The 57,671-nt window shown below is 56.4% G+C and carries 42 protein-coding genes and 1 riboswitch (1 of these 43 running past the window's edge); of the genes, 31 read left to right on the forward strand and 11 right to left on the reverse strand.

Annotated elements, in window-relative coordinates:
• Positions 1-290: 290 nt before the first annotated feature.
• Positions 291-695: a hypothetical protein gene (locus tag KQI65_16090; GenBank protein MCB2206264.1), complete on the reverse strand. Its 405-nt coding sequence runs from the start codon at positions 693-695 to the stop codon at positions 291-293.
• 269 nt (positions 696-964) lie between these two features.
• Positions 965-2,617 (reverse strand): insulinase family protein, encoded by a 1,653-nt coding sequence (locus KQI65_16095; GenBank protein MCB2206265.1) that lies wholly within the window; start codon positions 2,615-2,617, stop codon positions 965-967.
• 28 nt (positions 2,618-2,645) lie between these two features.
• Positions 2,646-2,749: riboswitch (TPP riboswitch) on the forward strand.
• 99 nt (positions 2,750-2,848) lie between these two features.
• Between KQI65_16095 and KQI65_16100 the strand changes: the two genes are divergently transcribed.
• The 4 genes from KQI65_16100 to groL all read left to right on the forward strand — a co-directional run bounded on the left by KQI65_16100 (position 2,849) and on the right by groL (position 8,609).
• The gene (locus KQI65_16100; GenBank protein ID MCB2206266.1) at positions 2,849-5,359 is read left to right on the forward strand and encodes a TonB-dependent receptor; all 2,511 of its coding nucleotides are present in this window, start codon (positions 2,849-2,851) and stop codon (positions 5,357-5,359) included.
• A gap of 39 nt (positions 5,360-5,398) precedes the next feature.
• Positions 5,399-6,112, forward strand: a complete 714-nt coding sequence (locus KQI65_16105) for a thiamine diphosphokinase (protein ID MCB2206267.1) — start codon at positions 5,399-5,401, stop codon at positions 6,110-6,112.
• Positions 6,113-6,630: 518 nt separating this feature from the next.
• A complete protein-coding gene (groES, locus tag KQI65_16110; GenBank protein ID MCB2206268.1) occupies positions 6,631-6,918 on the forward strand; it encodes a co-chaperone GroES in 288 nt (95 codons plus the stop codon).
• Between the two features lie 53 nt (positions 6,919-6,971).
• Positions 6,972-8,609 carry a chaperonin GroEL gene (groL, locus tag KQI65_16115; protein MCB2206269.1) on the forward strand — a complete coding sequence of 546 codons (1,638 nt, stop codon included), beginning with the start codon at positions 6,972-6,974 and terminating at the stop codon, positions 8,607-8,609.
• Positions 8,610-8,690: 81 nt separating this feature from the next.
• On the opposite strand, the gene KQI65_16120 is transcribed toward groL, so the two are convergent.
• Both KQI65_16120 and KQI65_16125 read right to left on the reverse strand, forming a co-directional pair.
• Positions 8,691-9,608: a TPM domain-containing protein gene (locus KQI65_16120; GenBank protein ID MCB2206270.1), complete on the reverse strand. Its 918-nt coding sequence runs from the start codon at positions 9,606-9,608 to the stop codon at positions 8,691-8,693.
• A gap of 9 nt (positions 9,609-9,617) precedes the next feature.
• The gene (locus KQI65_16125; protein ID MCB2206271.1) at positions 9,618-10,277 is read right to left on the reverse strand and encodes a TPM domain-containing protein; all 660 of its coding nucleotides are present in this window, start codon (positions 10,275-10,277) and stop codon (positions 9,618-9,620) included.
• 232 nt (positions 10,278-10,509) lie between these two features.
• Between KQI65_16125 and KQI65_16130 the strand changes: the two genes are divergently transcribed.
• From KQI65_16130 to KQI65_16160, 7 genes are all read left to right on the forward strand, one after another.
• On the forward strand, positions 10,510-13,449 hold the full coding sequence (locus KQI65_16130; protein MCB2206272.1) for a VWA domain-containing protein: 2,940 nt from the start codon (positions 10,510-10,512) through the stop codon (positions 13,447-13,449).
• Between the two features lie 175 nt (positions 13,450-13,624).
• On the forward strand, positions 13,625-16,066 hold the full coding sequence (locus KQI65_16135) for a HEAT repeat domain-containing protein (GenBank protein MCB2206273.1): 2,442 nt from the start codon (positions 13,625-13,627) through the stop codon (positions 16,064-16,066).
• Between the two features lie 231 nt (positions 16,067-16,297).
• Positions 16,298-18,208, forward strand: a complete 1,911-nt coding sequence (secD, locus tag KQI65_16140) for a protein translocase subunit SecD (protein ID MCB2206274.1) — start codon at positions 16,298-16,300, stop codon at positions 18,206-18,208.
• Between the two features lie 49 nt (positions 18,209-18,257).
• Positions 18,258-19,178 carry a protein translocase subunit SecF gene (gene secF, locus KQI65_16145; protein MCB2206275.1) on the forward strand — a complete coding sequence of 307 codons (921 nt, stop codon included), beginning with the start codon at positions 18,258-18,260 and terminating at the stop codon, positions 19,176-19,178.
• A 9-nt stretch (positions 19,179-19,187) separates the two neighbouring features.
• Complete coding sequence (locus tag KQI65_16150; GenBank protein ID MCB2206276.1) at positions 19,188-19,529, forward strand: STAS domain-containing protein; 342 nt, start codon at positions 19,188-19,190, stop codon at positions 19,527-19,529.
• Between the two features lie 87 nt (positions 19,530-19,616).
• Positions 19,617-20,903, forward strand: coding sequence for an adenylosuccinate synthase (locus KQI65_16155; protein ID MCB2206277.1), 1,287 nt, complete (start codon positions 19,617-19,619; stop codon positions 20,901-20,903).
• Positions 20,903-22,006, forward strand: coding sequence for a DUF1611 domain-containing protein (locus tag KQI65_16160; protein ID MCB2206278.1), 1,104 nt, complete (start codon positions 20,903-20,905; stop codon positions 22,004-22,006). Before KQI65_16155 ends, KQI65_16160 begins: the two co-directional genes overlap by 1 nt.
• A 105-nt stretch (positions 22,007-22,111) precedes the next feature.
• Here KQI65_16160 and KQI65_16165 read toward each other — a convergent pair whose 3' ends face one another.
• A complete protein-coding gene (locus KQI65_16165) occupies positions 22,112-23,035 on the reverse strand; it encodes a calcium/sodium antiporter (GenBank protein MCB2206279.1) in 924 nt (307 codons plus the stop codon).
• A 435-nt stretch (positions 23,036-23,470) separates the two neighbouring features.
• On the opposite strand from KQI65_16165, the gene mraZ reads away from it, so the two are divergent.
• From mraZ to KQI65_16255, 18 genes are all read left to right on the forward strand, one after another.
• The gene (gene mraZ / locus KQI65_16170; protein ID MCB2206280.1) at positions 23,471-23,923 is read left to right on the forward strand and encodes a division/cell wall cluster transcriptional repressor MraZ; all 453 of its coding nucleotides are present in this window, start codon (positions 23,471-23,473) and stop codon (positions 23,921-23,923) included.
• Positions 23,923-24,909 carry a 16S rRNA (cytosine(1402)-N(4))-methyltransferase RsmH gene (rsmH, locus tag KQI65_16175; protein MCB2206281.1) on the forward strand — a complete coding sequence of 329 codons (987 nt, stop codon included), beginning with the start codon at positions 23,923-23,925 and terminating at the stop codon, positions 24,907-24,909. The genes mraZ and rsmH overlap by 1 nt, the downstream gene beginning before the upstream one ends.
• A gap of 37 nt (positions 24,910-24,946) precedes the next feature.
• The gene (gene ftsL / locus KQI65_16180; GenBank protein MCB2206282.1) at positions 24,947-25,288 is read left to right on the forward strand and encodes a cell division protein FtsL; all 342 of its coding nucleotides are present in this window, start codon (positions 24,947-24,949) and stop codon (positions 25,286-25,288) included.
• A 13-nt stretch (positions 25,289-25,301) separates the two neighbouring features.
• A complete protein-coding gene (locus KQI65_16185; protein MCB2206283.1) occupies positions 25,302-27,467 on the forward strand; it encodes a PASTA domain-containing protein in 2,166 nt (721 codons plus the stop codon).
• 6 nt (positions 27,468-27,473) lie between these two features.
• Positions 27,474-29,027 carry a UDP-N-acetylmuramoyl-L-alanyl-D-glutamate--2,6-diaminopimelate ligase gene (locus KQI65_16190; protein MCB2206284.1) on the forward strand — a complete coding sequence of 518 codons (1,554 nt, stop codon included), beginning with the start codon at positions 27,474-27,476 and terminating at the stop codon, positions 29,025-29,027.
• Positions 29,024-30,439 carry a UDP-N-acetylmuramoyl-tripeptide--D-alanyl-D-alanine ligase gene (gene murF, locus KQI65_16195; GenBank protein MCB2206285.1) on the forward strand — a complete coding sequence of 472 codons (1,416 nt, stop codon included), beginning with the start codon at positions 29,024-29,026 and terminating at the stop codon, positions 30,437-30,439. Before KQI65_16190 ends, murF begins: the two co-directional genes overlap by 4 nt.
• 2 nt (positions 30,440-30,441) lie before the next feature.
• Complete coding sequence (mraY, locus tag KQI65_16200; GenBank protein ID MCB2206286.1) at positions 30,442-31,551, forward strand: phospho-N-acetylmuramoyl-pentapeptide-transferase; 1,110 nt, start codon at positions 30,442-30,444, stop codon at positions 31,549-31,551.
• Positions 31,552-31,553: 2 nt separating this feature from the next.
• Positions 31,554-32,936 (forward strand): UDP-N-acetylmuramoyl-L-alanine--D-glutamate ligase, encoded by a 1,383-nt coding sequence (murD, locus tag KQI65_16205; protein ID MCB2206287.1) that lies wholly within the window; start codon positions 31,554-31,556, stop codon positions 32,934-32,936.
• Entirely contained in the window at positions 32,933-34,093 is a 1,161-nt protein-coding gene (locus KQI65_16210) for a putative lipid II flippase FtsW (protein MCB2206288.1), read from the forward strand. Before murD ends, KQI65_16210 begins: the two co-directional genes overlap by 4 nt.
• On the forward strand, positions 34,090-35,202 hold the full coding sequence (gene murG / locus KQI65_16215; GenBank protein ID MCB2206289.1) for an undecaprenyldiphospho-muramoylpentapeptide beta-N-acetylglucosaminyltransferase: 1,113 nt from the start codon (positions 34,090-34,092) through the stop codon (positions 35,200-35,202). Before KQI65_16210 ends, murG begins: the two co-directional genes overlap by 4 nt.
• Positions 35,199-35,663: a DUF4383 domain-containing protein gene (locus KQI65_16220; GenBank protein MCB2206290.1), complete on the forward strand. Its 465-nt coding sequence runs from the start codon at positions 35,199-35,201 to the stop codon at positions 35,661-35,663. Before murG ends, KQI65_16220 begins: the two co-directional genes overlap by 4 nt.
• A gap of 117 nt (positions 35,664-35,780) precedes the next feature.
• Complete coding sequence (gene murC, locus KQI65_16225) at positions 35,781-37,109, forward strand: UDP-N-acetylmuramate--L-alanine ligase (GenBank protein ID MCB2206291.1); 1,329 nt, start codon at positions 35,781-35,783, stop codon at positions 37,107-37,109.
• Between the two features lie 3 nt (positions 37,110-37,112).
• On the forward strand, positions 37,113-38,045 hold the full coding sequence (gene murB, locus KQI65_16230) for a UDP-N-acetylmuramate dehydrogenase (GenBank protein MCB2206292.1): 933 nt from the start codon (positions 37,113-37,115) through the stop codon (positions 38,043-38,045).
• On the forward strand, positions 38,042-38,881 hold the full coding sequence (locus tag KQI65_16235; GenBank protein MCB2206293.1) for a cell division protein FtsQ/DivIB: 840 nt from the start codon (positions 38,042-38,044) through the stop codon (positions 38,879-38,881). The genes murB and KQI65_16235 overlap by 4 nt, the downstream gene beginning before the upstream one ends.
• Positions 38,882-38,935: 54 nt before the next feature.
• Positions 38,936-40,168, forward strand: a complete 1,233-nt coding sequence (ftsA, locus tag KQI65_16240) for a cell division protein FtsA (protein MCB2206294.1) — start codon at positions 38,936-38,938, stop codon at positions 40,166-40,168.
• A gap of 80 nt (positions 40,169-40,248) precedes the next feature.
• Positions 40,249-41,436, forward strand: coding sequence for a cell division protein FtsZ (gene ftsZ, locus KQI65_16245; protein ID MCB2206295.1), 1,188 nt, complete (start codon positions 40,249-40,251; stop codon positions 41,434-41,436).
• Positions 41,437-41,655: 219 nt separating this feature from the next.
• Positions 41,656-41,898 (forward strand): type II toxin-antitoxin system Phd/YefM family antitoxin, encoded by a 243-nt coding sequence (locus KQI65_16250; protein MCB2206296.1) that lies wholly within the window; start codon positions 41,656-41,658, stop codon positions 41,896-41,898.
• Complete coding sequence (locus KQI65_16255; GenBank protein MCB2206297.1) at positions 41,895-42,158, forward strand: Txe/YoeB family addiction module toxin; 264 nt, start codon at positions 41,895-41,897, stop codon at positions 42,156-42,158. Before KQI65_16250 ends, KQI65_16255 begins: the two co-directional genes overlap by 4 nt.
• Before the next feature lie 304 nt (positions 42,159-42,462).
• Here the strand turns inward: KQI65_16255 and KQI65_16260 are convergent, their stop codons facing one another.
• The gene (locus KQI65_16260) at positions 42,463-44,103 is read right to left on the reverse strand and encodes a T9SS type A sorting domain-containing protein (GenBank protein ID MCB2206298.1); all 1,641 of its coding nucleotides are present in this window, start codon (positions 44,101-44,103) and stop codon (positions 42,463-42,465) included.
• A 286-nt stretch (positions 44,104-44,389) separates the two neighbouring features.
• The gene (locus KQI65_16265; GenBank protein ID MCB2206299.1) at positions 44,390-44,977 is read right to left on the reverse strand and encodes a hypothetical protein; all 588 of its coding nucleotides are present in this window, start codon (positions 44,975-44,977) and stop codon (positions 44,390-44,392) included.
• Between the two features lie 277 nt (positions 44,978-45,254).
• On the opposite strand from KQI65_16265, the gene KQI65_16270 reads away from it, so the two are divergent.
• Positions 45,255-47,549 carry a tetratricopeptide repeat protein gene (locus tag KQI65_16270; GenBank protein ID MCB2206300.1) on the forward strand — a complete coding sequence of 765 codons (2,295 nt, stop codon included), beginning with the start codon at positions 45,255-45,257 and terminating at the stop codon, positions 47,547-47,549.
• A 38-nt stretch (positions 47,550-47,587) separates the two neighbouring features.
• On the opposite strand, the gene yedA is transcribed toward KQI65_16270, so the two are convergent.
• Complete coding sequence (gene yedA / locus KQI65_16275; protein MCB2206301.1) at positions 47,588-48,595, reverse strand: drug/metabolite exporter YedA; 1,008 nt, start codon at positions 48,593-48,595, stop codon at positions 47,588-47,590.
• A gap of 158 nt (positions 48,596-48,753) precedes the next feature.
• Here yedA and KQI65_16280 point away from each other — a divergent pair, with 158 nt between their 5' ends.
• The gene (locus tag KQI65_16280; protein MCB2206302.1) at positions 48,754-50,307 is read left to right on the forward strand and encodes a T9SS type A sorting domain-containing protein; all 1,554 of its coding nucleotides are present in this window, start codon (positions 48,754-48,756) and stop codon (positions 50,305-50,307) included.
• Positions 50,308-50,337: 30 nt separating this feature from the next.
• Here the strand turns inward: KQI65_16280 and KQI65_16285 are convergent, their stop codons facing one another.
• The 3 genes from KQI65_16285 to KQI65_16295 all read right to left on the reverse strand — a co-directional run.
• Positions 50,338-51,945: a T9SS type A sorting domain-containing protein gene (locus KQI65_16285; GenBank protein MCB2206303.1), complete on the reverse strand. Its 1,608-nt coding sequence runs from the start codon at positions 51,943-51,945 to the stop codon at positions 50,338-50,340.
• A 134-nt stretch (positions 51,946-52,079) separates the two neighbouring features.
• Entirely contained in the window at positions 52,080-54,737 is a 2,658-nt protein-coding gene (locus KQI65_16290) for an HYR domain-containing protein (GenBank protein ID MCB2206304.1), read from the reverse strand.
• 297 nt (positions 54,738-55,034) lie between these two features.
• On the reverse strand, positions 55,035-57,671 hold the 3' portion of the coding sequence (locus tag KQI65_16295; GenBank protein MCB2206305.1) for an HYR domain-containing protein. The gene runs 21 nt beyond the window's last position; the window shows 2,637 of its 2,658 coding nt (coding positions 22-2,658); its start codon lies off the right edge, out of view; it ends in the stop codon at positions 55,035-55,037.

The following is a 57,671-nucleotide window of genomic DNA, read 5'->3' on the forward strand; positions in this document are numbered from 1 at the left end:
GAAATCGATCGTCGAAATCGAAATCGAAATCGAAATCGATCGTCGAAATCGAAATCGAAATCGAAATCGATCGTCGAAATCGAAATCGAAATCGAAATCGATCTCGCACTCGCACTCGCCCTCGTATCCCCATAAAAAAACCCGCCCCCCTTATTGTATGGCACGCAGTAGAGGGGGGCGGGTTTGTTGCACGGAGGTATTATGCAATGAGAACGTTGTTAGGTCAAAGGTGCTACGCTTTTTGGTTACGGGTCATAGTGTTCAGGGTGTGCTTCCTGAGACTACATTGGTCAATTCTTCTTTGCGGGCTTGATGTACTGATTCAGAGCGGACCATGAGGGGGCAGAGGGCTCGCTGCCGCGATGGTCAAAGCGATACGAGATGTTGCTGCGGGCCGCAACGACCTGCATGGTGATGCCGTTGTCTTCGATACTGAGATAGAGCCCCTCGTCTTCACGGGCGTCGAGTACGGCGGAAACGTTATTCACATGATCGGTGTAACGGACAACGCCGTCGGCAAGCATGTTGTCGAACTGCAGGTGGTAATCGGCAAGCGTCACTGCCTGTTCATTGATAGTCACTGTGCCGTCGGTCGTCGGACACACCATGGTCATGGTGGCGCCGGGGTCCTGTGCATATGCTCCTGCGGTCAGCAGAGGCAGGGCGATCATTATCGAAAAAAGCATCTTACGCATCTTGTATTCTCCTTCGTGTTGCCGCGTATTCTCAAATTGTCACGGCCGTTTTCAATGTCACCCGATATATATGAAAATACCATGCCAAAGTTCCGTTTTGCGGCATATGGCCGTTAAACCGTGGGGCAGATTTCGTCCCTGTGAAAATTGTGAACTTTTTGTGAAATCGATTCACAGCTCTTACAAGGAAAAGCCCGCCGCGCGAAGGAATTGCGGGCGGGCCTGTTATGTGTTATAGCCGGGGCGTGTGAGGTGTCAGGGCCAGCGGATCAGGGTTCCACGGCGTATTCGCGTTTGCCCATCGGAACGGCGCTGAAAAGCAGCTGATTGCCGTCGGTGAGGTATTTCCCGGCAACACGCTGGATGTCGGCGGAGATGACGGATTGCTGCTTGTCGTAGAGGAGATACGGGAGCAACGGGTTTCCGGAGTACATCATACCCAGGTTGAGAAGATCACCGCGTCCGCCAAAGCCGTAAAAAGCTTCCTGGGGACTGAAGAAATCCATGCCGATCTGATTCCTGGCGCCGATGATTTCCTCCTCCGTCGCGCCGTCAGCGGCAAGTGACTCGAGCAGCTGCATGATTTGCCGATACAGGGGTGTGAGCTTGGCTTCGGGTTTGACCGTGATGCTTATCCAGAAATTCCCACCGAGTTCCTGTGAACTCTGGTACGCTTCTGTCCGCACAATGGATGGATTGACCGAGACCATCCCCTGTTGTATGAGGGAATGCGCGGAGCCATTCAGAATTTTCGCCAGTACCTGCAGTGCCGCCTCATCCTCGTGGCCGTATCGGACAGAAGGAAATACCATGTGCAGGACATTGTATTCAAGCCGGTCTTCGCGGATAAAGGCGCTCTGTCCAATCGGTGTGAACGCGTCCGGAATGTCTTTCCACCGGGAAGCGATGCCAGCGGGAATGTCCCCGAATGCTTCCTTGATCATGCGCTTCACATCTGCAGCATCAAACTGTCCGCTGACCGTCAGACTGGCGTTCGAAGGCGAATAGAAACGTTTCATGAAGGATTGCACATCTTCGATGCGGATGGAATCCAGATCGTCGGCCTCACCGATGGTGCTGTGACGGTAAGGATGCCCCTCGGCGTAGAGTTCATGGTAAATCTGCTGCCTGAATGAGCCGAGAGACTGTTTTTTGCGTCGCTCATGCTCACGGGCAAGCGCAGCGATGATAGCGTCAAAATACTCGATGTTGACGGTTTCAGTCGCATTGCGCATGCGATCCGCCTCTATCGTCAACGCCTTCTTCATCATGGACGCGGGGAATACCGAGGCGATATTCAGCCAGTCGACTGAAGTACGCGCCTGGATGGATACCCCAGCCATGTCGCGCAAGCGCAGCAACTCTTCCCGAGGAACGGCCTGCGTCCCTGTCAGAAGCAGTTCGCCCGCAATATTCGCAATGCCGGTTTTCCCCTTTGTATCACGCGAAGAACCGGCGCGATAGGCCAGGTTGACCGAAATCAACGGCAGCGTGCTGTCCGGATGCAGCACCACCTGCAGTCCGTTTGTCAGTGAAAAAACTTCATGAACCGGACGGTAGCTCTGTCCCTGCACCATGGCCGGCACACAGAGCAACACAATCAATAGTATTGTCTTGTTCGTTTTCATCCCATCAAAATACTTCGTCCCATCCATACCGCGCAATGCAGGAGAGAATACGAGTGCGAGAGCGAGAGCGAAATCGAGAGCGAGGGCGAAATCGAGAGCGAGGGCGAAATCGAGAGCGAGGGCGAAATCGAGAGCGAGGGCGAAATCGAGAGCGAGAGCGAAACGAAGCCGGAAAATCGAAATCGATGGCGGTAGATCGATTCCCCTGCTGCTTACACGCCCGAAATTGTCCCATTCTCCGCGTAAATCCGTAAGATCCGTGAAAAATCCGTGTTCCCATTGAACACGGTCCATTTGACTTCGAGGCGTGTTTCGGTTATGTTGTGGGCTCTCGGGGTGCTGTCCGCGAAAAAATGGACAGCTGAGATCATACCCGTCGAACCTGACCCGGATAATGCCGGCGTAGGGAAGGAAGCTCCCCCCGCCGTTGTTCTGCTTCATGCAGGGTCAACGGTTTTTTCTTTCCTCCCCCATCTGAGCCGTGCCAGGGTCGAGTTCCAGTGTCACTCAAGATAGGAGTTTGTTATGAGGACAGTCTGGATTCTCGCCCTTGCAGTTTTTGTTTCGCTGCAGGGTGTATCCGCACAAGACCTGAGCGGAACGGTACGTGACGCGCGTACCGGTTCACCGCTCCCAGCCGCCAATGTCGTACTCTCGCCAGCGGGCAATGCGCCCACGGGCAAGGCGCCCACGGGCAAGGCGCCCATGGGCAGGGGCATGCCGACCGACCGGTCGGGGCAGTTTCTTTTCGAAGATCTCGATGCCGGTACGTACACCGTGCGCGTCAGTTATGTTGGCTACAGTACCTTCGAGCAGGAAATCTCCATCTCGGGGGATCGCCTGCTGAACATTCGCCTGCAGGCGAAACCGATGCCGGGACCGGAGATCGAGATTTCCGCCATGAAAGCGCGTGAGCGTTTTTCCCCGGTCACATTTTCCGAACTGAAGCGGGAGGACCTTGAAAGTGAGTACTTCGTGCAGGATATCCCCGTCATGCTGTCGGATCTGCCTTCGGTAACGTATTATTCCGAAGGTGGCAGCGGACTGGGATACAATTATCTCCGCATTCGCGGTTTCGATCAACGCCGCCTCGCAGTGATGGTCAACGGTGTTCCGCAGAACGATCCGGAAGATCACAATGTGTACTGGATCGATTTTGTGGATCTGCTCGGCAATACCGAGGAAATCCAGGTGCAACGCGGTGCGGGAAGCGCATTCTACGGTCCCCCCGCCATCGGCGGCTCCATCAACATCGTCACCGGCGACTTCGCCAATCGAAAGGGCATCACCGTCAGCAGCGGCGCGGGAAGCTACAACACGCAGCGCTTTGCGCTTGCAGTGGGATCCGGTCTGGTGGACGACACCTACACCTTCTTCGGTCGGCTGTCGAGCATGAGCACTGACGGCTACCGGGACCATTCCTACATGAAAGCGAGCTCCTATTACTTCGCGGCCACCCGCTACGACGAGAATTTCACAACGCGTATCAATGCGTACGGGGGACCGCTGGAAGACGGACTCGTGTACTACGGTCTGCCGAAATTCGCGATCGAAAATCGCGACCTGCGCCGGGCCAATTACAATTACTGGGAAGCGGAAGACGGGGAATACACCTGGACGTCGCCCCGACGCAAACAGGAACACGAGAAATTCAGTCAGCCGCATTTCGAACTGCTCAATGAATGGAAAGCTTCCGATGCGCTGACGTTCAACAGTGCGCTCTTTTATGTCATCGGACAGGGGTATTTCGACTACGACGGTACGGGATGGACCGACGCCGCGTACTACCGCCTCACGACGGAATATGGCTTTGAAAACGCGGGCGATCCTCTCAATCCCATCATCCGTGCATACGTGGACAACCGCCAGGTGGGGTGGCTGCCGCGAATGACGCTGCAGCACGACGGCGGTACGATGACGGCCGGACTCGAACTGCGCTACCACCGCTCGGAACACTGGGGTCGCATTGAATCGGCAGGCGGACTTCCCGCCGAGCTCGATCCGAGCCGGCATTACTATGAATATCGCGGGGGAAAGAACATTGCCGCGGCATACGTACAGGAGCAGCTGCAGCTGACCGACCGCATCAATCTGATGGGGAACATCCAGTACGTATTCAATCGCTATAAACTGTTTGATGAGAAGTATGTCGGTACCTCCTTCGATGTCGATTATCATTTCATCAATCCGCGGCTCGGCATCAATGTCAATCTCGATCCGTCATGGAACGTCTATGGCAATGTTTCGTACACGCATCGCGAGCCCCGACTGAAAAACCTGTATGACGCCGCAGAATCCAGTGGCGGCACCACGCCGCAGTTCGCACAGCTGGCCGATGGCAGGTATGATTTCAACAATCCGCAGGTGAAGCCCGAAAAGCTGCTCAACTTCGAACTCGGCACAGGCTTCATCGGGGAGCGTCACCAGATTCTGCTCAATGGCTACTTCATGGATTTCGAGGATGAAATCATCAAGAGCGGGGGGCTCGATCGCTTCGGCCAGCCGATTACCGGCAATGCAGATCAGACCCTGCACATGGGAATCGAAGTGGTTGCACGCTATCAGTTGCTGCGCAGTCTGATGATCGAGGCGAACGGAATGTTCAGCCGCAGCCGTCTTGAGAAATACACGGTGTTCGACACTGATGGTAACGGCGCGGCATTGCCCATTGAACTCGATGGCAACCGCATCGCCGGTTTCCCCGAACAGCTCGCCAATCTGAAGCTCACCTGGCGTCGCTACGGATTCACCACGGTGCTGACGCTCAAGTACGTCGGCGATCAGTACACCGACAATTTCGAGGGCAAATACTATTCTGACGCATACGACGGTCGCGGACACGTGGTGGATCCCTACACTGTGCTGAATGCATCCCTCGGCTACCGCACTCCGCCGGTCCTGGGCTTTCGTGCCGTGGATCTTCGTCTCGCAGTCAACAACCTCCTTGACCGTCTCTACGCCCAGAGCGGGGAAGGCAACCAGTTCTTCGTCGCGGCGGAACGGAATTTCTTTTTTGATATCCAGGTGCATCTCTGAGATGTGTACGCAACCCATATCCGGCAGGCAGGAGCAGGGATGGAACTCACACATGCTTCACCATCATCCACGAACATGATGCCGCATACCGATGACCAATACTCCCTTCTCGTCTGCAATGGCGAGCTCGCCGCACCAGATGTGGTGCGGCAGCTTGCCAGCCGGGCGGATTCCATTGTCTGTGCAGATGGTGGCGCCAATGCCATGCATGAACTCGGCATTTTGCCGGATACCGTCATAGGTGATTTCGATTCGATCAGGGATGATGTGCAGCAGTCCCTGAGCGAGAGGGGGGTAGAACTCCTTCATCTGACCCGTCAGGATGATACCGATCTCGAAAAAGCGCTCATGCTGCTGCGCGACCGAAGCGTGCCCCGCGTCATCGTCCTCGGAGCCACCGGGAAACAGCTGGATCACAGTTTCGGGAATTTCTCCATCCTCAAACGCTATATAGATCGCATGCACATCGTGCTCTTCGACAGTGCGTTTCGCGTGGATTTCGTCCGCAGCGGAGCAAGCTATCGTGGCCGTGCCGGTGATCGCGTCAGTCTCGTACCGTTTCCCCGTGCTGAAGAGGTCACGTACACCGGCCTCCGCTACCCGCTCGACGCCGCCACTCTTGAACTCGGAGAACGTGAAGGTACCTGTAACGAAGCCCTCGGTGAAGCCTTCGACGTCTCCCTCCGTGCCGGGACATTGCTGCTTTTCCGTTCTCTGCATGCAGAACTGTATCTCCACCCCTTTCTCGACTAATGCCTGCCTTCCGCTACAGTTATGTATCACCGCTGTAGTGGCTTTCCTCCCATCACAGGGGCTTTCCTCCCATCACAGGGGCTTTCTCCCGTCACAGGGGCTTTCCTCCCGTCACAGGGGCTTTCCACCCGTCACAGGGGGCTTTCCTCAGGTCCTGCGAGAGGATTTTAACCTATCCTAAAATTTCAGCGACGCTAATTAGGCCAGCCTAAATGGCGATTTAAAGGCTCCGAACTGCCATTTTGACTGTATGGACTGCCAAACGCTGCCTCTTGACAATTTCCGTACGACGACGCGGCAATTCTCCAGCACGTAATGGAGCCTGAGTAAGCGCGATTGCGATATGTACGGGAATCTGGATTCCGGTAACTGGAATCGTAACAATAGTTTAGCAATCGATCTCTTGACTTTTGTAATTCAGCATATTATGTTAGCACTCTGTAATTAAGAGTGCTAACAAATCGTCACCCACTATACAATCATACTCAAGTTCTAATTGGAGGAACATCGTTATGGCAATGAATCTGAAGCCCCTGTCTGACAGGGTCATTGTTCGTCCTCTCGAGGCGGAAGAGAAAACCGCCGGTGGTCTTTTCATCCCCGATTCCGCAAAGGAGAAGCCTCAGCAGGGCGAAATCGTCGCAGCTGGACCGGGCAAGGTCAGCGATGACGGCAAGCAGATTCCGATGGAAGTCAAGGTCGGAGACAAAGTGCTGTACGGGAAATATTCCGGGACGGAAATCAGCAGCGAAGGTGAAGACTTCCTCATCATGCGCGAAAACGACATTTTCGCCATCGTCGGGTAAGCAACGCAGACTGTATTTCATATTTATAGAAAAATCACAAGGAGAAACTGCACATGGCAGCGAAAATCATTGATTACAATGTTGACGCACGCAACGCGCTCAAGCGTGGCGTCGATCAGCTTGCCAACGCCGTCAAGGTGACGCTCGGACCGAAAGGCCGCAACGTGGTCATCGACAAGAAGTTCGGTGCGCCGACCGTGACCAAGGATGGTGTGACGGTAGCGAAGGAAATCGAACTCGAGGATCCCGTTGAGAACATGGGTGCACAGATGGTGCGTGAAGTCGCTTCCAAGACAAGCGACGTCGCCGGTGATGGTACGACCACCGCAACAGTGCTCGCGCAGGCCATTGTGCGTGAAGGACTGAAGAATGTGGTTGCAGGTGCCAATCCGATGGACATCAAGCGCGGTATCGATCTTGCCGTGAAGCAGATCGTTGAAAGCCTGCGTGAAATGAGCCAGGAAATCGGTGACAACAAGGCGAGCATCGCAAACGTCGGCGCCATTTCCGCCAACAACGACATGACCATCGGCAAGCTTATCAGCGATGCGATGGAAAAGGTCGGCAAAGATGGCGTGATCACCGTCGAAGATGCCAAGGGCATGGAAACGCTGCTTGACGTCGTCGAAGGTATGCAGTTTGATCGCGGCTACCTCAGTCCGTACTTCGTCACGAATACCGATTCGATGAAGACCGAACTCGAGAATCCCTTCATCCTGATTCACGACAAGAAGATCAGCAATATGAAGGACCTGCTCCCGATCCTCGAAAAGACCGCACAGCAGGGTCGCCCGATCCTCATCATTGCCGAAGACATCGAAGGTGAAGCGCTTGCGACGCTGGTCGTCAATAAGCTGCGCGGCACCCTGAAAGTCGCTGCCGTCAAGGCGCCCGGCTTCGGTGACCGCCGCAAAGCCATGCTCGAAGACATCGCCGTGCTGACCAACGGTACCGTCATCAGCGAAGAGAAGGGCTACAAGCTCGAGAACGCAACGCTCAACTATTTGGGTACTGCAAAGCGCGTCGAAATCGACAAGGACAACACGACCATCGTCGAGGGCGCCGGCGAAGCCGATGCCATCAAGCAGCGCATCAACGAGATCAAGGTGCAGATCGAGAACACGACCAGCGACTATGATCGTGAGAAGCTGCAGGAGCGTCTGGCCAAACTGTCGGGCGGTGTCGCTGTGCTGAAAATCGGAGCAGCCACGGAAGTGGAAATGAAGGAAAAGAAAGCGCGCGTCGAAGACGCCCTGCACGCAACCCGCGCGGCCGTCGAAGAAGGAATCGTGCCTGGTGGTGGCGTTGCATTCATTCGCAGCGTGTCCAAGCTCGAAGGCCTCACCGGTGAGAACGAAGATCAGAACGTCGGTATCGACATCGTGCGCCGCGCACTTGAAGAGCCCATGCGTCAGATCGTCGCCAATGCCGGACTCGAAGGCTCGGTGATCGTGCAGAAGATCAAGGAAGGAAAAAATGACTACGGCTTCAATGCGAGCACTGAAGTGTACGAGAACCTGGTCGAGGCTGGTGTGATCGATCCGACCAAGGTGTCGCGCATCGCTCTCGAGAATGCCGCTTCCGTCGCCTCCCTGCTCATCACGACCGAATGCACGATCGTGGAGAAGGAAGAGGACACGCCTCCCATGCCGGCAATGCCGGGTGGCGGTGGCATGGACGGCATGTACTAAGCCGCACCATTCCAGTTGTATGAAAAAAGCCTCGTCCAATCGACGAGGCTTTTTTCATATTGTCCTTCTAACATAACAGGATTACCATCCACCGGAAGAGCCGCCCCCACCGAAGCTCCCACCACCACCGCTGAACCCTCCGGACGAAAATCCACCCGAACTGAATCCGCCGGATGAGAATCCTCCGCTGCTCCAGCTGCCGCTGCGCGAGCGGTTCATTTTTTTCATCTTCTCCGAGAGCTTCTTTCCAAAGGAGGTTTTCGGGAGGAATATCTTGAGCAGTGGATACCCCGCCAGATAAAGCACGAACAGGATGGCGCCGAAGGGGATATCCCAGACGTTGAAGAACGCCGCCGGCACCGCGTAAAAGGGGATGAGGAAGGCATAGAGGAACCATCCCATGCAGCCCTCCGTCGCGAGTCCGATCACCGTGAACAACCCGACAATGCTGAGCCAGAAAATCAGGAAGAAAGCCATTCCCTCCATTTCATTGTCGGATGAACGCGCGATCTCTTCCTGTGAAAGCGTGCCGTCGGCGGCTTCCATGATGGCCTGCAACCCCTGCCGAATCCCTTCCTGGAATTCCCCACGCCGGAACAGCGGCGTGATGACCTGGTGGATGATGTATGATGACGCAGCGTCCGTGACCGATGCTTCGAGTCCGTACCCGACCTCGATGCGCATCTTTCTGTCGTCCTTCGCGATAAGCAGGAGCACCCCGTTGTCGACACCTTTCTGTCCCAGTTTCCAGGTTTCGACGACGCGGATGGAAAACGCCTCGAGCGGTTCACCCTCAAGGGATGGAATCGTGAGGAGTACCAGCTGGTTACCGGTTTTTTCCTCATACGCGGTCAGTGTCTGTTCGAGTTCGGCAACCGCATCGGTGCCGAGCAGGTGCGCGGTGTCATTGATATGACCGCTGAGATAGGGGATATCGAGCGCGCGCGCGACAAACACGAGTGCGATGAACAGAGGCAGAATATAGAGTGTACGTTTCATGGCGCGGCCTCAGGTGTCGCTGGTGCGGAGGGAATCGTCGAGTTCGTTGCTGTCGTCAGGACGAATTTCCACGCCTCTGCGTTCGAGGAGCTGCCCGCATTTCCAGATTGCCTCAAGCATGCCGTCGGCGGGAGAACCGTTTTTCATCGCGTGCACGATGACCTGGACGATCTCATCCCACTCATCTTTTTTGACAAGCTCGTTGATTCCTTTGTCCCCGAGGATGCAAACCCTGCGCTCGAAAAGGGAGAGGAAGATCAGGATGCCGGTGCGTTCCCGCGTTTCAAAGACCTCTTCTTCGAGGAACGCGAGGGAAGCGCGCTCGTCGACGCGCTGCTGTTCCATCGCGTCCGGTATTACCGCACGCTTGAGCACAGGGACGTAAGCGACCAGCAGGCCTCCGAGTCCGAAGGCGAGTACCGTGATGGCGCCGACCTCTGCGAGGGTAAGCGGCAGCCACCAGTCCGTCCCGAGTGAAATCACCGAGAAAACAAACAGCACGAGGAAGGCGGCAAGCGATCCACCGCGCAGCCAGGCCTCGGGATAGTTGTCTGCTCTGCCTACCACGTAGGGCACGATTTCGCCCGAGGTGCGGGATTCGGCTTCCTTCACCGCCTCGGCAATGCGTTTTTTGTCTTCCTCTGAGAACAGCTGTTCAGGTTTGATCATGATGCTTCCGATACTGAATGATGAACAGGGAAAAATACCGATCATACCGCCAGCAGACAAGGCAGCAGCAACAGTCCGGGCGGCAGTGGCAGACAGGGCAGCTGATCTGCCAGTCGCCATCAGGTATGGGCGAAGCGACACGGGCGCACCTGCTTTCGCCTTGAATTTATGGCCCTGTTGCGTATTTTGAGAACTTATAACCGCATCCGTGAATTACTTGAGGGGTCCCCGTATGAAGTTTTGCAAGGGTTTTGCCGCACTGCTGCTCGTGACCGTGTTGATGGCACCGTCACTGCAGGCGCAGATTGATCTCGAAGTGGACAGCGTTATGACATCGTCATTCCCGACGGTGCAGGTCAACGTCATCACCCGCTTCAGTAACGTGATCACCCGCGAATACGACAGCACGAACTTCCAGCTGTGGGAAGAAGGTTTTGCGCAGGGACCGCTGCACTACACATGTCCTTCACCGACGAAAAGTTTTTCCCTTACCATCGTCATCGCCGTCGGATCGACGATGTCGGCAGGGGACATCGGTTATGCCAAGGGGGTGGCCACACGTCTCGTCAACCGGATGAACGGACTGACGGATGAAGGGTCTGTGATGGTCTATGACGGGAATCAGCTCCTTCAGCAGGAATTCACACATATCAAACCACTGCTCACATCGCGCATCGATGCCATCGCAGGCAACGGTGGTGCAAACCACATGTGGGACGGCGTCTATGCCGGCGTCTCATACTGCGCCAATGACGGTGTGCATCCTTCACGTGGCGTCCTCATCCTTTCAAATGGAAAAGGTGATGGCGGTACCAAGAATCTGAACGATGTGATCCAGCTGGCGAAAACTGCGAAAATCCCGGTGTACTGCCTCGGTGTCAATGCGGTCAACAGCGACCAGGACATGAAAGAACTTTCGGCGCAGACGGGCGGGACGTATTTCTCGAATGCGGACCAGACTGTGCAGCAGCTCATCGATGATCTCAACGGCACACCGCCGTACTGTACGCTCGAGTACACAAGCACCAATCTCTGCCGTGACGGAGAAGCGCGCAATCTGATGCTGCGTCTGCGCAAGGACAATGACAGTACCGATGTAAATGACAGCTTCCCGCTGAGTGCGGATGCATCAACCAACGTCAGCGTTACGCTGAAGACGGATACCGGTACGGTGACGACCGGGCTGCCCAGTGACATCGCATTGCTGCTTCAGCCGGCAGTTCAGGGACAGCGTCTGTATGACGGCAGTATCTCCCTGCAGTTCGATACCTCGGCCCTGAAGCTGCAGGCCGTGCGTACCGCTGGTTACATGGCCGAAGGTGTGACCGCATCCCCCGCAATGACGGCAACCGGCGCGGATATCACACTCACGGGTACGGCCCAGCTTGACGGTGGAGGAACGCTGATGATGCTGGAGTTCGTGGGTGGTAACGTGACAGCTGCGACCGTCGTCAGCGTTGGTGTCGGCGACTTCCAGCAGAGTCGAGGCTGCCTCGATGCGACGCTCGCCTCTGCAAATATCAACGTGCAGCCCAAGCGGGCATCCATCGCCACTGCCGCACAGCCAGTCATTTTCAACTGGGATGCTGCGGGGAACCATTACCTGCCGGATCCTGCCGCCGTGACCGTCGAGGTGACAAATGACGGTGATCTTCCGGTGAGCAATCTCAGCGCCACCTTCGGAGGAGCGCCCGAAGTGCGCCTGGCCTACAATGCCGGTTCGACCGTCGCAGTCGTCCCCTCCACACTCGAGCCCGGCAAGAAAGGAAGCGCCACATTTTATGTGCAGGCTCTCCCACAGCAGTCAGAGGTGACGGCACAGGTGGATGCCACGGTGCAGTCTGCCGAAGGTGCCCAGGCGCTGCAGAAACTGTATCTCAACATCAAGCCTGCCGAATCCGGATACCGCCTCAGCTGTGAAGCCGATCAGATCGTGATCAACGGCGGTAATTATGAACCGGATCCCGCAGAAGTGCGCGCGACGATTACCTCGGCTGGAACGATGGACAGTCCGGCCGGCGACGTCACCATCGTCCTGCCGCCTGAGCTGACCCTCAACGGTGGCAACGCGACACAGTCCTTTGCCTCCATGGCACCCGGCAATGACCAGACGCTCGTCTGGCCTATCGACTATCCGCACCCGATGACGGCAACCGATTACCCCATCATGCTTATCGCCTCCGCGAACGGTTATCCCGCAGACACCTGTCATACCACGCTGACCGTCCCGGTGCTCACTGCCGTGAACCTGGAAATGCAGTGTGGTATTACTCCGGCCATCGCCGATACCGCCACGGGCTATGACGACCTCCGTGTTTCGTCTGTCGTCAGGAATACCGGCGGAGCGACGGCATACGGCGTCGAGGCAAGCCTGACATTGCCCGCGGGCTTCGTTCTCGGCAGCGGTGAGATGAATACCAAGACTGTGGCCGACTCCCTGCAGCCCGGCGACTCCGCGACGGTAATGTGGACATTCGATTCCTTCCTCACTCTGGGTTGCGGTCCGCATCCCTACACGGTGGATATCGATGTCACGACGAACCTGGGTGAAGATGCACAGTGTTCGGCGAACGGCGAACTCCAATTCCCCGACAACCTGCTCCCCGAAATCATCCAGGCCGCACCGGCGGATATCGATACCGTGCTGAAGGGCGACGACGTGCAGTTCAGTGTGGATATGTTCGACTGGGAAGGTACGGTGCTGAGCTATTTCTGGTATGTCGACGGTATGGTTGAATCCACCACCGGAAACAGTTTTGACTGGAATTTCGATACGGTCGGCGATTTCGAAATCATGGTCGAAATCTACGACTCGTGCAGTATTGCGACCGATGAAGCCGTGACCTACACCTGGAACGTCACCGTGGTGAACTCCACCGGCGTTGCTGACGGTCCGGCTGCAGCGGGTGGCTTCGCCATCACTGGCAACTATCCCAACCCCTTCAATCCCGCCACGGTGATTGAATACCGTGTGGCTGAAGGACAGCATCGCGTACAGCTCGACGTGCTCGATATGTACGGCCGCGTGGTACGCACCCTGGTCGATGCGCAGTGTGCGGGCGGCACCTACCGCCAGAGCTTCAGTGCCGTCGATCTGCCGAGTGGAACATATATCGCTCGCCTGAGCAGCGGAGGCAGCGTGCAGTTTCACCGCATGATGCTTGTGAAATAGTTCTAGGCCATTTGGAAGGCGTTCAAGCTGAGCCGGAAGCCCCTCGGGTTTGCGAACCATTCAGCTGATGCAAAGATTGAATAAATGGAAAGATGGAAATATGTGTTCAGGCGCATGTTTCCATCTTTTCATTTTTCTATTTTTCCATCATCCGACCAACAAGCAGCAGCCTGTCATGCAGTCCTTCCTCCGAAGCTTACCCATACTTATCCTGCTCTTTTCTGCCATCCCTCTTTCTGCACAGCAGTATGAAGAGCGGGTACGCACGTATGATGTGGAGCACTATGATATTCGTGTGCGGCTTGATGAGGCGCAGCGCAGCGTTGACGGTGACGTACGCATTCATCTGACGCCTTTCCAGGGGACGGATTCACTGCGTTTTGACGCCGTGAACATGGACATCCAGGACGTCGCTATTACCGGCAGTGCAGATGCGGGGATGGATCTGAACTGGAACAGCGTCGCGTTCGGCTATGATTCCAGCACCTTGGCCGTGAAGGCCCCGTCCACCGTCGAAGGCTGCATTGTGCGCGTTCGCTACCGCTGCATACCTGAAAAGGGGCTCTACTTCATTCAGCCCGATGCGAGCTTCCCGGATGACCCGAGGCAGATATGGACGCAGGGACAGGGCGAGGACAACCGGTACTGGTTCCCATCTTTTGATTATCCGAGCGACAAGGCCACGAGCGAACTGCACATCACCGTTGACACGGCACTGGAGACACTGAGCAATGGCCGACTGATTTCGCGTGTGGAGAACAGCGACGGGACCGCAACCTGGCACTGGTCGCTCGCGCATCCCCACAGCAGCTATCTCGTCATGCTGGCGGCAGGGAAGTACGAGCGTTTCCGCCAGATCGCGCGCTGCGAAGACGGGGAGGGGGCGATCCGCTACGTGCCCGTGGAATCGTGGTATTATCCGTCCGATGAGATGCACGATGTACGCAGAACCTTCATGGATACCGACGACATGGTCACGTTTTTCAGCCGCCGGCTCGGTGTGGTATACCCGTGGAACAAGTATGCACAGATCCCGGTCGCACATTTCCTCTACGGTGGCATGGAGAATACAACCGCTACGGTGATGGCCGACGAGCGCCTTGTGGTGGACGCCCGGGCGGCGCTCGATTACGATCCCCAGCCATTGATCGCGCATGAACTGGCACATCAGTGGTTCGGCGATTATGTGACGTATGTGGACTGGCGGAACGAGTGGCTCAATGAAGGCTTCGCCACCTTCATGCAGCAGGTGTGGACACAGCACCGCTTCGGGGATGAAGACTTTCTGCTGCAGCGCTTCGACGGGATACGTTCGTTTCTGGACTGGACGGACAAGACAGGCAGGCTTCCGTTGCTCAATGACAGCCGCACTTCTGCGGCCAACACGTATTCGAAGGGTGCCGCGGTTCTGCACATGCTGCGCGACGATATGGGTGAAGATGCGTTCTGGCAACTGCTGCACCAGTGGCTCACGGATAATGCGTACGGCAGCGTCAACACCGAGAGCTTCCGTGCACTCGCTGAGGAGGTTTCCGGAAAGGATTATCACTGGTTTTTCCAGCAATGGGTGTACGGTGCGGGATATCCCGAAGTCGAAATCACACGCACTGTGCTGCCCGGTGACGCCGGCATTGCCATCACCGTGCGACAGACCCAGGACACCGATGCGAACGGCAGCTACTTCCGTTTCCCCCTGCGCTACAAGGTGGCGGGGGCGGAAGGTGTGATACAGGTATCGGGTGCGCAGACGCTCGATACCATACCCGGAGGGAAGAATGTCCTGCCCGTGTTCGATCCCACACGGCTGCTCTGCGGACGCCTCCATGTGGATTATTCGACCGAGGAGCAGCTTCGTCTGCTGCAGGCAGACATTCCCGCACCATGGCGAGTACTGATCGCAGAGAAATTGCTGCGTGCACCGGATGCGCTCGATGCTTCCGGGAGGAGCGTGATCTTCGGGACAGTGAAGAATGATCCCATTCCCGCCGTGCGGAAATCCATCGCAACCCCACTGGCGGATCTCGTCCGCAGACGGCTTCCCTGGTCAGGTGATCTCCGTGACCTGCTGCTCTCTCTGCTGCAGGATGCGTACGCAGGGGTGCGTGCGACGGCGTTGAACGGATTACATAATTTCCACGATCCCATGTTATTGCCGGTGTTCTGGGAGATGCTTTCCGACTCGAGTTATTACGCCGAAGCGGCGGCCATGAATGGCGTGCTCAGTCTCGACAGCACCGGGAGCATCGACATCATCCGCGCGCGCCTCGCCACGGAATCGCGCGGCGACGTGCTCGCGGAAGCGGCGCTGGACTGGGTGCAGCGATACCGTTACACCGAATTGATTGAGGACGTACGACAGCTCGCGGGGCCGGGACACAGTGCCGCACTGCGCGCAAAGGCCTTCGAGACACTGGTGCTGCTGCGCGTTCCCGGTGAAGAACTGCTGGAAATGCTGCGCAGCCAGCTTGCCGAGCCTCGGGCCGTCCTTCGTCTCTTCGCCGCCGCAGCGCTTCGCCTGTTCCCGGCAGACATGGCGATGCCGCTGCTTCGGGCGCACATCGCCAACGAAGATAATCCCCGTGTCCGCGCGTTCATTCACGAACATTTTGGACTCTGATATTAACTTTGACGGGGTGCAGGGAATCCGTATTTTTCATGGACGTGCCGTCCGGCATGTGAATGACGGACGGAATGACAGACTGCAGTCCATCCCGGAGCTGACGTTCTGGAGGCGCGCGTTTGTCGCATTGACTTTGTAAGCATGCAATTCCTATATTTGTCTCTCTGAGCCATTTTTGAAGTTTTGCGAAGTTCCAAATACATATTGATGTTGGAGGTCTGATCGGCCGTGAAGAAGTATTCATTCCGGATTATCATGATCGTCGCGTTCATTCTGTTCGCCGGCTACCTGTTGTGGCCGACCTATAGTGATAGCGTATACCAGTCGAAGCTCGAGTCGTTGTCCGGTCAGGACAGCACCGAATATTTTGACGAAAACGAAGCATCCATTCGCAACGCGCGCGACAATCGCCTGAAGCTGGGTCTTGACCTGCAGGGCGGTATGTACGTTACGCTTGAAGTGGACATCGTCGAACTGCTGGGCAAGCTGGCGAAAAACGAAGACGAAAATCTCCGCGACATTCTCGCGGCGACTAAAGAAGAGGCGCTTACCAGTGACGAACCGGTGCTGGATATTTTCCGCCGCCGTTTCGATGAAAAGAACATGCGCCTGAGCCGGTATTACGGAGACATCCGGGATTCCAACGGCGAGGTGATGGACAAGCTTTCGGATGAAACCGAAAAGGCTGTCGAACGCGCACTGGAAATTATCCGCAACCGTATTGACCAGTACGGGGTGTCGGAAGTCGCCATCACGCGCAGTGGCAGCCGCCGCATCATTCTCGAGCTTCCCGGCGTCAGTGACGAACAGGAAGTGCGTGGGCTGATCCAGGAAACGGCACAGCTCGAGTTCAAGCTGTTCGCCGACGACAACACGCAGCTCGCCACTGTCAAGCGTATTGACCGCGTGCTGCTCGGCAAGCCGCCTGAGGAAGAGGTCGACACGACCGCTGCCGCGGACAGCACCGATGCCGCCCTGGCAGACAATGAAGCTGCGGAAGATACCACGGCTGCAGCTGCCGACGCGGATCAGCTCGATTCCATCGCCAAGGCGAATATGACTGATGAGGAAAGACTCGACGAGTACAAGAAGGAAAATCCCTTCCTCGGACTCTTCATCCCGACGCAGTACGGATTGTTCGCGACTGCGGATCAGAAGGAACGCATCAACAACATCCTCGACCGTGACGACGTGAAAAACGCGATTGCGGACGATCTGACCTTTGCGTGGTCGGCCAAACCCGAGCAGCTGCAGGACGGATCGGAGGTATATGAATTTTACATGCTCAAGCGCAAGCCGGAGCTTACCGGTGAAGTGATCACCAATGCGCAGGCGCAGATCGAACAGACCGGTCTCGGTGGCGCGGTGGTGACCATGCAGATGGATGCTGAAGGAGCCCGCGAATGGGCCCGCGTCACCGGCGCCAACGTCAACAAGCGCATCGCCATCGTGCTTGATAACGCCGTCTTCAGCGCCCCGAACGTGCGTCAGAAGATTATCGGCGGAAACTCGCAGATCGAAGGCATGGAGAATATGGAGGAAGCCCGCCTCCTCGAGATCGTCCTGAAGGCCGGTGCGCTTCCCGCACCCGTGTCGATCATCGAAGAACGTACCGTGGGTCCGTCCCTCGGTGAGGATTCCATCAGCGCCGGTATCAATTCGTTTGCCATCGGTTTCGTCCTTGTGCTGCTCTTCATGGTGGTCTACTACCAGTTCGGCGGCGTGCCTGCCGATATCGCGGTGCTGTTCAACGTGGTGTTCATCCTCGGCATCCTGGCCGGTTTCCACGGTACTCTGACACTGCCCGGTATCGCGGGTATTCTGTTGACCGTCGGTATGGCTGTCGACGCCAACGTGCTTATCAACGAGCGTATCCGTGAGGAATTCGGTGCAGGCAAAACGCTGCGCGCCGCCATTGATGCCGGTTACTCCCGTGCATTCCCCGCGATTATCGACTCCAACCTGACAACACTGCTCACCAGTATCATCCTGTACCAGTTCGGGTCCGGCCCCATCCAGGGCTTCGCACTCACGCTTGGTATCGGTATTGTCTGTTCCCTGTTCACCGCCATTGTCATGACACGCGTGATTTTCGAAATCACGGCCGACAATGCGCCGGGTCTGGTGAAGTTCGGTTGATCACGTTTCCTATTCGTACGCAAGTGAGCCAGGAGTAAATAGAAGTACAATGAGAATCTTCACACATCTCAATTTCGATTTCATGGGCAAGCGCAAGACCTTCTATGTGCTGTCCGCCATCATTCTTCTTGCCAGCGTCATTTCGCTCGCCTTCAAGGGAGTCGAGTTCGGACTCGATTTCAAGGGCGGCACCGAGGTCGTGGTGCGTTTCCCGCGCACTGTGGAAATCGACGAACTGCGCGGCTGGATGTCGACGTCGGATCTCGGAAGCATCGAGATCAAGTCATTCGGCACCGACACTGACTATATTGTCCGCACCGAGCAGAAAGGGCAGGGCACGGAGATTTCCAATAAAATCAAGTCCATCCTTATCGAGCATTTTCCTGACAAGGGTATCGAAATCCTGCAGGAGAATATCGTGGAGGCGAAGATCGGATCGGAGATCCGCAGGGATGCCGTCATCGCGGTTTTCTTTGCCCTGATCGGGATTCTGATTTACATCGGTTTCCGATTCAAATTCATCTTCGCCATCGGTGCTGTCATCGCCCTGTTCCACGATGTGCTGCTGACGCTCGGGATTGTGTCCATGGTGACGAACCTGATTCCGGGGCTCAACCTGGAATTTGATCAGGCCATGGTCGCAGCCTTCCTGACGCTGGTCGGTTTCTCGATTAACGATACGGTGGTGGTGTTCGACCGCGTCCGTGAAAACCTCAAGCTTTCGAAATCCAGTGCGTTTGAACCTGTACTCAACAAGAGCATCAACTCGACAATGAGCCGTACGGTTCTGACATCGACCACGACCTTCATCGTCATGCTCGCACTGTTGTTCTTCGGCGGTGAGCCGACGCGTGGATTTGCTTTCGCGATGACCGTGGGTGTGCTTACCGGTACGTACAGCAGCATTTTTGTTGCGAGCGCGCTTACGCTGGACTGGACCAAGGCACGGAAAGCCAAAATCACCTTCTAGAGGTACTGTATGAATATCCCCTCCTCAGAGAAGAACGGCGTTACGATTCTGGAACTGCAGGGGGCCATACTCGGCGGACCCGAGGCGAATGCCCTGAACGAGGAACTGCACCGACTTATTGATGAGGGTAAAACCCGCATCGTGCTCGAGTGTTCCAAGGTGACGCTGATGAACAGTTCAGGACTGGGTATGCTCATCGGCGGATATACCACCATGAAGAACAACGGTGGTGAACTGAAACTCGCATCGCTGAATGACAACGTGCGCAAGCTCATCGAAATCACGAAGCTGCACACCATATTCGCCGCGTATGCAACCGTGGATGAGGCTGTTTCGAGCTTTGCATCCTGAAGACGGAACCTGTGACGAAACGGCCTCCCCGAAGAAGTGGGGGAGGCCTGTTTCATTTTTGTCCATCTGGAATTACGGAGTAGCCTGATGTCCGTTCGAGTTGTGGTCGGAGCGCAGTGGGGAGATGAAGGGAAGGGAAAGCTCGTCGATATCCTGAGCAAAGATGTCGATATTGTCGCCCGTTATCAGGGTGGGGCGAACGCGGGGCATACGATTGAGATCGGCGATCAGAAATATATCCTGCATCTGATTCCTTCCGGCATTTTCAATGAACACTGCATCTCCGTGATTGGCAATGGCGTGGTGATTGACCCCGTCGCGCTGATGGAAGAAATTCGATTTCTCGAAGAGCAGGGTCTGACACTGAAGGGACGACTGAAGATCAGCCACAACGCCCATCTGATCATGCCCTATCACAAACTTCTCGATTCCCTTTACGAGAAGGGAAACAAACCCATTGGTACAACGGGGCGTGGTATTGGTCCCGCCTACTACGACAAGGCCGCACGCGTGGGTATTCGCATCGTCGATTTGCTTGATCACGATATTCTCGAGGAACGCATCCGGCGCAACATCATCGATAAAAATCAGATACTCAGTAAGATCTATGACGCGGAGCAGCTGGATGTCGATAAGATACTTGACGAATACATGCACTTCGATGAACTGATTGACGAATACGTTACCGACACTGCGCATTATCTCAACTACGCGATACGCGATGGCAAGAAGGTGCTGGGTGAAGGCGCTCAGGGTGCGCTGCTCGATCTCGATCACGGGACCTATCCGTATGTCACGAGTTCGAGTCCGATCAGCGGCGGTGCCACGATTGGCCTCGGAATTCCGCCCACCGCAATCTCCTCGGTCGTCGGCGTCATGAAAGCCTACACAACGCGCGTCGGACACGGTCCATTTCCCACTGAACTGCATGATGAGATGGGTGACCATCTGCGCGACAAGGGGCATGAGTATGGTTCCACCACCGGGCGTCCCAGGCGCTGTGGCTGGTTCGATGCCGTGGCCATGCGCTATTCTGTCATGCTCAACGGCATCACGTCCTGTGGCATGACCAAGCTGGACGTACTGAGCGGACTCGACACGGTGAAGGTCTGCGTGGCCTACGAATTCGACGGCAAGCGCAGCGAACATTTCCAGACCAATCTCAAGTCGCTTGAACGCCTGCAGCCCGTCTACGAAAGCTTCCCGGGCTGGAAGGAAGACATTTCCGCAGCGACGTCATACGAGCAACTGCCGAGTGAAGCGCGGCAGTACATCTCCGCGGTGCAGGACATTATCGGGGTGCGCATCGCCTGTGCATCCGTTGGTCCCGAGCGCACGCAGATTCTCTTCCCCGGTGACGACCCGCAATGGTAATGCTCGATACCCATAGCACGCGCATGGTGCTGCTGGCGGAGGGACGGCTCAGTTCCATCGGGCTCCGTATGGTCATCGCGGCGCTGCTCTATATCCCTGATCGGATTGTGGCTGTCATTGACAGCAGCAAGGAGCGTGGGAGCACGCAGGAAGCAATCGGCTTCGGGGGCGACACCCCCATCGTGCATTCCCTCGAGGAAGCGATGGAACACAAACCTGATTCCATGCTCATCGGAATTACGCCGCTCGGCGGCATGCTGCCGGAGTCGTGGCGCACCATTATCCATGAGGCGCTGGATTCGGGACTGCATATCGTAAGTGGACTCAAACACCGTCTGGGTGATGATGCGGAATATGCCGCGCTCGCACAGAAAAAAGGTCTGCGGATGTACGACCTCCATCACGTCACGAACAGTCATCAGATTCGTGCGCAGGGCAGCTGGCGGCGGCGGAATATCAATACGATTCTTACTGTCGGGACGGACTCCAACACCGGGAAAATGACCACGGCGTTGATGCTGTACCGCGACATGCTCAAACGCGGCATGAATGTAGCGATGATCGGTACGGGTCCTACCGGCATTCTTATCTCCGGGCGCGGGGTCAGCTGTGAGGACATCCCGTCGGATTTTCTCAGCGGTGCCATCGAGTTCGAGATCGACAGGGCGGCGAATGAAGGGTATGAGTATGCGATCATCGAGGGGCAGGGAGCGCTCTCGAACTGCGGCAATTCCCCGATTGCCCTGGGACTGCTGCACGGCGCCATGCCTGATGCCATGATCCTCTGTCATCAGCCGTCCCGCGAGGCTGACGGGTACGGTCTTCCACTTCCGTCTATTGAGGACAGCATTCGTCTCCACGAACAGATGATCGGGGTGTTCAAGCAGGCCAATGTCGTGGCAATCGGACTCAACTCCATGGATCTCAACAAAGAAGACTACCGTGTGACAGTTTCGGAACTGCAGCAACGCACGGGACTGCTTGCGCTCGATACCATGCGTGAAACTCCCTCGAAAATGGTCGATACCCTTCTGGCCTATTTCTCCAAGTACAAGAAGGTTGTTCTGCCGCACGAAATCAGCGAAATCCACGACCGGATCTGATCTTTCCTTCCCTTCATCCCCTGAAGTGTTTCTCCTTACCGCATTGAGAGCGCGGGGCAATTGTCGCGTTTCGTACGTGACAACGACCGCGTCTGTTCGAGATGCTTACATCGTAATGTTCAGATACCAGCGAATGGATGTGAGCAGGAGCAGCAGGATACCCTCGCGGCGCGAGATGCGGTATCCCGTTCGCATGAGCAGAACCACGATGATCATGAATACGGCGAGTAGTATGACATTGAAATAGGCGGTGTCGGTGATGTCGAGCGGACGGATGACCGCAGCGAGTCCCAGCACCCCCAGCAGATTGAAAAGATCGCTCCCGATCAGGTTCCCGACGGAGATACCGTGATGTCCCTTCACCACCGCGATGAAGGAGGTGGCGAGTTCGGGCATGGATGTGCCAATGGCCACAATGGTGACCCCGATCAGCCATTGCGAGACGCCGGCGAGGACGGCAAGCGCCTCGGCGGCTTCGACAAGAAAGTGACTGCTGACGATAATGGCCGCAATGCCGACGATAATTTTGGGAACATCCCACCACTTGAAATTCCCGTGAGGTACCTCTTCATCCAGTGTTTCTTTCTGTACGAATAGGAAAAGGATATAAACAAGCAGCAACACCGCGAGGATGGCACCTTCCCACCCGGAGAGCACTCCGTCGTAAAGAAACAACGTGAGCAGGGCGCCAGTACCGATCAGCATCCCGCCGTCTCGCAAGACCATGCGCTTGCTGGTAGCGCATGCTCCAAAAAGGGAGACGCCACCAAGAATGAAACCGAGATTGAAAATATTCGATCCCACTACATTCGCAACCGAAAGATCGGCCTGTCCCTTGATTGCAGCGGTTATGCTCACGGCGAATTCCGGTGCAGACGTACCGATCGCGACAATAGTCAGGCCGATCACGAGCTCGCTGAGGCCAAGCTTGCGGGCGATATGCGAGGCAGATTCCACCACCCAGCCCGCGCCTTGCCAGAGTCCGATGATGGTCGCGACGATGACCAAAACATGTTCGAGAACCTGCATCGATGCCTGTTGAGATAATTCCAGGGAAAATCCGCCCGCGGTGCATTCAAGTCGCTTTCAGCGACATTATTTCCTGCTTTGCGCCGAATTTTACTGACCCAAAATGGCGAAAAATCGAACGGGCGACAACCCCATTAGTATTCGTCAGGGGGAGGAAGTGGGGAATTTCCATCCCCAGTGGGGCATCAGTGGGAGAGAGTATTCCTCCCACCCGCCCGATGACCAGCCTTTTACCCCGGAAATACCCCCGAGGACCCTTCTGTCAGATTCCTGTAAGCTCAATAAAATTGGTCCTGAGAGCCTGTTTTCGCCAGCGGGAAAAAATATTTCACCGGTGGGTGAATAACGCTTGACTATGAACTCCAAATCACTCATTTTGGGAGAAAGTGGGTAGAAGTGGGAAGGAGTGGTGAATTTGTGTGAATGATAGAGTATATGGCAGGATTCAAAGGAAAATATGAGCATTCAGTGGACGAGAAGGGGCGCGTCAGCCTGCCTTCCAAGCTCCGCAAGAATCTCTCTCCGGAGGCCATGGATTCGTTTGTCATTACGCGCGGATACGAAAACAGCCTTGATCTCTACCCCATGGATGTCTGGAACCAGGTGGAGCAGCAACTGCAGTCGAGTCTCAATGTACATCGTGAGCAGGACAGACGCTATATGCGCATGCTGCTCAAGTATGCACATGAAGTCGGACTGGACAAGCAGTCACGCATCATGCTCCCTTCAGAGCTGATGGAGCTCGCAGGCATCTCGTCGCAGGTGGTGATTCTCGGGTCGCTGCAGAAGATTGAAATCTGGAGTCCTGAGAACTTCCGCAGGTATGACGAGGAGTTTACCGATCAGTCATTTGAAGATGTGGCCGCCCAGGTGATGGGAGGCATGTGATGCAGCATGAAGATGACGGGTATCACATACCGGTACTTCTCGAACGGTCCATCGAGTTACTCGTTGGCTCCCCTGATGGGTACACTCCGAAAGGGGACACCCCGGAACGGCGCTCCCCTGGCAGGGTGTATGTCGACGGAACACTCGGCGGAGGCGGCCATTGCAGCGTACTGTTACGAACATTAGAACAACACGATCGTGTCTTTGCCTTTGATCAGGATACGGACGCGATAGAGCATGCACAATTGCTGTTCAAAGACGACAGGAGAGTCACTGTCGTTCACAGCAATGTGGTCCATCTGAGCGAAGTACTCGATAGCCACAATGTAGAGGAGTTCGACGGGATTCTGCTGGATCTCGGAGTTTCCTCACATCAGATAGATACAGCGCAGAGAGGTTTCAGTTTCCGTTCCTCAGGACCTCTCGACATGAGAATGGACCGCGAGAGTACCGTGACAGCCGCCGAATATATTTCCCGATGCAGCGAAGAAGAGCTGGCAGATACGCTGTTCGCGTATGGCGAAGAGCGCAACAGCCGGAGGATTGCCCGTGCGATCGTACGGGAACGCGCAAGGAAGGCGATCACCGATACCGCACAGCTTGCGGATATCGTGGCTTCGGTCACACCGCATGCGCATCGCAGTAAAACCATGGCCCGCATTTTCCAGGCCCTGCGCATTGCGGTCAACGGTGAGCTCGAGGTGCTTGAGCAGACACTCGATCAGGCGATGGAGCGGCTGCGCGTCGGAGGACGCATGGTCGTGATCTCCTATCACTCACTGGAAGACCGCATCGTCAAGCGTTTCATGCGCTACGAGGCGGCCGATTGCATTTGTCCCCCACAGTCACCGATCTGCACCTGCGGGAAAGTCAGCCGCATGCGCATCATCACCAGCAAACACGTGGAAGCCGATGAGAACGAAATACGTCGAAATCCCAGAGCAAGAAGCGCCCGCTTACGCGCAGCTGAAAAGATTCACGCGTAACCGGCTGCAGCCTTCCCTGCAGGCGCTTCGGCAGGATATGCCGCTCGATGCCGTGCAGGCAGCTCCGCGTCGCAGGCGCGTGAAAGGACTGACCACGTTCAACATCGTGATGATGCTCATCGTCTGCGCCGTGCTCATCACCGTGTACATCTCGAACGTGGTGACGGTGGACAGTCTGATGATGGAGCAGATCGAACTGGAGAAGAAAGAGCAGATGCTGCTGCAGGACCGTGAGACCCTGCGGGCGGAAATCAATCAACTTTCGAGCTATAACCGCATACAGCGGATTGCCGTTGAGGATCTCGGGCTGGAACATGCCAATCACCAGCCATACTCCCTGACGGTTTTCGGAATCACGCCAGACAAGGTGAACAAGTAAGACGCAGGTGCCGTTGGATACCTTCGATTACAGACCAGGACGTAAAGAGGATCTCCGCATTCTGCAGCGCCAGCAGAGTTCGGTACGCATGTACCTGCTCATGGTGCTGTTTATGGCGGGCTTCTTTGCTATTGTGGTCAAACTCTTCACCATACAGGTCCGCGACGCGGAGAAGCTTCGTGAGATGGCGCGCATTCAGTATGAGAGCCGTGAGGTCATTCGTCCCATGCGTGGACTGATACTCGATCGCAAGCTCTCCATTCTTGCATCCAACATTACGGAGTATACCCTGTCGGCTGATCCCTCCGTGCTCGAGCAGCCCGATACGGTTGCCCGTTTCATTGCCGGCGCGGCGGGACTCCCCTATCGCAGGGTGCTCCGAGAACTCAGCGACACTACAAAGCAATATGTCATTCTTGCGAAGCGGCTCGGGGAGCATGTCGCGGAGCGGTTCAAGGACTGGTCATGTTATGGTATCAGGCTTCGACCGATACCACGCCGCAAGTACAACTTCGATGCACTGGCCGGTCCGGTAATCGGATACACGAATATCGACAACCAGGGCCAGAGCGGTATCGAACTCGAGATGGATGAACAGCTTTCCGGGAAGGAAGGCTTCATCGTATATCAGCGTAACGCCCGCGGCATCCGTCGGCCTGAAGTCGATTACCCGAAAGTGGAACCGGTGAACGGCCTGAGCGTGGTGCTGACCATCGACCACGTGTACCAATCCATCGCAGAGGAAGAACTCTCCCGCGGTGTGGAGGAGCATGAGGCCGAATCCGGCCGCTGCATCATTCTCGATCCCACGACCGGTGAGGTGCTCGCGATGGCGAATGCGCCGAGCATCGATCCGAACAAACTCTCGGAATACAGTCCGGAAAAAGCCCGTAACCGCTCGGTTACCGACCGCTACGAACCGGGATCCACGTTCAAAATCGTCGCTATGAGCGCCGCGTTGAATGAAAAGCTGCACGATCCGGACGACCGCATCAACGCGGAAAACGGGAGCTGGAAATACCATCCCAAGCTTCCGCCGATTGAAGACGACCATCCATATGCCTCGCTGACGCTGCGCGGTGCATTTGAGCACAGTTCCAATATCGTTTCCGCCAAGCTGGCGGAAGAACTCGGTGACGAGCGCTTTTACAAGTATGCACGCAATTTCGGATTTGGCGTCAAGACCGGTATCGAGCTGCCGGGTGAGCTCAATGGCCTGTTGCATAAGCCGCTGGACTGGGACGGCACGACGCTGAAGCTCATGGCGTTCGGCTACGGTCTCGATGCGACCGCGCTGCAGATTGCATGTGCCTACGCGGCGATTGCGAACGACGGTGTGCTCATGCGTCCGTTCATTCGTCGCTGGCTGCTCGACCAGGAACGGAATATTGTCGACGAGACCACTCCGCAGGTCGTACGTCGTGTGGTGTCGTCAGAAACCTCTCATATCATGCGCAGATTCATGCAGGGTGTGGTCGACAGCGGGACGGCGAAGCTTGCACGCATCGAAGGTGTGAACATTGGTGGAAAAACCGGTACCTCGCAGCGCCTGGTCGACGGTTCCTATTCCGACAAATCCCATGTCGCTTCCTTTGTCGGATTTTTCCCGGTGGAGAAGCCGCGGATTCTGATTCTCGTTATTCTCGATGCGCCAAAGCGCGGGTATTACGGTGGTTCGTCGGCCGCTCCGATTTTCCAGCGTATCGCGCTGCGCATCATCAACTCTTCAAGCGACTTCGCGAAAAAACCGGAACCCCTGTATGCGTCGTTCAATGGCAACGACAAAGTGCGCGTTCCGAACGTGCGCGGTATGGGCATCGATGCAGCGCGCTCAGTTCTCAAGGCGCATGGGTTTCACACAGAATCCGTTGGTCACGGTACCGTCGTGGGCGCACAGCATCCGGATGAGAACAGCTTCGCTTCACGGCGAACCACAGTCAATATCGAACTTGTCAGCCTGGACAGAGATACCACGAGAGGCATGGTACGCGTGCCCGACGTGGTGGGCATGTCGCTGCGCCAGGCCATGAATTTCATCAAAGGCATGAAGCTCGAACCGAGTCCGATGGGCAGCGGCGTCGTACGCACGCAATACCCTGAGGCCGGAACGCTCGTGCCGCGCGGTTCCCGTTGCACGATTGACGGCGAATCGCGTCAAGTCACCGCTAATCTGTACTAGGTCACGATGTTCAACCAGGTCGCAACCAACATTCATGCCGCACCAGCCGGCGTCAAGCTGTCGGACATCATCAGTGATGTTCCCGTCGTGCAGCTGTCGGGGCCGTGGGACGTCGAAATCGCCGGGATCACCACTGACTCCCGCCGTGTGCGTCCAGGTTGGATGTTCGTCGCCACCGAGGGGGAACACGTAGACGGCCATGACTTCGTGCAATCTGCAATGGAACAGGGTGCCAGCTGTGTTGTCGTACAGCTCACGCAGTACGAAACCCGCCTTCAGCATCTGCTTACGCCTGCCTACAGCCAGCACAGCGGCACCACCGTTGTGATCGTGCAGGACAGCCGCGCGGCCATTGCGCTTCTGGCGGATCGTTTTCACGATTCCCCTTCGAAGGCGCTGACCACCATCGGTATTACCGGCACGAACGGCAAGACGACAATCGCTTACCTCATCTCCTCTGTCCTGGAAGCGGCTGGCATCCGTTCCGGTCTCATCGGCACTGTGGCGTACCGTATCGGCAAAGAAGTGCGTCCCGCGCCGTTCACAACTCCTCCCGCGGAAATGCTGCACGAACTGCTCGCCGACATGCGCGATGCTGGTTGCGGTGCGGTCGTCATGGAGGTTTCCTCGCACGCGCTGGCACTCGACCGTATCGGTGGTGTGCGTTATGATCTCTCGGTGTTCACGAATCTGACGCAGGACCATCTCGATTTCCATCGCACCATGCGCGAATATCGCGACGCGAAACAGCAGCTGTTCAGCCGCCATACCCGCGGAATCGCGCTGATCAACGCAGATGACGATGCGGGGAAAGACATGGGACGGGAACTGGGTCGCAGGCGGCACAGCTATGGGACGCATGGCAACGTGCGCTACCGCATTTCGGATGTCACCGCGAACACGCGCGGCACCTGGCTTACCGTCACCTATCGGGGTGAAGATTATCGCATCTCTTCGAAGCTGATCGGGGCGTTCAATGCCTGGAATCTTGCGGCGGCTTTCGCGGCTGGCGTGGAGCTGGGGATCGAGCCGAAGGTCGTGTTAAAAGGACTGCGGAAAATGACTACGGTCCCGGGACGGTTTGAGCGTCTGATCTCGAACGACGGGGTCACCGCCATCGTCGACTATTCGCATACACCCGATTCCCTGGAGAAAGCCCTTCATGCCGCACGCAGTATCGCGCATGGCAAGCGGGTGATCACCGTGTTTGGCTGCGGCGGTGATCGCGACCGGGAAAAGCGTCCCCTCATGGGCGCTGTCGCGTCCGAGCTCAGCGACCGCATCATTGTGACCTCCGACAATCCCCGCAGCGAGGATCCGGAAGCCATTATCGCGGATATCCTCACGGGTGTGAAGAATCCCGAACTGGTCAAAACGCGCAGTGGACGCCGGGGTGCGATTCGTCAGGCGCTGAAAATCGCGGAGCCCGGTGATATCGTGCTGGTCGCGGGCAAGGGACATGAGACATACCAGATCATTGGTGACACACGACGGCATTTCGATGATCGCGAGATTGTCCGCGCCTACTTCGAGGAAGCGCGCGGGGGAGTGCGGTCATGAACATGAAGCTGCAGACCGTCCTCGAGATTCCGCACATGCAGGCGCGCAACTGTGAGCCGCTGCGTATGCGGAACGTGCATAATGTCGTGACCGATTCGCGTAAGGCGCGGAAGGGCGATGTGTTCGTCGCATTCCGCGGGGCACGCGTCGACGCACACGATTATGTCGAAGAACTTCTCGCGAAGGGTGTGCTGCTCTGTGTCGTGGAGAATCGCTGGTATCGGAAACACGCGGATCGGCTTGCAGGTCTGCCGCTTCTCATCGTACGCGACACCATGCTGGCCTATGGTGACATCGCGCGGCTGTACCGTGCGCAATTCGATGTCCCTTTGCTTGCCATTACCGGCAGCAACGGCAAGACCAGCACCAAGGAAATGGTGTCCGCCGTTCTTCGCAGCAAATATGACGTGCTGCAGAACCCGGGCAATCTCAACAATCATCTCGGACTGCCCGCAACCCTTCTGCAATTGAAATCCACCCATGACATCGTCGTCACGGAAATGGGTACGAATCAGCCCGGCGACATCGCCTATCTCTGCGGAATCGCGCATCCCACACACGGCATGATCACCAACATCGGCCGTGCGCATATCGAGCGCCTGCAGTCACGCGAAGGCATTGCCGAGGAAAAGAGTGCGTTGTTCGCAGCCCTGGGACGAGAACACCTGGCCTTTGTCAATGCAGATGAACCGCTGCTGCGGGGGAGGCTCCCGCGCGGCGTGAAGAAACTGACCTTTGGAACCCGCACACGCAGCGATGTGCGCATCACCGGGGTAACGCTTGACGATGCGGGCCGGGCGACCGTGCGCATTGAAGCCCCGAAGTTCATCAAGCGTCCCGCCCTGCTGAAACTGCAGGCTGTGGGACGCCATGCCGCGTATAATGCGGCAGCGGCGCTGGCCGTGGGGTTCGCCTTTGGGTGCGGCATCCGCGCCATGCAGAAGGCACTCGAAGGCGTACGCAGCTATGATCGGCGCATGCAGATCACACGCCGCAGGGGTATCACCGTGATCAACGATACGTATAATGCCAACCCCGACTCCGTACTGGCGGCACTCGATCTGCTGCAGCAGCTGCATGTCGAAGGCAGTCGTTGCGTCGTGCTCGGTGATATGCTGGAGCTCGGCGCCGCCTCGGTGAGGGAGCACGAGGCGATAGGGGCGGGCCTCGCCGCGGCCGGGATTCCGTACGTACTCACCTTCGGGAAGCGTGCACGCTCAATCAGCAAGGCGGCTGCCAGTGTTGCGCGTCATACCGCGCATTTCACCGACAAGAAAAAGCTCTGCGAGGCGTTGGATGTCCTGCTCGACGAAGGCGACGCCGTACTCGTGAAGGGATCACGCAGCATGCACATGGAGGAAGTCGTCGAACATCTTCTCCGGCGTAACACCAGCGAGGAGGCCACGCGTTAACCATGTTCTACGCACTTTTCGACTATATCAACGAAGCCTTCAATCCCCCCGGATTCGATGTTTTCCGTTTCATCACCTTCCGCGCGGCTGCGGCGGCAATTTCCGCCCTGCTGATCAGCTGGTTCATCGGTCCCCGCATCATCGCCCTGCTGAAGAAAAAGCAGATCGGCGAATCCGCCAAGGTTGAAGCGCCCGAGACGCACATGGTGAAGGCAGGAACGCCGACCATGGGCGGACTCATCGTACTGACCTCCATCATCGTGCCGGTACTCATCTGGGGTCAGCTGCAGAACACGTATGTCTGGCTCATACTGCTGGCAACCATCATGCTGGGCGCCGTCGGCTTCGTCGATGATTATCTCAAAGTCGTCCGCAAGTTCCCGAAAGGCTTGATCGGGGAATACAAGATCGTCGGACAGGTGATCGTCGGACTCATTGTCGGCGGAGTGATGTATTTCTCGCCGCAGTTCGAAGGATACAACTCCGTTACCACCGTGCCGTTCTTCAAGAACCTGGTGCTCGATTTCTCCCTCTTCTATATCCCGATGATCATCTTCGTGATCGTTGCGACGTCCAACGCCGTGAATCTCACTGACGGACTCGATGGACTTGCCATCGGAACGATCAGCATCGCATTCATCGCGATCGCGTTCATCAGTTACGCCGGGGGACGCGTCGATTTTTCGAATTACCTGAACATTATTTACCTGCCGGGCAGCGGTGAGCTGGCCGTGTTCAGCGCCGCGGTACTCGGGGCGGGACTCGGTTTTCTCTGGTACAATGCATATCCCGCGCAGGTTTTTATGGGCGATACCGGTTCTCTCGCACTCGGTGGCGCGCTCGGTGTACTCATGGTCATGATCAAGAAGGAGCTGCTGCTTCCTATCCTGGGCGGCATTTTCTTTGCCGAAACTGTTTCCGTCTTGATCCAGAAGGCCTATTTCAAGTACACCAAGAAAAAGTACGGGCAGGGCAAGCGTGTCTTCCGCATGGCCCCCATCCATCATCATTTTGAACTGCTGGGCTGGCCCGAGCCCAAGATCGTCTCACGTTTTTACATCGTGGCGATCATCCTGGCAATTCTCAGTCTCGCAACTTTCAAGGTCCGATAATCATGCAGCGCGCATTTGATATCGCAAGTTTGAATGTCACCGTCATTGGTGCGGCACGCAGCGGCCTGGCGGCGGCGCGCCTGCTCAAACGCAAAGGCGTCACCGTTTTCCTGACAGAGCTGTCTCCGGTGGAAAAATATCCGGAAGCCGCAATGATCATGCAGGCGGAAAATATTGAGCATGAATTCGGCGGGCACAGTGACCGCGTCTTCACCTCCGATCTCATCGTTGTTTCGCCGGGTGTCCCTTCGGATGCCCCCATCATCGTCGAAGCCGAAAGGCGCGACATGCCGGTGATCAGTGAAATCGAAGTCGGCGCGATGTTCCTCGACGGTTCAATCATCGCGGTGACCGGAACGAACGGCAAGACCACCACCACCACGCTCACCGGCGACATCGCCGTGGCATCGGGACGCAGATCCCTCGTGGCCGGGAATATCGGGCTGGCGTTCACTGATGCCATCCTTCAGCACGAGGGTCCGATTGACATGGCGGTGCTCGAGATCTCCAGCTTCCAGCTCGATTCCTGCGTCACCTTCCATCCGACCACCTCGGTAATCACCACCATCACGCCGGATCATCTCAACCGCTATCACGGGGATTTCCAGGAATACGTGAATTCCAAAATGCGGGTGTTCATGAACCAGGGTCCGGAAGATCGCCTGGTGTACAGCTACGATGATCCCGTGGTCACCGGCGCCATCAAGACTGCGCGTGCATCGCTGTATCCGGTCAGCTCACTGCAGCGTCTGCAGAAAGGCGGCTGGCGGGAAAACGGTTCGCTGGTCATCGACGCGGGTTACGGGAAGGAGACTGTTGCGGCCGTCGATGATCTGCGCGTGCACGGCAGGCACAATCACATGAATGTTCTGATGTCCGCTCTCGCTGCGAGGCTGGAAGGCATCAGCCTGGATGTTATCCGCGACACGGTGATGGATTTCAAAGGTGTGGAACACCGCCTGGAATTCATCTGCGAGGTCGACGGCATCAAATGGATCAACGATTCCAAGGCCACGAATGTGGATTCCGTGGTCATTGCGCTCAACAGCTACAGAAACAACTTCGTTCTCATCGCCGGGGGACGCGACAAGGGAACGTCCTACGAGCCGCTGGTAGACATTGTGCGTGAGAAAGTGCGCGCCATGGTCCTGATCGGCGAGGCTGCGGAGAGAATGGAAAAAGTCTTTGCGCCGGTCACGCGGGTGACGCGTGCGCGCGACATGCTCGAGGCGGTAAACATCGCGAACATGGCTGCGCAGCCCGGCGACATCGCCATGCTGTCTCCCGCCTGTGCGAGCTTTGACATGTATGACAACTTCGAACATCGTGGACGCGTGTTCAAGGAATGCGTCCGCACATTCTGCCGGGAACCGATGCTGGCATGAAGCAGAAGACAGGACATATCGACCTCTGGGTATTTCTCAGCGTGCTTGCACTGATGATGTTCAGCGTGGGCGTAGTGTACAGCGCTTCGGTATCGATTTCCGGCGCGCGTCACGGCGGTGACTATAATTACCTCGTGCGCAGCCATACGATACGCGTCGTCCTCGGTGTCATCGCGCTCTTCGTCGGTATGTTCGTCAACTACCATTTCTACAAGTATGTCAGCAAGTATCTTCTGATCATCGCATTGCTGCTGCTTGGATACACGCTGGTCGGCGGCACCATCGTCAAGGGTGCGCAGCGCTGGGTGACCTTCGGTCCCATAAGCTTCCAGCCTTCGGAATTCGCCAAGTTTGCCCTTGTCATGCATCTGGCCGTCCTTCTCTCCTCGAAACAGAAATACGTCAGGGAATTCCGCGATGGCTTTCTGCCGCTGCTCATATGGATCGTGGCGGTGGTCGGACTCGTCTTTCTGCAGCCCAATTTCAGCACTGGCGCCATTCTGCTTTCCATCAGCTTCATGGTGCTGTTCGTCGGACGCGTCAAAATCGTGCATCTCGCCGGTGTCGCCATCGCGGGACTGCCGCTGGTACTCGTTTACGCGGTGTCCGCTTCGTACCGCTGGCAGCGCATCATGTCGTACTTCACCGGGGGAGGCGGGAGCGAAGCCGGGAACTGGCAGGTGTCGCAGGCGGTGATTGGACTCGGCAGCGGCGGCATTTTCGGTGTCGGCATGGGGATGAGCAAACAGCGCGAATTGTTCCTTCCGGAATCCTACACCGACTTCATTTTCGCCATTGTCGGCGAGGAATACGGATTTATCGGCGCTGTGCTGATCCTCGCACTGTTCGCTATCATCATGGTGCGCGGCATGAAAATCGCCAAGCGCGCGACCGACGATCTCGGGCGATTCCTGGCCGTCGGCATCACCTGCACCATCACCGTGTACGCCATCATCAATACCATGGTCACGACGGGACTGCTGCCCACCACGGGGCTTCCCATGCCGCTGCTCAGTTACGGCGGTACGACCATTGTGTTCACCGCATACTTCCTCGGCGTGCTTCTGAACATCTCGATGTACACCCGAATTCGTCCGCGAGAAATCATCGTGCAGCAGGAAGAAGACGGTCCCAAAGTCGGAGAACTCTATCAATGAAACAGGCACTGCGCGTCATATTCGCCGGAGGCGGAACGGGAGGACATCTCTTCCCGGGTGTCGCCGTGGCCGAAGCGCTGCTTCAGCTGCGTCCTGGCAGCAGTGTCAGCTTTGTCGGATCGCACAATCGTATCGAAGCGCGTGTGGTGCCGAAGCTCGGCTATGCCTTCGATCCACTCTGGATTGCGGGACTGCGTCGCAGCTTCTCACTGAGCACCGCGCTTCTGCCGTTGAAAATCATGGTTTCGCTCGTGCAGTCCTGGCGCATTCTCCGTCGGCGCAAACCACATGTGATCGTGGGTACCGGTGGATTCGCCAGCGGTCCATTACTCTACGTCGCCGCGAAAACCGGTCGTCCCACACTCATCCACGAGCAGAACGAGTATCCCGGTATCACGACGCGCAAGCTTGCCGCGGATGTCGATGAGGTGCATGTGACCTACGAATCCAGCGCCCGGCTCCTCAGGCAGGCGAAGCAGCTCGTCATGAGCGGCAATCCCGTGCGATTGAGTCTGCAGAAGCATGACTCCGGTGACGCGCGCGTGCATTTCGGACTGCATCCGTCGCGGCGCACGCTGCTCGTGTTCGGCGGCAGTCTCGGCGCATCCGCCATCAATCGCGCCATGCGGAATCTCGTACCGCGTCTGGTGCGTGAAGAATATCAGCTCATCTGGCAGACCGGCGCGAAAGACATCGACGAGTACGCCAGTTTCGGTGCCCTGTATCAGGGACAGGTCGTGGTGCGGCCTTTCATTGACGAGATGGACATGGCATACTCTGCAGCTGATCTCGTGCTCTGCCGCGCAGGGGCGACGACGCTTGCTGAACTGGGCGTACTCGGACTCCCTGCAGTGCTTGTGCCGTACCCGCATGCAGCAGCGGACCATCAGACGCATAACGCCACTGCTGTGGCGGACAGCGGAGCGGCGGTTATGCTGCGCGACAGTGAACTCGACAGGCTGGAAGGAACGTTATTCACTCTTCTCGATGACGATCCGGCGCTGGCGCGCATGGCACAGGCATCGGCACAACTCGGTCGTCCCCAGGCCGCATTCCATATCGCCGAAGCGGTGATACGACTCGCAGAACAGAAGGAGGCCAGCGCATGAGTACCAACGAACGCGTCTTCAAACGCCGGCATGATTTCTACTACATCACGTTGCTCGTGTACGTCGCCTTTCTGGCCATGTATATCGTCATCACCGGCACCATTACCGACAACACGTTGAAGTTCGGTTTCCACGATCCCGTCGTCTACATCATCGGCATATTCATTCTTCATGCACTGGTCATGCTGCTGGTCGGCGTCGTGCGCAACCGCAGCCTGGTGCTGACAGATGATGCCATGATATTCCGCTCCCGTTTCCGTGAGCGCAGTATCCCGCTTGAGGATATCGAACGTATCACGCTCAAGCGCGACCGGCGGAAGCCGAACGACGGAAGTTTCGCCGTACTCAAGCTTCATGTCGCCGAACGTCGTCGCGTCGTGCGCATCCGCGTCGCCAATTACGAGCATGAGAAAGAGCTGTACCAGATGCTGAAAAAACTCAAAAGCGAACAGAAGAAATAACGAAGGAGGCCTGCCACGGCGGCGTTCGAGCGCAGCAAGGACGCAGCCGGGAGGACAAACGAATTGAAGTTTGCGAATATTCACCATATCTACTTCGTCGGTATCGGCGGTATCGGCATGAGCGGGATCGCTGAAATCCTTCTCAACCAGGGCTTCCGTGTATCAGGCTCCGACCTCTCGCTGACGGAAGTGACGCGGCATCTGCAGGACTGCGGGGCGACGGTGTACGAGGGACATGACCCCGCGAATCTGCATGACGTCGACGTCCTGGTATACTCCTCCGCCGTGGCACTGGAAAACCCGGAAGTGATCGCCGCATTGGACCGCAAGATTCCGGTCATTCGCCGTGCGGAAATGCTGGCGGAAGTCATGCGTCTCCATCACGGCATCGCGATTGCAGGAACACACGGGAAAACGACGACGACCTCGATGCTCGGACTCGTGCTCATCGAGGGGGAAAAGGATCCCACTGTGATAGTCGGCGGCAAGCTCCATGCTTTCGGCGGCACCAATGCGCGCCTGGGTGGCGGGGAATTCATGGTCGTGGAAGCAGACGAATACGATCGTTCCTTCCTCAAACTCAATCCCACCATGGCGGTATTGACGACGCTGGAAGCGGAGCATCTTGACATCTATGCCAGTCTCGAGGATCTGAAAAATGCCTTTATCGAATTCGCGAACAAGATTCCTTTCTATGGCTTCATAGCCATGTGCCTCGACGAGCCCGTGCTGCAGGAAATTCTCCCGAGCATCAAGCGCAAGGTGATCACCTACGGCTTCAGCTCGCAGGCCGATGTGCAGGCTGTCGGACTCGTACACAACGAGAACCGTGCGCAGTTCACGGTGCTTTCCATGGGGAAGGAACTCGGGGAAATCAGTCTCGGTGTCCCGGGCGAGCACAACGTGCAGAACGCCCTGGCCGCCATCACCGTCAGTCTCGAACTGGGTCTCCCTTTCGAGAGCATCAAGAAAGCGCTCGACAGCTTCACCGGTGCGTTCCGCCGCTTTGAAGTAAAGGCCGATATCGACGGCATCCTGGTGGTCGACGATTACGCACATCATCCCACGGAAGTCAAAGTCACCCTGCGTGGCATCAAGGCCGGCTGGCGCCGACGCGTGGTCTGCGTATTCCAGCCGCATACCTACTCGCGCACACGTGATTTCCAGCGGGAATTCGGCGGCGCGTTCATGAACGCCGATGTGCTCATCGTTACGGACATTTACCCCGCCCGCGAGCGTCCCATCCAGGGCGTGACCGGTGAGCTGATCTCGGATGCCGCCCGGCAGTTCGGACATAAGAATGTGCACTACGTGCCGGATAAGGCTGACGTTCCGGCCACGCTGCAGGAACTGGTGCAGCCCGGGGATATTGTCATCACCATGGGTGCGGGCGACATCTATCAGTACGGCGCACAGTACATCACCATGCTTGAGGATAAGGCCTGATTCATGCTTTCCCTGGAACACATACGGAGTCTCTGCAGCGGTGAGTTGCGCATCAGTGAAGCGCTCGCGCCGATGACATCGTTCCGCATCGGTGGTCCGGTAGACATTTACATCGAGCCAGCGGGAAGCGATGAGCTGACCGCGCTCGTGCAGTACCTGCGTGAAAGCGATACGAGTTACCTCGTGCTTGGCAACGGCAGCAACATCCTGATCAGCGATGATGGATTCCGCGGTGTCGTGTTGAATATCGAAAAGCACTTTTCCGGTCTCTCCATCGAAGGTGATGTGATCACCGCCGGTGCAGGTGCGCGTCTGAGCAAGTTCGTGGATTTCTGCGTGAAGAACGGAAAGTCCGGAAGTGAGATGCTTGCGGGCATCCCCGGCACACTCGGCGGCGCGGTGATCATGAATGCCGGCGCTTATGGAGGCGAGATCTCAGATTACATGCTGGAAGTCAGCGTTCTCCGTGATGGACGCGTTCAGTCGCTCGCTCCCGAGCAATGCGGATTTCGTTACAGAGGCTCGGAACTTCGTGGTGATATCGTTCTCAGAGCGCGCTTCCGTTTCCCGGAAGGTGATATGGAAGCGCTGCGCGCCCGGAGGAAGGAATTGCTGCTCAAGCGCAATGCCGCGCAGCCGGTGCAGAACCCGAATGCCGGAAGCATTTTCAAGAATCCCGAAGGGGATTATGCCGCGAGGCTTATCGAAGCCTGCGGATTGAAAGGACAGCGATTCGGTGGCGCTGTCATCTCCGAGAAGCATGCGAATTTCATCGTAAACGATGACGATGCGTCCGCCATGGATGTGATCAACGCCATGAATCACGTGCGCCGCACCGTGTTTGAAGAAACAGGCGTGGAACTCGAACCGGAAATTCAGCTCATCGGTTTTCCCGATGATATCATTCAACCAGTAAACTCGTCCGCCACCTCATGAGACGAAAGAAGACCGTCAAACCCACCCGTTTCCGCGCCACCGGCGTCGTCACGTTCTTCGTGCTTGCCGGGATTGCCGGACTCGCTGTGCTCGCCGCGCAGTGGCGACAGGGTGTGCAGGGTGTGGATCTGCAGGTGAAGGGACTCCATATCGTGACGGAAGCACAGATTCGCAAGGCTGCCGGGGTCAGCGACACCTCTGCGCTTGCGGAACTCGACTTGCTGACGATACGGCGCGCGGTACTCGATAATCCCTTCGTCAAGGATGCCGATGTGCAGCGTGCCCCCCCGCGCACTCTTCGGATTGATGTGCTGGAAAGAACACCCATCGCCATGCTGCTCAATGTGCAGGCGAAAGACTGGCTGATAGATGAAGACGGTTTCGTCCTTCCCGCGGTGCATTCTGCCGCGGTGCACGATCTGCCCGTGCTGACAGGAAGTGCGGACGTGCAGGATCTGAAGCCCGGCGTGCGCATTAGGAATCCGAGAGTGCAGAAAGCGTTGCAGGTATTGAAAACCGCCGCGGCTATTGATCCTGCGATGATGAACATGTTTTCCGAGGTCAACCTCGATCAGAGGAGGGACCTGGTGTTTTACACCATGGAAGGTGGCGTTCCCGTGATTTTCGGATCGACCCGCAACAAGGAAGACAAGCTGCGATCGTTTGCCGCATTCTGGGAAAACGTCGCGATGAAATATGACCCCACGTCCCTCGAGTACGTGGATCTTCGATGGAAGAAGCAGGTTGTCACGCGGTGGCGCGACGCTTCATCCGCACCGGAACAGGCGCAGGTGGAATACGCCGCCCTGCCGGATACCAATCACGTCCAAGAATAAATTCGCATACATGCTGAAGTACCGCATATGAAAACACGTTACCAGGGCGCCGGAATCGCAGAAAACATCGTTGTCGGACTCGACATCGGCACGACGAAAGTCTGCGCCATGATTGCCGCGAAAGACGCGGACGATCGTATCAATATTCTCGGCATCGGCAAGGCGGAGAACGAGGGCATGGCCCGCGGTACGGTTACGCATATCGACAAAACCGTACGTGCCATCCAGTCCGCCGTCATGGACGCCGAGAGGCAGTCGGGCATCAAGGTCCGCGCCGTCAACGTCGGTATCGCCGGCGATCACATTCAGAGCTTCCAGAGCCGCGGTGTCATCGCCATCAGCAATCCGGAAAACGAGATCACGCGCAAGGATGTAGAGCGGCTGCTGCAGGATACCAAGCGGGTTGCCCTGCCGTCGGATCGCCGCATCATCCATGTCATTCCGCAGGAATTCATCGTCGACGGACAGGATGGCATTTATGATCCCGTCGGTATGGCGGGTGTGCGCATGGAAGCCAACGTGCACATCATTACCGGCGGCATCACTGCGGTACAGAACATCTACAAATGCGTTGAAAGGGCGGGACTGGAAGTCAACGACCTCGTGCTCGAACCACTGGCATCGGCCAACTCGGTGATGAGCGAAGAGGAAAAGGAAGTCGGCATCGTGCTTGTCGACATCGGCGGCGGGACGACGGACATCGCCATCTTCGAGGAGCGCACCATTCGTCACTCCGCCGTTCTCGCCATTGCCGGCAAGAAAGTGACCGAGGATATCCGCAAAGGACTCGGCATTCTCAACGACCAGGCGGAGAAACTCAAGCGCGAGCACGGCTACGCGTTTCTCCCCGAAATCGTCGACGACACACCAATCATGCTCCCGCGTCTCGGCAGCCGCGACGAAATGCAGATCAGCCGCTCGCTGCTCTGCCAGATCATCCAGCCGCGCATCGAGGAGGTACTGGAAATTGTCGCTCTCGAAATCAAGCGCTCCGGCTATTCAAAGCATCTGCACAGCGGCGTGATTCTCACCGGTGGTGGATCCCTGGTCAAGGGAACGGCGGCGCTGGCGCGGGAGGTCCTTGGCATGCCGGTGAAAATCGGTATTCCATCGGGCTTCAGCGGCGGTTTCGTCAATGAAGTCGAGAATCCCATGTACAGCACCTGCGTCGGACTGGTGCTGCACGGCATGAAGAGCATTGGTTCCACGAATTTCGAAGTCGGTCTCCGAGGAGAGGGCAAGGCCGGCATCGTCAAGAAGATTATTGAATGGTTCAACGAACTATAGATCGATTCCGAGAATGAAACACTTTGAAACAGTGAAAACCATACAGATTAACTCATCACCCACTTTCTGAGGAGGGCCTTATGGCTATCTTATACGACAACACTGGTGACAGTCGGGCGAAGATCCGCGTCGTTGGTGTCGGCGGCGGAGGCGGCAACGCGGTGGAAGACATGATCAACCGCGGACTCGACAACGTCGAGTTCATCGCCATCAACACGGATGCGCAGGCGCTTGAGCGCAGCGGATCCAATTACTGTCTCCAGGCGGGCAAGAACCTGACCCGCGGACTCGGTGCGGGAGCGGATCCTTCGGTCGGCTATCGCGCTGTTGAGGAAGACAAGGAGGAAATCGCTTCCGTGCTCGCCGGCAGTGACATGGTCTTTGTGACCGCGGGCATGGGCGGCGGAACCGGCACCGGCGGATCTCCCGTCGTCGCGAATCTCTCGAAGGGCACCGGCGCACTCGTCGTCGGCATCGTGACCAAGCCGTTCCATTTCGAAGGCAAGCGCCGGATGGCGCAGGCCGAAGAAGGCATCGAGGAACTGCGCAAGCACGTTGACACGCTCATCGTCATCCCCAACCAGAAGCTGTTGTCGCTGGTGGACAAGGGTACGGCCCTGTCCGAGGCCTTCCAGCTCGCAAACGAAGTTCTGTACAATGCGACGCGTGGTATCGCGGAGATCATCGCCGTTCCCGGCCTGGTCAACGTAGACTTCGCCGATGTTCGCACCATTATGCGTGATATGGGTGACGCGCTGATGGGCAGCGGCATCGCCGAAGGCGACAACCGCGCCGTCGAAGCCGCGCACAACGCCATCAGCAGTCCGCTCCTCGACGGTGTCTCCATCGGCGGTGCGCAGGGCGTCCTTGTCAACATCACCGGCGGCGAAGACATGTCGCTGGTCGAAATCGACGAAGCCGTTTCCATCATCACCGAAGCCGCCGGCGAAGAAGCCAACGTCATCTTCGGTTCTGTCGTCGATCCCTCGCTCGAAAACAAGCTGATGGTTACCGTCATCGCCACCGGTTTCAACAAGAAGCACGCGGGCGCCCGTCGTCCCGCCGCCTCACAGCCGCAGCGTCAGCAGCGCGCCGCGCACATTCCGACCGGTATCAACGAAATCCGCGAACTCGACGAACCCGCTTTCATCCGCAAGGGACTCTCCCTCGCATCCTCCCAGGAGGAAAGCGACGAGGAAAGCGGCAACCAGCGCATCGAAAAATCCAATCCTGATCGCCCCGCATTCCTGAGGAAGATCATGGACTGAGCCCGCCGAAGTCTCCCGCAACGCGGGACGAAGGCGGGCAGAAAGCCTGGAGAGATTACATCTTACACTACCACAGCGCCCCGGATTTTGTCTGGGGCGTCGTGGTTGTGCTGACGCAACGCACAAACTGTAACTGTGTTGCAAACAGTGCTGCGGGGGTTAAAAGTGGCTTGCAAAAACGTACGACAATACGTACGTTTAGAGGGAAAGGAGTTTCACATGCCCATACACACCGTATCCGACGCACGCGCAAACCTGTATCGCCTCATTGACCAGGCAGCCGAATCGCACGAGCCCATCGTCATCACCGGGAAACGCTCATCGGCTGTCCTGATCGCGGAAGAAGACTGGCGATCGATACAGGAGACGCTGTACCTGCTCTCCATCCCCGGCATGCGCGAATCAATCATCGCCGCCCGGAAGGAGCCACTGTCGAAGAGTGCAAGGGAACTCGACTGGTGACATGGACCGTCGTTTTCTCCACGCAGGCCCGCAAGGACGCGAAGAAACTCGCGTCCGCGGGATTGAAGCCCAACGCAGAGGCGCTGTTGGACATCCTCCGGGAGAATCCCTTCCAGACTCCGCCGCCGTACGAAAAACTTGTTGGTGATCTCGCAGGAACCTATTCCCGCCGCATCAATATCCACAACCGCCTGGTATACGAAGTCTTCCCGAAGAAGCACATCGTCCGCGTCCTGCGGATGTGGACGCACTACGAATAGCAATTCAGGTACAATCGGATGGAGCGATGGAGGGCGCCCTATCTTACCGATTCATTCGCATTCAGCCTCAATTTTGTGTTGCATATATGTTGCACGAATTCCTATAACTTCAGCTATAGCAACAAAACGTAAGATTATGGACTGACCCCGCCGAAGTCTCCCGCAACGCGGGACGAAGGCGAGCAGAGCGCCCGGAAACATTAGATCTGATTCAACAGCAGCGCCCCGGCAATAAACCGGGGCGCTGTGATTATGTTTGTTCGAGTCTCAGGGGACTCTGGTCATTTCACTGGTGTTGACTGCATCAACGCTCAACAACAAACTTGGTGGTCTCGGTACCGCTCGCTGAGGAGACGACGACGAAGTACAATCCGGGGATGCAATCCTGTGCGTCGAACGGGAGCATGAACGTACCGGTATCGTCGCCATATTCCTCGAAGCGTGCTATGACGGCACCGAGTGTGTTGACGACGTTGATGGTGACAGGACCAGGCTCGGTGACCCGGTACGAAATCGTCAGATCACCCTTGGTGGGATTCGGGTACACCGTCAGTGTGGCTGGCAGCGAGGGATCATCAGACCACTTGGTCTTGGGATTCAGGGTCTTGGAGGTCTTGTACACACAGAGGTCTGACCAGTCGCTGTTTCCATAGGTGTCGCAGAGGTTCTGCACCTGGAATTCATACGATGTATTCTTCGTCAACCCTGAGATGAACAGTGAATTAGTGCCCGGTGAGTAGTTGTCCCAGTTCGGCGAACCGACTTTCCTGTGCCGCACGTAATAACCGCCCACGTTGTGGTGCATGGCAGTCCACGTCAGTGTCGCGGTCGTGCGGGTTGGATTGGGAACGCTTAGCATGGTTGGAGGCTCGCAATCGTCCGGGGCGCTGCAGGCGTCGGAAAATCGAAGCGAATACAACGGACTCGAAGACGTCGCAAAGCAGTCCTGCATGCGGAGCACCTGGTCGGGTGTGAAATTCGCCGTGACCTTTCCGTACATATAATCCATGAAGTTCATATACATAACGCCGGGGTAGGTCGTCGTGCATGCATCTGTCACGGCGCCGGTCCAAGAACTCAAGGTCAGACCGGTATTTGCCTGGTTGGGTGTATCGTCACAGTAGTCCGTTCCATTGCAGGCTCCATCGTCATCGCCCCAGATATGGTACAGGTTAAGGCAATGCCCGATTTCATGCGTGGCGATTTTGCCCTGTCCGCCATACCAGTTGGTGTCTGCAGAAGCTACCGAGGTGTAGTCGACGATCGCGCCATAGTACTTGCCGATGGACCAGGTAGGGAACCATCCCATGCCGAGTATGCCGCTCTCCATATCGCATACCCAAATGTTGAAATACACGGAGGGGTCCCAGGCATCAAGTCCGCCCGCGCTGTACTCCTTGACACTCGTTACATCGATCTCAGATTTGGTAGTATAGCGCCGCTCAATACCATTTGTCGGTGAGCCATCCAGCTTCTTCTGCGCCAGGCAAAACTGAATTTTGGTGTCCGCTTTCAGGGTGGACGGAAATGCCTGCATTGAATGCATGTTAAGTGCTGCGTAATCCCTGTTTGTCAACTCAATCTGCTCCAGCACACGTGCTTCCGAAACGTTCTCTTCCGGGGTGTTGTAAAGGATATGTACCACGACCGGAATGGTAATCGAGATCGAAGTTGGAGGGGGCGGCGTCGGAGTCGGTTTGGTCGGTTTTTTCCCGAGGCTTTCCACGCCTTTCTCCCGCTTCATTTTTGCGGCATTCAACCGAAACTTCAATTTCTCTTCATACTGCTGAACGCGTGTTTCCAGTGTCGGGTCGAGCTTTTTCAGATGCTTGTACATTTTCATCGTGTAACACCAGTCCTCCTCCTGCTGCGCCTGCGCGCGTGGAGCGAGAAGGATACAGAAAATGAAGAGTACGAATGTTGAAAGGGTAATCATTCGTCGCATAGTGTCTCCATGAGATACGTTGCGGGCTATGGCTGTATACCCCCTGTTCGCGGCATCACAACCGACTGCGCCCAATAGTGGATGTCTATATGAGTTGAATAAGGTCTTAAGAGTATATCGTCTTAAACAGAAGCAACCGCAATGGGTAGTACTACCTATTTCCATAGGGGGTAGCACCTATTTGGATTCATATGAATCGGAATATTCGCGCTCTGGCTGTATAACAACGGCACCCCGGAGAGTCTCCGGGGCGCCGTGGTAATGAGAGGGTTAGATTCCTACAGTATCACTGTGCGTAGGATATCAACTCGGTGAGTACTTCGTCGTCATTGTCGTCGCTGAACAGACTGATGCCGGTCATGGAGTGCTCCCTGACGAGACCGATGTCGTCTGCGAACCACCAGGTCACTTTGCGGCCACCGTCTACCGAAAGCTCATACTTCACCGTTTCATATGTCGTGCCCAGCACGGTGATGGTTTCGTGCGTGATCTCGTTTTCGTCGTAGACATGCTTGAACAGGGGGAACTCACCTTCACGCGGATGGTCTCCGAGTGAGTAAATTACTCCGGCGCTGTCGAGCAAACCGATAATGCGTCCCCAATCGGGATATTGCGGGGGCATGCGTATCATGAGAAAATCAAACAGCTGATCGCTCGACCAGGATGTGTCGATTTTGACCTCGACCGTTGCGTCGGGGCCAACAGTGCCTTTGTACACATTCGTGTGATACGTCCATACTGCGCCCCGGTTGAATGGGAAGTAATCTTTTTCCGTTGGGTCGGGGGTGACCGGGTCGTCATCGTCACAACCCGACGTGATCGCTGCGATGCTGATCAGAGCCGGGAGACAGAGAAAGATGAACAGGCGTTTCATTGTCGCTCCGCATAGAGAATGGCTGTGGAAAGGGAATTGAAATATACCATAAGGAATAAACAACTCTTGAACGATAGGGCGGATGTTTTGTTCCAGGGTATATTCGGGGCTGTTGTGCATTTCTTGTGATTCGAATGGAAATGGACTATTGTGCTTTACACTCCACGTTTGCAGCGGGTCAGTGAAATCGTCCAATTGCGGTGCGCAAGGTGCGCTTCCTGAATTGTGCCACGCTCGGGACCGAAGACATGGGAGTGTCCTTGCATAAGGAACTCGTATGTCCGATTCCCCTCGTGTCCGGCCCCATGCAGATCATGGCCCGATCCTGTTTGCGCTCCCGCTTGTCTTCCTTCTTCTGCTCCGTTTCGTGCTCTCGTTTTTCCCGAAGCTCGGTTGGTGGGGACTCGATTACGTCGGCTACCTGCCGCTCTGGCAGCTGCTGACTATCACAAGTACATCCGTCGTTCTGGCTCTGCCCGGTGTGGCTGGTAATCTCTCGAGTGCATGTGCTTCCATTGCACGAGTGCTCTTTCCCGCAAATTCCGGAAAAGCGTTGTGGCGGCATGGTGGATTCGCCGTTGCTGTCGGGCTGCTCGTCTTCTCCCTCTCACTACCCTTCCCCTTTCTCGGAGGAGACGGCGTGCATGTCATGCGGCGCCTGTTTCGATTTCACGCAGGGGTGATCGGTGCATACGGACAAATCAGTACCGAGCCACTGACGGTATTATTCTATGCAGGAGTGACAGGATTCCTATCAAATGCAGTGCGCGAGGGGAGCGTGAATCTTACCGGGTATACCATGCTGTTTCGAATCATCGGCAGCCTCGGTGCTACAGCGATGACCTTCACGGTCCTGCGGTATGCGGTCAAACTCGTCGAGAACGAGTTCGATCGTGTTCCTTTGCTGACCTTGCTGCTGTTCACGGGGGGCAGTTTGTTTTTTTTCGGCTATGTCGAGTTTTATACCCCCGTTTTCATTATGTCCGCCTTCTTTCTGTTGAGCGGGATGTACGCACTGCGAACGCAGAATCGGCCATTCCTTCCAACGGTTTTCCTTGCACTCGCGATCGCATTCCACCTTTCCGCTGTCGTTTTTCTCCCCGCCTTGTTGTTGCTGTGGTCAGGTCCTGCGTTGACCGGCCAGGCGTTGGATATGCGTTCACCTTCCGTACGCTTGCAGTTGCTGCTGCTATTGATGGGAATCGCTGCTGCGGTGATCGTATATGCCATGGGAATTCCGGGCCCCTGGATTCCCATCTCAGGAAATGTGACGAGCGATACACTTTTCTCTGTCGTGCATCTGCGTGACGTCGCGAATAATATGCTGCTCACCGCCCCGGTCGCGGTCTCCACCGTGCTCCTGCTGCTTCTGACGCGTCGGCACAGCCTCGCCCCTGTACCATCGAACGTTCTGTTCGCAGGCACGGCGCTGCTCTGGTGTGGCGTCCTGCTGTTATCGCAGCCGGCATTCGCACAGGACTGGGATATCTTCGCGATCTTCGGCCTGGCCGCCAGCGCTCTTGCCTGGCTCCTGTATCTGCAGGTTAGCAACCCGGTCCTTCGCGGGTACCTGCATGTGCAACTCATCGTGCAGCCCGCGCTTTTTCTGCTGCCCTGGCTTCTCCTGCACATGAACCAGGAAGGCGCCGTCGAACGGTACGCTGATCTCGCCCGGCAGTACTCCGGTATTCTCCCGTCTTCCGTGGTCGCGGGCTTTCACGAAACATTACGCACAGAGGCAGTGTCGCGAGAAGCGGGAGACGAAGAGATACATCAGATTGCAGCGATGAATGCGCTGACCGAAGACCCGTATGAATACATGAAACTGCTTCGCGCGATTACGACGCGGAACCCCGGTGTCAGGCTTGCGCTGCCTGATGTGCGGTCCATGCTGCAGCGTATCACCTTGCTGCGGGACAGTGTTCTGGATATTCCCGTCGGGGAAGATGCCGAAGCGCGCGGTATCACACTCAGAATATTGTACCAGTCGCTGGTTATCGCCATGGGTGCCGTGCTGCCCTCCAAAGATCGTATCGCATGGCTCGAAGAAGGGGCCGAGGCAGCTGTCGTGCTCGGTCATTCTTTTTCGATACAGGCACAACTCGGGCATCTGGCCTTCGAGACAGGGAACTATGACGGAGCTCGGGATTGGTACCAGCAGGCGCTGATCGATTCCTTATCCGCTCCAACGGACGGTGGGGCGGCGCTCTCCCTCCTCTACTCCAACCTGGGAATCGCACAATTCGATGCGATGGCGCACGATGCTGCCTACGCGTCATTCCTGCATGCGACAATGTATCCCGCGGCGCGGGCATCAGCATGGAGCAACCTGGGATTTGCCTGCTTTCGTACCGCAAGGATCACACAGGCGGTATCAAGTTTCGATCATACCCTGCGTATGGATTCAAGTGATGTCAACGCACTGTATTGCCTGGGCCGCATTCGCCTGGAGCATCCGGAAAGCAGGGAAGCCGGCAAATGGCTGCTCGCACGCTTCCTCCTCCTCGAATCAGGAACGAAGCGCAGCAATGAAATTCGTCGCTGGCTGGCGCTCTCCGGTACCGGGAAGTGAGGAATGATCCACTTTAACAATGGTCGTCTTTCTGCAACTTACGCGGTGGACTGACGGACTTTTTCCCTGGTGATAAGAACCACGCCGCCAACAATGATGATCGTCGCGATGATGATGCGTTCGTTGAGCAGTTCGTCGGCCAGCAGCCAGCCGAGGAAGACGGCGATGACGGGATTGACGTAAGCGTAGGTACCCACGCGTGCAGGCGTGCTGGCCCGGAGCAGCCAGATATACGAGGTGAAGGCAATCCACGAACCGAAGACAATGAGATAGAGGATTGAGGCGAAGGAGCGCAGAGAGACGTCTGCGGGATTGAAATGAAAAGGTTCACCGAGGAAGGTTGAGAAGACAATGAGTATCGCGCCGCCGGCGATCATCTGCACGGCGGTTCCGAGCAGGGGACGAGGGGAGTGCTGCGCAGAACGTGAATACATTGATCCGGCTGCCCAGGCCATGGTGCCGAACACCACGGCGGCCGCACCGATCAGATCCACTTCCCCCGTGCCAGTGATGCGCGCAGGATCGATAAGCAGCACCATACCGGCAAAGCCCAGGGCGAGTCCGAGAGCAACCTGCCAGGAGGGACGATGGGCATCCTTGACCCACTCGATGATCACGAACCAGAGCGGGATGAGCGCGATGATCAGCGCCGTGAGTCCGGAAGGCACGGTTTGCTCCGCCCATGACACCGCGCCGTTGCCTCCCGCGATAAGCAGGATGCCCACAATGCTCATCGACTTCCACTGCGCCACTGTAGGTGCAGCCGTCCCCCGCACACGCAGCCAGGCGTACAGCACGGCACCGGCGATAAAGAAACGCACACCCGCCATCAGGAAGGGCGGAATCGTCTCCACTGCGAAACGGATCGCGAGGTATGTCGATCCCCAGACTACATACACTGCCAAGAATGCGAGCAGGATTTTCGTGGATTGTGAAGCCGGAGCAGTCGTGCTGTTGCGCAATTCCAATGGCCTTTCATGGGTGGATGCAACATCAATATGCACTTTCTGCATATTTCCCGGCAGTCTGTTATGCACTTTCTGCATAATTTCTCCGGGAGGATTATGCAGTTTCTGCATATTTTCTGCGTCTCTTCAAGTGGATATCCATCTCCGTTGCATCTTATTTCCTCTTCCCATAGCTTCCAGTATACATAGAGCAATTTCCTATACAGTCTGTCAGGCATCTTCCCGGGGGTGAATCCATGTTCCGTAAATGTGCAATCGTGGTGCTGGCTGTTGTCTTTCCGCATCTGATGCTGGCGCAGAACCCGGCACAACAGGAAATCCGCATAAGTGAAATTGGCGCGCAATCAGAGGTGCCACTGAAAATTCTGCACCGGGAGGGTGACGGCTACTGGGTTTTCTGGAATAACGGCATGCGTCGTCTTTCCGAGGAGGGATTACCTGTCGGGGAGCAGAAAGGCTCCTACGGGTACAGTGGAGCTGGCACCTTCATGGATGACGGCAGGCTCGTGCTGTTTCATTCACGGCCTGGTGGGGGAACAGAATTCCGGTTTCTGTTTCTTCAGGATACGGTCGCCATCGATACCTCCGCCATGATGTTTTCGATAAGCTCGTATCGGGATGGTTCTGGCCATGGAACGTCATGGTGGATGAATCGGTCACATGCACATGTGATCTCGTATGAGAAAAAGGTGTTTGCGGCCTCGGGCTACTGGATGGGACAGTATAACATTAATGGAATGGAAGGGCGGTACGCGGAGACCACACTGCATATGTGGGATGCACCTGAGCGTTCGTTGAACTGTCTGTTGAAATTCGATGCGAATTCAGGGGGCCGGCCATCAAATCTTCCAGCTCCTTTTATTGCACTCTTGCAACCTGCTGGAAACCGTGCACTTGTATATATCGAGAAGCACATTTATGGCGGAAATCGGCGCACTTTTCATACACTGAATCTCGTCACCGGAGAAATGAGACAGACTGCGTATGTCGATACCGTCGACTTCTATCACAGGGATTACAATCAGCAGCTACTCAAACAAACCGAACGGCAAATTGACCTCCTCTCACGAAACAGAGATGATCCGGGTATACGTGTTGACAGAATCGACACCGCCGATTATTTCATCCATGTGCGCTATAGGTTGGATCTTCCTGTAAGGTTGCATTCCATCTCGGATGGCTATGGTGGACTTGTCAATGAAGAGGATCACGTCGGCAATATCCTTGATTACCAGGCAGCATCCCTGGGCGGAGGCCGGAAGCTGATCGTCTGGTCAGAAGAAACAACGAATGACAGCTCGAACGTCTATGCAACGGTATATTCCAATGCCTGGAAGCAGCAGGGCTCCCACTTTCGTATCAATACGGAGACGGGCTGCCAGAATATGGGTCCCTCTTTGATCATTCGACACGATACCGTTTTCGTGGTGTACTATTCAAACAGAGAAGGGCCATATCATGTCTATCTTCGGGCAATCACCATCGACAACCTTCTCGATGCTTCCGCTCCCGCGCAACTGCCATCCGCATTTTCAATAGCGGCACCCTACCCGAATCCCGTGCCCGTGACGTCGAGGTACGTGAGCGTTCAGGTCGATGTGGTGAGGGATGGTGCCGTGGAACTCGCGCTGTATGATATGCTCGGACGCAGGAGGTCGATCCTGCATCGCATGCTCCAACGCGGGAGCATGACGATGCAGATTCCGATTGACGGACTTTCCCCCGGCATCTATCACCTTCGCGCAAGATCAGCGGATGAAAGCCGGTTCTCGCGATTGGTTGTTCGCTAGCACAATGAGGTCACGTGCGCTGTACTGGTGTCAGCGCAGGACCGTCATGCGCCTGGCGGTGCTGTATCCATTACTCCGCAGCTGGTAGATGTACGTGCCGGGCCCAAGCGCAGAGGCGTCGAAGCGCACGGTGTGCGTGCCTGCGGGAAGGTATGCTTCCAGCGGCAGAGCAACGCGTCTCCCCAGCATGTCCGTAACCGTCAGGTTTACGTCCCCCGCAGTTTCGGTTGTAAAGGGGATGCGGGTTATGCTGCAGACAGGATTGGGGGCGTTTTGTCCGAGCCAGATTGATTGTGCAGCCGGTGGCGAAGCAGTGGCATTCGGTTGCTGATTGATGAGAACGCGGAAGCCGCGTGCATTATCGATGGTGAATGATTCCGCCGGTGTTTCATAGAGGGTGTCGGTAGCGATGGCGTACCACGTGATTTCCGTCGCGCCCCCACTCCAGATTGGCTGCGCCGCTGCCAGATATGCGGTGAACTCCGCCACGGTAATGCTGAGCGTGGAATCCGTGCCGGGATCAATCCATTCCGTCTGTCCCCCGGCCGTCTGCGTTATCCTGTCATAGAAGCGCACTGCGTAGAACACGTCGTCGCTGTACAGCGACGGATCGAAACGTGAGACCCATGCAGCATGGTAGGGATCTGCGGGACGTGAGGGATGCCACGCGAAATGCATGACGCTGTCGAGCGGGGCTGTGTTCAGATTGAGATGAATACCATCATACGGAGCATACTGCTCGAACGGATAAGGTGCGTGCGCAAGGATGAAGATGCTATCGCTTCTGCCGCTGATGTTCGGATTGGCTGCGCTGTGAAGTTCGATCCACTGTCCCGCTGCTACTCCGCGTTCGCGCTCCGCAGTGAGTGTGGCATAGAACGCTGTAACACCGTGGACTGTGAGTGACGCATCCATCAGGGATGGCAGCCAGGCAGCAGGAATGAATGGATGAGGCGGTGGTGCCGCAAGCTCATTGCTGAAACGGGCGAAGGCCACAACGTCTACGGTATCCGTGAGCGTATTCCCGTATCGATCCTGCGGTGTGCAGAGAATTTCGAAAGGACGTGCGACGAAGACGTGTTTCGAGCCGTCATCCATCGCGTATGTGACCTCCGTCATGAAGCGGGCAAGCGTGTCCGCGTAAATCACAATGGGTGGGGACAGCTGCTGCAGCGACGGTACGGTGGGACGAAGCTCGAGACGGATAATGTCGCCGGCTCTCGTGCTGATGAAACAGAGTCGCACTCTGCCGTTCACAAACCTCGTGCTGCGAACGGAAAAATCTGAATCCGTTAATTGAATGATTCTCTCCCCGTCGACCTCCGTAACGATGTTGACCCAGGAGTATCCTTCCGGATCCTCGTTCCAGCTCCTTTTGGATGTGTCAATGCCTGCACGGCATCCACTTACCCCAATATCACAGAATGATCCGATCGAATCCCAGTTCGTGATGATGTTGCCGAGTGAGTCTTTGGCAACAAGCTCGAAGCAGAATTTTTCACCTGCCCGGAGTCTGATCGTGTCGGTGGATACGATCTCAAAGGAAACACTCCTGACCTGCGCGTGCAGCGAAGATGCTTGCAAAAGAATGATGGTGGATGCGCAGCTCAACAGCCGCAGAAAATGCGATACCCTCATGACAACCCCTCCAGGTTAGATTCATAAAATGTGATCTTATTATGATGAAATTCTCGGGCAACCGCAAGCAATGAGAAAAAGAACGGGACGGATGAAGTATCCGTCCCGTTCATGTTCGAGGTTATTCCGATGAATTATTTCATCAGGATCATCTTTCGCGTTTGCGTGAAGACGCGATCGGACTCACGCTCGGTTGCGACAAGGGTATAGGAGTACACTCCCGAACTCAGGACAGACCCGTCGAATGCGACCTCGTAGCTGCCGGAATTCTGCTCGTTGCCTGCAACGAGTACGGCCACTTCGCGTCCAAGGGAATTGTAGACGCGCAGCGTAACGGTAGCTGGTGCGGGCAGATCGTAGCGAATCATCGTCGTCGGGTTGAACGGATTCGGATAGTTCTGCGACAGGTGGAAACGATCGGGTACGCTTCCATCAGGCGTGATGCGCTTCTCCATACTGAACGGCACGGTGACAGTCGCTTCGGCGGAGGCCTGATTGCCGGCGTTATCCGTCACTGTGTATGTCACTGTGTAGATACGGCCGTTTCCGAGTCCGGAACGTTCCGCACGCAGTTTGAAGGCCACATCGTCGGTGCCGAAATCCGCGCTCTGGATGTCGTTGGGGAAGTCGCCGTCACCCAGTCCGTTGTCCGGCTCATTGCTGAGGATCGAAGTGAGTACGAAGGTCTCGCCGGGACAGTTGTCCGTTGTCGTGACATCCGCCGCGATGTTCTTCATCTTGTGATTCGGTGGCCACAGCATGTCTGGTGTGAGGGTGAAGGTGATTGTGGGCGGCTCGACGTCGTTCACGGTCACCGTGAAATTGCAGCTGGTCTGGTTACCTGCATCGTCGGTTGCTGTACATGTCACCACCGTGACACCGACATTGAAGAACGACCCGGAAGATGGTGAGCACGAGTATGTGACACCGGGACAATTGTCGGAAACCGTCGCGGAGAAATTCACCACGGCACCACATTCACCGGGATCATTGTCGACCTCGATGGCTGCAGGACAGTTGATGGAGGGCGGCTGGGTGTCGTCGACTGTGATATCGAAGGAACAGTTGTCACCGGACGCCGTGGAGACGTTCACCGTGGTCGTGCCGACAGGGAAGTACGAACCAGATACGGGAGAGGTTGTCAGTGTACCACAGGTCTCGCTGGTCAGCGGCATGGGATAGTTGACATATGCACCACAGAGATCCGGGGCGTTCGAGACAGTCATATTCGGAGGACAGGTGAGATTACAAGGATCGAGCGCCTGAATCGCAGCGCGTATGCTGGGTCTGGGACCGATGTTCTGCGATGCTGGATTCAAGCCGGACTGCTGCGGGGAGCCAGTCGACATCAGCAGACTGCGCATCGCTGCCGGTGTCACGGGCGTGCCACCGTGCAATTCCTCCTGAATGCTTTCCACCAGTGCTACCGCTCCGGCGACGATTGCGGTGGCGCTCGAAGTACCACTGAATCCGCTTGTATACCATCGGTTCTTCCCTTCAGCAGAGTATGTCCCACCATATCCTGTGGTCATTACGGACTCGCCAAAGCCCTGCAGGTTGACACGGCTGCCGTAGTTGGAAAAACTTAATCGAGATCGATCCGTTGTCGATCCGCTCGGTGCTGCACCTGCACCCACGATGATGGCACCGGAATTGATGGAACCGTCGAAGGGATAGTGACCGCCGTTATTCATGCTGTATTCCGAGCCATCGAGATCCTGGCTGCCGTTCCCGGCTGCCTCAATGACATGGATGCCGTTCCCTACTGCGCTCACGATCGCATCGTAAACAGGCTTATCCCATTCTGATGGAACGAGACCGAACTGGGTGTTGCCTTGCCCGGGCCAATTTGGTCCCCAGGTCTGCTGCTCGATCAGGATGACATCACCCGCGGAGAGCGAAGAGATGGCACTCATGATTGCTGCGGCGAGATTGTATCCGTTATCCCATTCAACAGGTGCAACGAAAATCTGAGCGGCATGCGCGCTGCCTGTCGTTCCCCAGCCGTTTGCGAGGCTGCTGATGATTCCGAGTACCGCTGAGCCATGCTGCTCAGCATTGAATGGATCGGACGCCGTGCGTCCCGCAGGAATGAGTGTGGTAGCCGAAGGCAGATCATCGTGATTGAGGTTCCAGGAATACTCGAAGTCGCATATACGCACGTTGGCACCTGTTCCACCGGGCACGCTCCATGCGTAGGAATTGGCATCGATGCCATCCGTCGCTGCTTCGAGGTAGTTCTGGAATGATTCATAATCAGGGGGAAGTGGCATGGGCGGTGGGAGTTCCATGTATTCCGCAAGCTCAACATCAGGAAGATCGTTCAACATATTCACCCATTCTTCCGGCGCATTGCCTTCGGGCCTGGAAAGAATGTAGTAGCTGTTCATGTCGGCAATTTCCTTGCCCAGATTCCGCTGTGCGTTTCCGCGCAACCGGTCCATTTCTTTTTCCGGGATAGGAATCATGCGTTCCCACCGGCCGCCTTCACTGACGACGCGGGAGAGGAGTATCCTCGATTGTCCACTGCGCAGATTGCGCTGAGGCCGCTCGACGAGCACACCGGAAGGTGTCACGTTGAATCGGAGTCCATCGACAAATTTTACCTGAATGCGCGTCGCGTCGTCGCCGGCCCGCAGTTCTGTTACTCGTGGTTTCACGGCACGTTTTCGTGGTTTGAGTTCATCGCCCCCGCGTTCCTGTGCCATCGTAGGCCAGGTGAATGAAGTCAGTATCAGCAGCGCGCATGCCGCGGTACCGATACGACGATAGATGGATGATCTTGGTGTCATGGACCCTCCAGTATATACATGAAAACACCTCCTGCGCTCAACGGTGAGATGCAATCGGAAACGAAAAATATTATGTGAATCATAAAATTTACATTTATGGAGATATAATGTCAACAAATGAATGGGATGTCTCAGGCAATCACTTTGATGCCGCCCGCGTCTGACTGTGAAGGAGAATTAAGTGAGAGCCTGCCCATATCGAACCTCCGATGTGAGTTGATAGTCAGAATGCGCATGGAAAAAGAACGGGACGGATGAAGTATCCGTCCCGTTCATGTTCGAGGTTATTCCGATGAATTATTTCATCAGGATCATCTTTCGCGTTTGCGTGAAGACGCGATCGGACTCACGCTCGGTTGCGACAAGGGTATAGGAGTACACTCCCGAACTCAGGACAGACCCGTCGAATGCGACCTCGTAGCTGCCGGAATTCTGCTCGTTGCCTGCAACGAGTACGGCCACTTCGCGTCCAAGGGAATTGTAGACGCGCAGCGTAACGGTAGCTGGTGCGGGCAGATCGTAGCGAATCATCGTCGTCGGGTTGAACGGATTCGGATAGTTCTGCGACAGGTGGAAACGATCGGGTACGCTTCCATCAGGCGTGATGCGCTTCTCCATACTGAACGGCACGGTGACAGTCGCTTCGGCGGAGGCCTGATTGCCGGCATTATCCGTCACTGTGTATGTCACTGTGTAGATACGGCCGCTTCCGAGTCCGGATCGCTCTGCACGCACTCTGAAAGCCACGTCATCGGTGCCGAAGTCCGCGTTCTGAACGTCGTTGGGGAAGTCGCCGTCACCCAGTCCGTTGTCCGGCTCATTGCTTTCAATCGAGGTCAGCTCAAAAGTTTCACCGGGACAGTTGTCCGTAGTCGTGACATCCGCCGCGATGTTCTTCATCATGTGATTCGGAGGCCACAGCATGTCTGGTGTGAGGGTGAAGGTGATTGTGGGCGGCTCGACGTCGTTCACGGTCACCGTGAAATTGCAGCTGGTCTGGTTGCCTGCGTCGTCTGTTGCTGTGCATGTCACCACTGTGACACCGACGTTGAAGAACGATCCGGAAGATGGCGAGCAGGAGTAGGTCACACCGGGACAGTTGTCGGATACGGTGGCGGAGAAATTCACCACGGCACCGCATTCACCCGGATCGTTGCCCACGACAATCGGGTCGGGACAGGTGATGGATGGCGGCTGCGTGTCGTCGACTGTGATATCGAAGGAACAGTTGTCACCGGATGCCGTGGAGACGTAGACTGTCGTCGTGCCAACCGGGTAGAACGCACCCGATGCCGGAGTACTCGTGACGGTACCACATGTCGCGCTGGTCGAAGGATTCGGATAGTGCACCACTGCGCCGCACTGATCAAAATCATTGGAGACGGTGATGTTCGATGGACACGACAGGACACAGGGATCGAGCGACTGAATCGCGGCGAGAATGCTCGGTCTGGGACCGATGTTTTCGGAAACGGGGTTCACTCCAGATTGTTGGGGAGAACCAGTTGACATCAGCAGACTGCGCATCGCTGCAGGCGTGAGGCCGGTACCTCCGTGCAACTCCTGCTGTATGCTTTCAACCAGTGCGACTGCGCCCGTCACGATGGGGGATGCGCTTGATGTGCCACTGAAGGTCGCTGTATACCAACGATTCTTCCCTTCCGCGGAGAAATGTCCTCCATAACCGGTGGTCATCACCCCGCTTCCGTACCCCTGCAGATTGACGCGGCTGCCGTAGTTGGAGAAATTCAGGCGAGAACGATCCGTTGTCGATCCTCCAGGTGGTGCACCCGCACCGACGATAATAGCACCGGAATTGATGGAGCCATCGAACGGGTAGTGGCCACCATTGCCCTGGCTGTACTCCGAACCGTCCAGATCCTGGCTGCCATTCCCGGCTGCTTCCACTACATGTATGCCATTCCCAACGGCTGTGACGATCGCGGTATAAACCGCGACATCCCATTCGGAAGGGACGAGACCGAACTGCGTGGTGTCCTTGTCAGGCCAGTTCGGTCCACGGGTCTGCTGCTCGATCAGCATAATATCACCCGCGGAAAGAGAGGCCATCGCATTAGTAATCGCCGCAGCGAGGTTGTATCCGTTGTCCCAGCGCACCGGTGCGGCATAGAAGTCCGCATCAAACGCGCTTCCCGTGGTTCCCCAGCCATTGTCGAGGCTGCCCATCTCACCGAGTACCGCCGTACCGTGATCATCGGAGCTGAAGGGGTCCTGCGCCGTACGTCCAGCCGGAATGAGTGTGGTAACGGAAGGAAGATCGTCGTGGTTGAGATTCCAGGAATACTCGAGATCCACGATGCGTACATTGGCGCCAGTGCCTCCTGGAACGCTCCAGGCATAGGAATTCGCATCGATTCCGTCCGTCGCGGCTTCGAGGTAATCCTGATCGGATTCATAGTCGCCGGGGAGCGGCATGGGTGGAGGGAGTTCCATGAATTCAGCCAGTTCCACATCCGGAAGGTCATTCAGCATGTTCACCCATTCTACCGGGGCTGTGCTTTCCGGCACGGAAAGAATGTAATAGCTGTTCATGTCGGCAACCTCTTTCCCCAGGTTGCGCTGCGCGTTTCCGCGCAGCCGGTCCATTTCTTCTTCCGGGATAGGAATCATACGCTCCCACCGGCCGCCTTCACTGACGACGCGGGAGAGGAGTATCCTCGATTGTCCACTGCGCAGATTGCGCTGAGGCCGCTCGACGAGCACACCGGAAGGTGTCACGTTGAATCGGAGTCCATCGACAAATTTTACCTGAATGCGCGTCGCGTCGTCGCCGGCCCGCAGTTCTGTTACTCGTGGTTTCACGGCACGTTTTCGTGGTTTGAGTTCATCGCCCCCGCGTTCCTGTGCCATCGTAGGCCAGGTGAATGAAGTCAGTATCAGCAGCGCGCATGTCGCGGTACCGATACGACGGTA

It is taken from the genome of bacterium, assembly GCA_020444325.1.
GTDB lineage: Bacteria > Bacteroidota > Ignavibacteria > SZUA-365 > SZUA-365 > BM516.

Coding starts and splice junctions, on each gene's coding strand:
- murG (MCB2206289.1), top strand. CDS start 34,090: ATGAAACAGGCACTGCGCGTCATATTCGCCGGAGGCGGAACGGGAGGA.
- KQI65_16120 (MCB2206270.1), bottom strand. CDS start 9,608: ATGAAACGTACACTCTATATTCTGCCTCTGTTCATCGCACTCGTGTTT.
- KQI65_16105 (MCB2206267.1), top strand. CDS start 5,399: ATGGAACTCACACATGCTTCACCATCATCCACGAACATGATGCCGCAT.
- KQI65_16090 (MCB2206264.1), bottom strand. CDS start 695: ATGCGTAAGATGCTTTTTTCGATAATGATCGCCCTGCCTCTGCTGACC.
- KQI65_16235 (MCB2206293.1), top strand. CDS start 38,042: ATGAGACGAAAGAAGACCGTCAAACCCACCCGTTTCCGCGCCACCGGC.
- KQI65_16210 (MCB2206288.1), top strand. CDS start 32,933: ATGAAGCAGAAGACAGGACATATCGACCTCTGGGTATTTCTCAGCGTG.
- murD (MCB2206287.1), top strand. CDS start 31,554: ATGCAGCGCGCATTTGATATCGCAAGTTTGAATGTCACCGTCATTGGT.
- murF (MCB2206285.1), top strand. CDS start 29,024: ATGAACATGAAGCTGCAGACCGTCCTCGAGATTCCGCACATGCAGGCG.
- KQI65_16130 (MCB2206272.1), top strand. CDS start 10,510: ATGAAGTTTTGCAAGGGTTTTGCCGCACTGCTGCTCGTGACCGTGTTG.
- KQI65_16100 (MCB2206266.1), top strand. CDS start 2,849: ATGAGGACAGTCTGGATTCTCGCCCTTGCAGTTTTTGTTTCGCTGCAG.
- secF (MCB2206275.1), top strand. CDS start 18,258: ATGAGAATCTTCACACATCTCAATTTCGATTTCATGGGCAAGCGCAAG.
- KQI65_16280 (MCB2206302.1), top strand. CDS start 48,754: ATGTTCCGTAAATGTGCAATCGTGGTGCTGGCTGTTGTCTTTCCGCAT.
- KQI65_16290 (MCB2206304.1), bottom strand. CDS start 54,737: ATGACACCAAGATCATCCATCTATCGTCGTATCGGTACCGCGGCATGC.
- KQI65_16285 (MCB2206303.1), bottom strand. CDS start 51,945: ATGAGGGTATCGCATTTTCTGCGGCTGTTGAGCTGCGCATCCACCATC.
- groL (MCB2206269.1), top strand. CDS start 6,972: ATGGCAGCGAAAATCATTGATTACAATGTTGACGCACGCAACGCGCTC.
- rsmH (MCB2206281.1), top strand. CDS start 23,923: ATGCAGCATGAAGATGACGGGTATCACATACCGGTACTTCTCGAACGG.
- KQI65_16095 (MCB2206265.1), bottom strand. CDS start 2,617: ATGGACCGTGTTCAATGGGAACACGGATTTTTCACGGATCTTACGGAT.
- KQI65_16125 (MCB2206271.1), bottom strand. CDS start 10,277: ATGATCAAACCTGAACAGCTGTTCTCAGAGGAAGACAAAAAACGCATT.
- mraZ (MCB2206280.1), top strand. CDS start 23,471: ATGGCAGGATTCAAAGGAAAATATGAGCATTCAGTGGACGAGAAGGGG.
- KQI65_16260 (MCB2206298.1), bottom strand. CDS start 44,103: ATGCGACGAATGATTACCCTTTCAACATTCGTACTCTTCATTTTCTGT.
- KQI65_16270 (MCB2206300.1), top strand. CDS start 45,255: ATGTCCGATTCCCCTCGTGTCCGGCCCCATGCAGATCATGGCCCGATC.
- yedA (MCB2206301.1), bottom strand. CDS start 48,595: ATGCAGAAAGTGCATAACAGACTGCCGGGAAATATGCAGAAAGTGCAT.
- KQI65_16190 (MCB2206284.1), top strand. CDS start 27,474: ATGTTCAACCAGGTCGCAACCAACATTCATGCCGCACCAGCCGGCGTC.
- KQI65_16150 (MCB2206276.1), top strand. CDS start 19,188: ATGAATATCCCCTCCTCAGAGAAGAACGGCGTTACGATTCTGGAACTG.
- ftsZ (MCB2206295.1), top strand. CDS start 40,249: ATGGCTATCTTATACGACAACACTGGTGACAGTCGGGCGAAGATCCGC.
- KQI65_16165 (MCB2206279.1), bottom strand. CDS start 23,035: ATGCAGGTTCTCGAACATGTTTTGGTCATCGTCGCGACCATCATCGGA.
- KQI65_16220 (MCB2206290.1), top strand. CDS start 35,199: ATGAGTACCAACGAACGCGTCTTCAAACGCCGGCATGATTTCTACTAC.
- KQI65_16135 (MCB2206273.1), top strand. CDS start 13,625: ATGCAGTCCTTCCTCCGAAGCTTACCCATACTTATCCTGCTCTTTTCT.
- murC (MCB2206291.1), top strand. CDS start 35,781: ATGAGCGGGATCGCTGAAATCCTTCTCAACCAGGGCTTCCGTGTATCA.
- murB (MCB2206292.1), top strand. CDS start 37,113: ATGCTTTCCCTGGAACACATACGGAGTCTCTGCAGCGGTGAGTTGCGC.
- KQI65_16265 (MCB2206299.1), bottom strand. CDS start 44,977: ATGAAACGCCTGTTCATCTTTCTCTGTCTCCCGGCTCTGATCAGCATC.
- ftsL (MCB2206282.1), top strand. CDS start 24,947: ATGCCGCTCGATGCCGTGCAGGCAGCTCCGCGTCGCAGGCGCGTGAAA.
- KQI65_16155 (MCB2206277.1), top strand. CDS start 19,617: ATGTCCGTTCGAGTTGTGGTCGGAGCGCAGTGGGGAGATGAAGGGAAG.
- groES (MCB2206268.1), top strand. CDS start 6,631: ATGAATCTGAAGCCCCTGTCTGACAGGGTCATTGTTCGTCCTCTCGAG.
- mraY (MCB2206286.1), top strand. CDS start 30,442: ATGTTCTACGCACTTTTCGACTATATCAACGAAGCCTTCAATCCCCCC.
- KQI65_16250 (MCB2206296.1), top strand. CDS start 41,656: ATGCCCATACACACCGTATCCGACGCACGCGCAAACCTGTATCGCCTC.
- KQI65_16160 (MCB2206278.1), top strand. CDS start 20,903: ATGCTCGATACCCATAGCACGCGCATGGTGCTGCTGGCGGAGGGACGG.